The sequence below is a fragment of the Vibrio sp. 811 genome (assembly GCF_033339195.1).
The window spans coordinates 1-52,441 of the sequence record NZ_JAWOUB010000025.1; the positions used below are offsets into that span (position 1 = coordinate 1).

45 protein-coding genes are annotated in these 52,441 nt (G+C 44.4%); 34 read left to right on the top strand and 11 right to left on the bottom strand.

From position 1 onward, the window contains the following. Nucleotides 1–240 precede the first annotated feature (240 nt). Complete coding sequence (locus R7Q46_RS22150; protein WP_005383752.1) at nt 241–1,431, bottom strand: DUF3103 domain-containing protein; 1,191 nt, start codon at nt 1,429–1,431, stop codon at nt 241–243. A gap of 265 nt (nt 1,432–1,696) precedes the next feature. After that, nucleotides 1,697–2,581, bottom strand: coding sequence for an NAD(+) kinase (gene nadK / locus R7Q46_RS22155; RefSeq protein WP_005381631.1), 885 nt, complete (start codon nt 2,579–2,581; stop codon nt 1,697–1,699). Nucleotides 2,582–2,727: 146 nt separating this feature from the next. Here nadK and grpE point away from each other — a divergent pair, with 146 nt between their 5' ends. The 4 genes from grpE (at nt 2,728) to dnaJ (ending at nt 8,631) form a co-directional block, all read left to right on the top strand. Then, complete coding sequence (grpE, locus tag R7Q46_RS22160; protein WP_021034134.1) at nt 2,728–3,324, top strand: nucleotide exchange factor GrpE; 597 nt, start codon at nt 2,728–2,730, stop codon at nt 3,322–3,324. Nucleotides 3,325–3,742: 418 nt separating this feature from the next. Further along, nucleotides 3,743–5,017, top strand: a complete 1,275-nt coding sequence (locus R7Q46_RS22165; protein ID WP_005381625.1) for a dicarboxylate/amino acid:cation symporter — start codon at nt 3,743–3,745, stop codon at nt 5,015–5,017. A gap of 347 nt (nt 5,018–5,364) precedes the next feature. Next, nucleotides 5,365–7,278, top strand: a complete 1,914-nt coding sequence (dnaK, locus tag R7Q46_RS22170; RefSeq protein ID WP_005381623.1) for a molecular chaperone DnaK — start codon at nt 5,365–5,367, stop codon at nt 7,276–7,278. A gap of 204 nt (nt 7,279–7,482) precedes the next feature. After that, a complete protein-coding gene (dnaJ, locus tag R7Q46_RS22175; RefSeq protein WP_005381620.1) occupies nt 7,483–8,631 on the top strand; it encodes a molecular chaperone DnaJ in 1,149 nt (382 codons plus the stop codon). A gap of 69 nt (nt 8,632–8,700) precedes the next feature. On the opposite strand, the gene R7Q46_RS22180 is transcribed toward dnaJ, so the two are convergent. Next, nucleotides 8,701–9,132, bottom strand: a complete 432-nt coding sequence (locus tag R7Q46_RS22180) for a type IV pilin protein (RefSeq protein WP_053302986.1) — start codon at nt 9,130–9,132, stop codon at nt 8,701–8,703. A gap of 103 nt (nt 9,133–9,235) precedes the next feature. On the opposite strand from R7Q46_RS22180, the gene R7Q46_RS22185 reads away from it, so the two are divergent. From R7Q46_RS22185 to tadA, 6 genes are all read left to right on the top strand, one after another. Next, nucleotides 9,236–9,745: a GspH/FimT family pseudopilin gene (locus R7Q46_RS22185; protein ID WP_031780847.1), complete on the top strand. Its 510-nt coding sequence runs from the start codon at nt 9,236–9,238 to the stop codon at nt 9,743–9,745. Beyond that, on the top strand, nt 9,726–10,343 hold the full coding sequence (locus R7Q46_RS22190; protein WP_005383755.1) for a PilW family protein: 618 nt from the start codon (nt 9,726–9,728) through the stop codon (nt 10,341–10,343). The genes R7Q46_RS22185 and R7Q46_RS22190 overlap by 20 nt, the downstream gene beginning before the upstream one ends. Further along, on the top strand, nt 10,340–11,650 hold the full coding sequence (locus R7Q46_RS22195) for a hypothetical protein (RefSeq protein ID WP_064369023.1): 1,311 nt from the start codon (nt 10,340–10,342) through the stop codon (nt 11,648–11,650). The genes R7Q46_RS22190 and R7Q46_RS22195 overlap by 4 nt, the downstream gene beginning before the upstream one ends. Further along, entirely contained in the window at nt 11,640–12,050 is a 411-nt protein-coding gene (locus R7Q46_RS22200) for a prepilin-type N-terminal cleavage/methylation domain-containing protein (protein WP_318077796.1), read from the top strand. Before R7Q46_RS22195 ends, R7Q46_RS22200 begins: the two co-directional genes overlap by 11 nt. 288 nt (nt 12,051–12,338) lie before the next feature. Further along, nucleotides 12,339–13,898 carry an AbgT family transporter gene (locus R7Q46_RS22205; RefSeq protein ID WP_017820592.1) on the top strand — a complete coding sequence of 520 codons (1,560 nt, stop codon included), beginning with the start codon at nt 12,339–12,341 and terminating at the stop codon, nt 13,896–13,898. Nucleotides 13,899–14,110: 212 nt separating this feature from the next. Further along, complete coding sequence (gene tadA / locus R7Q46_RS22210; protein WP_082240141.1) at nt 14,111–14,659, top strand: tRNA adenosine(34) deaminase TadA; 549 nt, start codon at nt 14,111–14,113, stop codon at nt 14,657–14,659. 588 nt (nt 14,660–15,247) lie between these two features. Here tadA and mltF read toward each other — a convergent pair. After that, nucleotides 15,248–16,825: a membrane-bound lytic murein transglycosylase MltF gene (mltF, locus tag R7Q46_RS22215; RefSeq protein ID WP_031779069.1), complete on the bottom strand. Its 1,578-nt coding sequence runs from the start codon at nt 16,823–16,825 to the stop codon at nt 15,248–15,250. Nucleotides 16,826–17,124: 299 nt separating this feature from the next. Between mltF and purL the strand changes: the two genes are divergently transcribed. Then, nucleotides 17,125–21,018 carry a phosphoribosylformylglycinamidine synthase gene (gene purL, locus R7Q46_RS22220; RefSeq protein WP_213872086.1) on the top strand — a complete coding sequence of 1,298 codons (3,894 nt, stop codon included), beginning with the start codon at nt 17,125–17,127 and terminating at the stop codon, nt 21,016–21,018. 295 nt (nt 21,019–21,313) lie between these two features. Further along, nucleotides 21,314–21,622 (top strand): DUF3622 domain-containing protein, encoded by a 309-nt coding sequence (locus tag R7Q46_RS22225; protein ID WP_025998700.1) that lies wholly within the window; start codon nt 21,314–21,316, stop codon nt 21,620–21,622. Between the two features lie 90 nt (nt 21,623–21,712). On the opposite strand, the gene R7Q46_RS22230 is transcribed toward R7Q46_RS22225, so the two are convergent. The 3 genes from R7Q46_RS22230 to R7Q46_RS22240 all read right to left on the bottom strand — a co-directional run bounded on the left by R7Q46_RS22230 (nt 21,713) and on the right by R7Q46_RS22240 (nt 25,789). Continuing rightward, nucleotides 21,713–22,153: a hypothetical protein gene (locus R7Q46_RS22230; protein WP_005381599.1), complete on the bottom strand. Its 441-nt coding sequence runs from the start codon at nt 22,151–22,153 to the stop codon at nt 21,713–21,715. Between the two features lie 118 nt (nt 22,154–22,271). Beyond that, entirely contained in the window at nt 22,272–24,458 is a 2,187-nt protein-coding gene (locus R7Q46_RS22235) for a TonB-dependent receptor domain-containing protein (protein WP_104975924.1), read from the bottom strand. A 263-nt stretch (nt 24,459–24,721) separates the two neighbouring features. Then, nucleotides 24,722–25,789, bottom strand: a complete 1,068-nt coding sequence (locus R7Q46_RS22240) for a succinylglutamate desuccinylase/aspartoacylase family protein (protein WP_017820600.1) — start codon at nt 25,787–25,789, stop codon at nt 24,722–24,724. Nucleotides 25,790–26,119: 330 nt separating this feature from the next. Between R7Q46_RS22240 and R7Q46_RS22245 the strand changes: the two genes are divergently transcribed. After that, the gene (locus R7Q46_RS22245) at nt 26,120–26,659 is read left to right on the top strand and encodes a DUF3332 domain-containing protein (protein ID WP_005381596.1); all 540 of its coding nucleotides are present in this window, start codon (nt 26,120–26,122) and stop codon (nt 26,657–26,659) included. Nucleotides 26,660–26,723: 64 nt separating this feature from the next. Here R7Q46_RS22245 and R7Q46_RS22250 read toward each other — a convergent pair whose 3' ends face one another. Continuing rightward, nucleotides 26,724–28,196, bottom strand: a complete 1,473-nt coding sequence (locus tag R7Q46_RS22250) for an aminoacyl-histidine dipeptidase (protein ID WP_053350265.1) — start codon at nt 28,194–28,196, stop codon at nt 26,724–26,726. 1,023 nt (nt 28,197–29,219) lie between these two features. On the opposite strand from R7Q46_RS22250, the gene R7Q46_RS22255 reads away from it, so the two are divergent. From R7Q46_RS22255 to pgpA, 14 genes are all read left to right on the top strand, one after another. After that, nucleotides 29,220–30,509, top strand: coding sequence for an NCS2 family permease (locus R7Q46_RS22255; protein WP_005381592.1), 1,290 nt, complete (start codon nt 29,220–29,222; stop codon nt 30,507–30,509). Nucleotides 30,510–30,772: 263 nt separating this feature from the next. Beyond that, nucleotides 30,773–31,237: an oxytetracycline resistance phosphoribosyltransferase domain-containing protein Tet(34) gene (gene tet(34), locus R7Q46_RS22260; RefSeq protein ID WP_005381590.1), complete on the top strand. Its 465-nt coding sequence runs from the start codon at nt 30,773–30,775 to the stop codon at nt 31,235–31,237. 91 nt (nt 31,238–31,328) lie between these two features. Then, on the top strand, nt 31,329–32,576 hold the full coding sequence (gene frsA / locus R7Q46_RS22265) for an esterase FrsA (RefSeq protein WP_005381586.1): 1,248 nt from the start codon (nt 31,329–31,331) through the stop codon (nt 32,574–32,576). A 115-nt stretch (nt 32,577–32,691) separates the two neighbouring features. Then, on the top strand, nt 32,692–33,081 hold the full coding sequence (crl, locus tag R7Q46_RS22270; protein ID WP_005381584.1) for a sigma factor-binding protein Crl: 390 nt from the start codon (nt 32,692–32,694) through the stop codon (nt 33,079–33,081). 121 nt (nt 33,082–33,202) lie between these two features. Then, a complete protein-coding gene (gene proB, locus R7Q46_RS22275; RefSeq protein ID WP_017820604.1) occupies nt 33,203–34,342 on the top strand; it encodes a glutamate 5-kinase in 1,140 nt (379 codons plus the stop codon). Between the two features lie 17 nt (nt 34,343–34,359). Then, a complete protein-coding gene (locus R7Q46_RS22280) occupies nt 34,360–35,610 on the top strand; it encodes a glutamate-5-semialdehyde dehydrogenase (RefSeq protein WP_017635685.1) in 1,251 nt (416 codons plus the stop codon). Between the two features lie 206 nt (nt 35,611–35,816). Then, nucleotides 35,817–36,266, top strand: coding sequence for a transcriptional regulator NrdR (gene nrdR, locus R7Q46_RS22285; protein ID WP_005381578.1), 450 nt, complete (start codon nt 35,817–35,819; stop codon nt 36,264–36,266). A gap of 7 nt (nt 36,267–36,273) precedes the next feature. Next, nucleotides 36,274–37,401 carry a bifunctional diaminohydroxyphosphoribosylaminopyrimidine deaminase/5-amino-6-(5-phosphoribosylamino)uracil reductase RibD gene (ribD, locus tag R7Q46_RS22290; protein WP_171344833.1) on the top strand — a complete coding sequence of 376 codons (1,128 nt, stop codon included), beginning with the start codon at nt 36,274–36,276 and terminating at the stop codon, nt 37,399–37,401. An 8-nt stretch (nt 37,402–37,409) separates the two neighbouring features. After that, nucleotides 37,410–38,063, top strand: a complete 654-nt coding sequence (locus tag R7Q46_RS22295) for a riboflavin synthase (protein WP_171344832.1) — start codon at nt 37,410–37,412, stop codon at nt 38,061–38,063. A 173-nt stretch (nt 38,064–38,236) separates the two neighbouring features. After that, complete coding sequence (ribBA, locus tag R7Q46_RS22300; protein WP_005381573.1) at nt 38,237–39,346, top strand: bifunctional 3,4-dihydroxy-2-butanone-4-phosphate synthase/GTP cyclohydrolase II; 1,110 nt, start codon at nt 38,237–38,239, stop codon at nt 39,344–39,346. Nucleotides 39,347–39,515: 169 nt separating this feature from the next. After that, the gene (gene ribE, locus R7Q46_RS22305) at nt 39,516–39,986 is read left to right on the top strand and encodes a 6,7-dimethyl-8-ribityllumazine synthase (protein WP_005381572.1); all 471 of its coding nucleotides are present in this window, start codon (nt 39,516–39,518) and stop codon (nt 39,984–39,986) included. After that, complete coding sequence (gene nusB / locus R7Q46_RS22310) at nt 39,986–40,453, top strand: transcription antitermination factor NusB (protein ID WP_005381571.1); 468 nt, start codon at nt 39,986–39,988, stop codon at nt 40,451–40,453. Before ribE ends, nusB begins: the two co-directional genes overlap by 1 nt. 78 nt (nt 40,454–40,531) lie before the next feature. Then, the gene (gene thiL, locus R7Q46_RS22315) at nt 40,532–41,497 is read left to right on the top strand and encodes a thiamine-phosphate kinase (RefSeq protein WP_167415050.1); all 966 of its coding nucleotides are present in this window, start codon (nt 40,532–40,534) and stop codon (nt 41,495–41,497) included. 91 nt (nt 41,498–41,588) lie between these two features. After that, nucleotides 41,589–42,095, top strand: coding sequence for a phosphatidylglycerophosphatase A (gene pgpA, locus R7Q46_RS22320; RefSeq protein WP_031780838.1), 507 nt, complete (start codon nt 41,589–41,591; stop codon nt 42,093–42,095). Nucleotides 42,096–42,142: 47 nt separating this feature from the next. On the opposite strand, the gene dxs is transcribed toward pgpA, so the two are convergent. The 3 genes from dxs to xseB are packed head-to-tail and all read right to left on the bottom strand — an operon-like array spanning nt 42,143 to nt 45,177. After that, nucleotides 42,143–44,008 (bottom strand): 1-deoxy-D-xylulose-5-phosphate synthase, encoded by a 1,866-nt coding sequence (gene dxs, locus R7Q46_RS22325; protein ID WP_138940416.1) that lies wholly within the window; start codon nt 44,006–44,008, stop codon nt 42,143–42,145. Nucleotides 44,009–44,028: 20 nt separating this feature from the next. Then, nucleotides 44,029–44,913, bottom strand: a complete 885-nt coding sequence (gene ispA, locus R7Q46_RS22330) for a (2E,6E)-farnesyl diphosphate synthase (protein WP_017635683.1) — start codon at nt 44,911–44,913, stop codon at nt 44,029–44,031. A 21-nt stretch (nt 44,914–44,934) separates the two neighbouring features. Then, nucleotides 44,935–45,177 carry an exodeoxyribonuclease VII small subunit gene (xseB, locus tag R7Q46_RS22335; RefSeq protein WP_017635682.1) on the bottom strand — a complete coding sequence of 81 codons (243 nt, stop codon included), beginning with the start codon at nt 45,175–45,177 and terminating at the stop codon, nt 44,935–44,937. Between the two features lie 263 nt (nt 45,178–45,440). Between xseB and pomA the strand changes: the two genes are divergently transcribed. From pomA to rlmM, 7 genes are all read left to right on the top strand, one after another. Further along, complete coding sequence (gene pomA / locus R7Q46_RS22340) at nt 45,441–46,202, top strand: flagellar motor protein PomA (RefSeq protein ID WP_005381564.1); 762 nt, start codon at nt 45,441–45,443, stop codon at nt 46,200–46,202. 14 nt (nt 46,203–46,216) lie between these two features. Next, nucleotides 46,217–47,164: a flagellar motor protein MotB gene (locus R7Q46_RS22345; RefSeq protein WP_042521210.1), complete on the top strand. Its 948-nt coding sequence runs from the start codon at nt 46,217–46,219 to the stop codon at nt 47,162–47,164. A 211-nt stretch (nt 47,165–47,375) separates the two neighbouring features. Next, a complete protein-coding gene (gene thiI, locus R7Q46_RS22350; RefSeq protein WP_005383617.1) occupies nt 47,376–48,824 on the top strand; it encodes a tRNA uracil 4-sulfurtransferase ThiI in 1,449 nt (482 codons plus the stop codon). A gap of 510 nt (nt 48,825–49,334) precedes the next feature. Beyond that, entirely contained in the window at nt 49,335–50,255 is a 921-nt protein-coding gene (locus R7Q46_RS22355) for a transcriptional regulator GcvA (RefSeq protein ID WP_005383616.1), read from the top strand. Continuing rightward, entirely contained in the window at nt 50,236–50,859 is a 624-nt protein-coding gene (locus R7Q46_RS22360) for an alpha/beta fold hydrolase (RefSeq protein WP_137281757.1), read from the top strand. Before R7Q46_RS22355 ends, R7Q46_RS22360 begins: the two co-directional genes overlap by 20 nt. Next, nucleotides 50,849–51,247, top strand: coding sequence for a DUF423 domain-containing protein (locus R7Q46_RS22365; protein WP_318077797.1), 399 nt, complete (start codon nt 50,849–50,851; stop codon nt 51,245–51,247). The genes R7Q46_RS22360 and R7Q46_RS22365 overlap by 11 nt, the downstream gene beginning before the upstream one ends. Then, nucleotides 51,244–52,335, top strand: a complete 1,092-nt coding sequence (rlmM, locus tag R7Q46_RS22370) for a 23S rRNA (cytidine(2498)-2'-O)-methyltransferase RlmM (protein WP_017820611.1) — start codon at nt 51,244–51,246, stop codon at nt 52,333–52,335. Before R7Q46_RS22365 ends, rlmM begins: the two co-directional genes overlap by 4 nt. Nucleotides 52,336–52,441 lie beyond the last annotated feature (106 nt).

Here is a 52,441-nt window from a genome sequence, read left to right on the forward strand (position 1 = left end):
GTCATGCCCTTAGAAAGCTCGAGTTGTAAAGACTTAACAATCGCAAAATTATTAACACTTAGATGAGCCAGCATTTTATTTACCTGTATAACCGAACAATACTGTATAAGAGAACAGTATATACTGTTTCTTTATACAGTAAAGTCAGGTGAGGAAAATTTTCTTTGTAGGCTGTTTTTTTGTGATGACGTGGGAAAAATGAGCCGATGTGATTACAACGACTCATTAAAATTGAACAGGTTACGGACGAGTTGGGTTAATCGTTAGTGGTTCTAGTGTGACGACTGCATTCACACCTGCACCTGGGTGATCTACGTATGAAGTATCTTGCATTAGAGTGTAGTAAACGTCGACGAAGTCATCATCATTCGTGAGTACACCATCGGGGATAGTGTCGATGATCTTGTTCGTGATTTGCGGAATAATCGCGTAAGCCTGAACTTCTGGATCTGGAATCGCTTTCAATACTTCTTCGGCAACTTGAACAAGGAGTTTTGCCAATTGTTTATAGTCTGTGCCGTCATCTTGCTCCATGAGCACAATGTCTGCCGCACCCCAGCGGTAACGAGACCAGTGAATAATGATCTGATTTGGATAGTAATCTTGGTTATCGTAGTCTAAGTATGGAAGCTCCACCAAATCGAGAGTAGGTTCATCACGACTTGGATTGACGCCCGTTACGATAGCGTAGATTTCTGCCTTGCCAGAGATCCAAGGTTCTTTGTCATCGGCTAGACGGATCTTTTTCAACTGCGTGGTTTGAATTGGTGCCGCTTCGCCCACTGCGCTACTTGACAATAACGGTGTATTTTGGCGTTGTTCATCAGCAATATATGGTTGAACTAAAGCTGGTTGACCGAGTTTTTTCATCTCAGCTTGCATAGCTTGCAAGCCTGCTTTTAGCTCTGCAGAGCTATTGTTATCAACGACAAGTACAGGTACCTCAGGGAGCTGGTAAACATCGAGTTGATGGATGTTGCCATAAACATCAAATGCTTCGATGTATTGCCAATTCTCATCATCACCACTTGGTTCAAACGCAAATAATGGCTCGACCTCGCCACTTTGCCATGCTGTTATCATGGCTTCATTTGCCAAGCGAACTTCTAACAACTGATCTGAGTATTCAGAAATACCTTTCCAGCTACGAATTTGAGTGTCAGCTTGTACAAGCTGGCGGCTGAACTCTGAGTTAGGGTTTTGCTTAACAAATGCTGATACAGACACGTTAGTCTGTTGCGGAGTAATATCTCTTCTCAACATGGGTTCAATGGCAGCATAGTTCTCACTCAATTGTTGAGCTAGGGCACGCTTCGTCTTAGTGATATCTTCCGCTTTTGCGTTGGATACACTGTTGACTTGCGTTTCCTCTGATTGGCAGCCAATAAGTGCTAATGTACTGAGAACAGACAGAATGATGGTTTTCTTCATAATATGTCCTTTATTGATTGTATGAAATAGAGTTAATACTCTATTCATGGTGAGAATATCACCGGACATAGATCATTGAATTTGCTTTTCTATCTTTTGTGTAAAGTTTGCCCACAGGATCAAAATTTATAAGCTTCTCTTTAATGATGACAAATATCGTGTCGCCTCACTACTTTGTGTCTATTTCTTGTCTAAGAAAGCCAAAAGCCAGTAGCAATTGAGCTGCTGGCTTTTTTATTGAAGTTATTACCCTGAGTAACAAGTGTTAGAACAATTTACTAGACCAGCCAAGCTTATTCCGTAAGACGTGATAGTAGCTGTAGTCTTTTGGATGGATGAGCTTTAGTACATTTGGACTTTGATAAATGTGAATTTCGTCGCCAGGGGTAACTGGAAGTGAGACTTGTCCATCACAGCTAACTTCTTGTGTTCCACGGTTTTCTGGTGATACCACCAATTTAATTCGACGTTTTCCATCAACCACCAAAGGTCGACTCGACAATGTATGAGGGAACATTGGCACGAGTGAAATGGCATTCAAGCTAGGAGAAAGAATTGGGCCGCCGCCAGAAAGTGAATATGCCGTCGAGCCAGTCGGAGTGGAGACAATCAAACCGTCGGCCCGTAAAGAGAAGGCGAAGCTTTCATCTATGTACACTTCAAATTCAATCATATGAGCAATTTGCCCTGGGTGAAGTACGGCTTCGTTTAGCGCAGCGTTATGGCTCTTTATTTGTCCGTGGCGGTGTACTTCCGCCTCTAAAAGAAAACGTTCCTCTTCAATATACTCACCGTCGAGTACCGCTTGCAGAGACGCTTGGAAGTCGTCTGGGTTCAAGTCAGTTAAGAAGCCCAAATTTCCACGGTTCACGCCTATAACTGGCACATCAAATCGGGATAAAATTCTTGCCGCACCTAACATGTTGCCATCGCCACCAACCACAATGGCTAGATCGGCATTTTTTCCTAGTTCAACTAAGCTAGCAAACTGACTCTGTGGGATATCATCCAGTATTGCGGCAAGGCGATCGTCAATGAATACTTTATAGCCCTCAGAGGTCAACCATTGGTACAACTCTTTATGAGTTTGAATTGCTTGTTGATCTCTTGGTTTTCCGATAATCGCGATCACGTTACATGGATTTTTCATAGCATTTCCGCATTAAAGAGGCTTGAATCAGGAATCTTCATCCCCATAATAAGGGCAAGTCACCTAAATATGCGAATTTTTATGTGGTTAAAGCCCGCAAAAACGCGCATGGCTTTAAGGGCATTATGTTGAATTCTGGAGATATCATGAGCAACGAAGAAAACAAAGTTACAGAAGAAGAGCTTGATCAAATCATCGAAGAGGCTGAAAAAGTAGAAGCTGAAGCACAAGAAGTTGAAGCTGAGCTTGAAGAGCTTGGTGATGAGACAGACGCTAAGATTGCTCAACTAGAAGCGGCACTATTGTCTAGCGAGGCAAAAGTAAAAGAGCAACAAGATGCGGTGTTGCGTTCTAAAGCTGAAGTAGAAAACATGCGTCGTCGCACTGAGCAAGAGATCGATAAAGCACGTAAGTTTGCGTTGAACAAGTTTGCAGAAGAGCTGCTTCCTGTTATTGATAACCTAGAGCGTGCAATTCAAGCGGCAGATACAGAGAATGAAACTGTGAAGCCGTTCCTAGAAGGCGTTGAACTAACCCATAAAACGTTTGTAGACGTTGTAGCGAAATTTGGCTTGAAAGCAATCAACCCTGAAGGTGAAGCATTCAATCCAGAGTTCCATCAAGCGATGTCGATTCAGGAGAGCCCTGATCATGAATCAAACACTGTTATGTTTGTTATGCAAAAAGGTTACGAACTAAACGGCCGTGTGATTCGTCCGGCAATGGTAATGGTTGCTAAGTAACTTTAACTCCCTGTTTTTTTAAATATAAAAGCGCCCATCATTTTTGATGGGCGCTTTTTTGTTTTAAACATAAATGATTGCATCGAACTTCGTTGTATATCGATAAATGAAAATTTGATCCCCTTCATATTTTTTCCTATTGGTTAATTATTTTCCTATAGGAGATTTTCTCTCATCTCGCTGCGTGTTTATTAACGGGAAGGGCTATAAGTGATTGTAATCATTCGCTGCGTGAATGTTTGTTCTGCATAGGAATGTAAATATAGTCATTTTTTCTAAAACAATTTCGTTAACAAAAATGTAAATTATCACTTTATTTTGTAACTTTGGTGTGTATGATTTGCGACTAATGCTTTAAAAGTAAGCATATATAACTATAAAAATGTAAATAGCAAACACAACATATCGGAGATTTATAATGGATAAATCGCTTTCTAGTAAGATTTTTATAGGCTTGTTTGCCGGCCTTGTGCTGGGGACAGCAATTCAGTACTTATTTAGCGGTATTGCGATTTTTGATACATACCTACTTGGAGCTGCAGAAGGTGTTGGCGGCATGTTCGTCTCACTGATCAAATTGCTTGTTGTTCCTTTAGTTTACGTTTCAATCGTATGCGGCATTGTTGACTTGAAAGACATCAGTGCATTTGGTCGTCTTGGTGGAAAAACCTTTACCCTTTACATTCTTAACACCATCATTGCGATTACGGCGGCTTTGACTGTCGGCTTGATCTTCCAACCAGGAGCGGGCGCTAATCTAGCAGGAACGGTATCTGAGGCTGTACAGCTGACAACGACAGAGACGCCGGACATTTTCTCTTTAGTTGTTAACATTGTTCCTAGCAACCCTGTACAAGCGTTTGCTAGCGGCGACATGCTGCAAATCATCTTTATGGCAATTTTGACGGGGCTTGCAATTCAAGCTTTGGATTCTCGTGGTGGCCCAGCTATTCGCACATTCAAAATGGCAAATGAAATCATGATGAAATTGGTTGGATTAGTGATGAGTCTTGCACCATATGGTGTGTTCGCACTAATGATTCAACTAGGTGCAACGCTAAACGCCAATACATTAATGTCCGTTGCCGGTTACGTGGCTTTGGTGGTTGCGATGTTGGTGTTCTGGATCTTCTTCTTCTACCCAATGGCAGTGAGTATTGCGACAGGAACTTCTCCAAAGACTTTCCTACGTGCAACTCGTGAGCAGATTCTTTTCTCTCTATCTACCGCAAGCTCAAACGCGACTATCCCGGTCACGATGCGCACACTGACAGAAAAGCTTCAGGTCTCTAAATCGGTTGCTGGCTTCGGTGTACCACTGGGCGCAACGATGAATATGTCTGGTGTGTCTATCTATATTGCTCTAGCAACGATGTTTGTTGCGAACGCTTTTGGCCAGCCAATTAACACCGCAGACATCTTCACACTTGGCTTAACTATTCTTCTGTTATCTATTGGTGCTGGCGGCGTTCCTGGGGGCGGCGTGGTAATGGTAGGCGTTTTGCTTCACCAGCTGGGTTTACCACCTGAAGGTTTAGCAATCATTGCGGCGGTCGACCGTATCAATGATATGTTCTGTACATCATCTAACGTTGTCGGCGATACGGCAGTGAACACCATTGTTGCAAAAACAGAAGGTGAGATAGGTAAAGAAGAAGGTGTTGATGCTGAGCCTGCTCAAGCGAACGCCTAATACCTTGAATCATTTATTTTAACCCTAATATTGAAGCGAGCTCTTATGAGCTCGTTTTTTATTTAGGAAGAGTCGGGCATAAATAAATTTATCTGGGAAATGACGTTTTGTTGCGCTACAGCAGTGTGACGAGTTCCCAACTAATCAGAAAGAAACACATAAATTTCGAAAAAAGACGCTTTTTTTTAATTCTGCCCTTGAAAAGCATTTTGCCGCCCTTATCTATGTGGCATAGAGAAGCAAACATTGATTATTTTTGTTTGTGAGCAAGGGTTGAAACCCGATTCTCCTCCCCCCACATTGGGGTTATAACCAAACGAAAATAGAATTTATTCGGAGATAGCCAGATGGGTAAAATCATTGGTATTGACTTAGGTACTACTAACTCATGTGTTGCTGTATTAGACGGCGACAAACCACGTGTAATTGAAAACGCAGAGGGCGAACGTACTACTGCATCGGTTATTGCTTACACTGACGGTGAGACGCTAGTAGGTCAACCAGCGAAACGTCAAGCTGTAACTAACCCAGAAAACACGCTATTTGCAATTAAGCGTCTAATCGGTCGTCGTTTTGAAGACGAAGAAGTTCAGCGTGACATCGAAATCATGCCTTACAAAATCGTTAAGGCTGACAACGGTGATGCTTGGGTAGAAGCGAAAGGCCAAAAAATGGCAGCTCCTCAGGTTTCTGCTGAAGTTCTTAAGAAAATGAAGAAAACTGCTGAAGACTTCCTTGGTGAGGAAGTAACTGGCGCAGTTATCACAGTACCTGCTTACTTTAACGATGCTCAGCGTCAAGCGACAAAAGATGCTGGCCGTATCGCAGGTTTAGAAGTTAAACGTATCATCAACGAACCAACAGCAGCTGCGCTAGCTTACGGTCTTGATAAGAAAGGCGGCGATCGCACTATCGCGGTATACGACCTTGGTGGTGGTACATTCGATATTTCAATCATCGAAATCGATGAAGTTGAAGGCGAGAAAACATTCGAAGTTCTAGCAACTAACGGTGATACTCACCTAGGTGGTGAAGACTTTGATAACCGTCTAATCAACTACTTGGTTGATGAGTTCAACAAAGAGCAAGGCATCAACCTTAAGAACGACCCACTAGCAATGCAGCGTGTTAAAGAAGCAGCAGAGAAAGCGAAAATCGAGCTTTCTTCTACTTCTCAAACAGACGTAAACCTACCTTACGTTACTGCAGATGCAACTGGTCCTAAGCACATGAACATTAAAGTGACTCGTGCAAAACTAGAATCTCTAGTTGAAGACCTAGTACAACGCTCTCTTGAGCCATTAAAAGTAGCTCTAGCTGACGCTGACCTATCAGTAAACGACATCACTGACGTAATCCTAGTTGGTGGTCAGACTCGTATGCCAATGGTTCAAGCGAAAGTTGCTGAGTTCTTTGGTAAAGAAGCGCGCCGTGACGTAAACCCTGACGAAGCAGTAGCAATGGGTGCTGCAGTTCAAGGTGGTGTACTTGCTGGTGACGTTAAAGACGTACTACTACTAGACGTAACTCCACTGTCTCTAGGTATCGAGACAATGGGTGGCGTGATGACTAAGTTAGTTGAGAAGAACACAACTATCCCAACTAAAGCGAACCAAGTTTTCTCTACAGCGGAAGACAACCAGAGCGCGGTAACTATCCACGTTCTACAAGGTGAGCGTAAGCAAGCGATGTACAACAAGTCTCTAGGCCAATTTAACCTAGAAGGCATCCAGCCTGCACCACGTGGTATGCCACAAATCGAGGTTACGTTTGACCTTGATGCGGACGGTATCCTACACGTATCTGCGAAAGACAAGCAGACTGGTAAAGAGCAGAAGATCACTATCCAAGCTTCTGGCGGTCTAAGCGATGAAGACATCGAGAAAATGGTTCAAGAAGCAGAAGCTAACAAAGAAGCGGACAAGAAGTTCGAAGAGCTAGCAACTGCACGTAACCAAGCTGACCAAATGATTCACGGTACTCGTAAGCAAGTAGAAGAAGCTGGTGAAGCGCTACCTGCAGAAGAGAAAGAGAAGATTGAAGCAGCAATTTCTGAGCTAGAAACAGCACGTAAAGGCGAAGACAAAGAAGCTATCGATGCTAAAGTTCAAGCACTAATGACTGCTTCTCAAAAGCTGATGGAAATCGCTCAACAACAAGCTCAAGCGCAGCAAGCACAAGGTGCTGACGCAGGTGCACAGTCTAAAGAAGACGACGTTGTAGATGCTGAGTTCGAAGAAGTTAAAGACGACAAGAAATAATATTTCTTAACCAGATGGCTACTTAGCCATCTGGGGTCGATAAGACTTCGTGTGCGGGCGTTTGGGGCAACTCTTACGCCCGTCTGTTTGTAAACGCTGTCTTTCTAGTTAAGTATGTTGCAGACAAGTGCACTTACCTAGAACGATACAAACACCAAGCGGTGAATCGATGCCGTTTGTAGTAATTAACTGGTGACGAAGAACATGTCAAAACGTGATTTTTACGAAGTATTAGGCGTAAGCCGTGATGCCTCAGAGCGCGATATCAAAAAGGCGTATAAGCGTCTAGCGATGAAATTCCACCCAGACCGAAACCAGGGTGATGATTCTGCGGCGGACAAGTTTAAAGAAGTAAAAGAAGCGTACGAAGTTCTGACCGACCCTCAAAAGAAAGCGGCGTACGACCAATACGGTCATGCTGCTTTTGAACAAGGCGGCGGTGGTTTCGGTGGCGGCGGCTTTGGCGGCGGCGGTGCTGATTTCGGCGACATCTTTGGCGATGTATTCGGTGACATCTTTGGTGGTGGTCGTCGTGGCGGTGGTGGCCACCGTGCCCAGCGAGGTGCTGACCTACGTTACAACATGGAATTAACGCTAGAAGAAGCAGTTCGTGGTGTAACGAAAGAGATCGAAGTACCGACACTAGTACACTGTGATACCTGTGATGGTAGTGGCGCGAAGAAAGGTTCATCTGCTGAAACATGTGGTACCTGTCATGGTCATGGTCAAGTACAGATGCGACAAGGCTTCTTCGCAGTGCAACAAACCTGTCCTACCTGTCACGGTAAAGGTAAAATCATTAAAGACCCTTGTAATGAGTGTCATGGTCAAGGTCGTAAGCAGAAAACAAAAACACTTAACGTTAAGATCCCTGCAGGTGTTGATACTGGCGACCGTATTCGTCTATCTGGCGAAGGTGAAGCGGGAGAAATGGGGGCGCCTGCTGGCGACTTGTATGTACAAGTGCACGTGAAAGAGCACCATATCTTCGAGCGTGATGGCAACAACCTATACTGTGAAGTGCCAGTAAGCTTTGCGATGGCGGCTCTAGGTGGTGAAGTTGAAGTGCCAACTCTAGATGGTCGCGTAAGCCTAAAAGTACCTTCAGAAACGCAAACAGGTCGTATGTTCCGCATGCGTGGTAAAGGTGTGAAAGGCGTTCGCGGTGGCGGTGTTGGTGATCTTATTGTGAAGTTGGTTGTTGAAACACCAGTAAACCTAAGCTCACGCCAAAAAGAACTGCTCAAAGAGTTTGAAGAGTCTTGTGGTGGTGAAGCGGCGACAAAGCACAAGCCTAAATCAGAAGGCTTTTTCAACGGTGTGAAAAAGTTCTTTGATGATTTAACCAGCTAAAACGTTAGTGAAAAGCACAAATACAAAGGCCTGCTAAAATGCAGGCCTTTTTGCATCTCGGTGTTCTTGCTAGTTCCAGCAATCACTTGGTTCTTCGACATTTGTTGACGTTAAAGTAATCGTTTTAGAACCAGTCAAGCACTCGTCGTCGTCTTGTCCAAGAGGTGATTTTGCTGTTGCTGTAATGGTATAGGCCGTACTTGCAGAGCTAGCAATATCGAAAGAAAATCTATTTTTGTCTGAGTCACATAGAGTGCATGTTCCTCCAGAGAGAATATGACTCCAGTCGTACCCACCATCATAAGATGTCTCTAGCTCTAGCTGAATTCGACTAAGATCGCTCAAGGCAACCGTCCTATGAGACTTGATTACATGATTAGTGTAAGAAGGGTAGGCGATCGCAGCAATGATCCCGACAATCACGACAGCTATCAGTAATTCGATCAATGTCATCCCTCTCAATCCTTTTTTGTAGCCGTTACAACGAGAAATTCGAATCATCACGAGTAGTTTCCTTTTCACTTTTCCGCCTATTTTTGGCAGGTGATAGCATCTGTGCAAGATGAATTACGGCCCTTTTGCCGTTTACATAGGAATTTGGGAAATGCCTCGCGGGTTTACGTTGTTGGAGCTTCTTATTACTGTTGCTGTACTGAGTATTATATTGGCGTTTGCAGCTCCAAGCTTTAGCCGTGTTTCACAAACTGTGCAAATGCAGCGATTGGCAACTGAATTAGCTGGTTTTCTAAGCCAAAGTAAGTCCGAGGCGGTAATGAGAAATCAAAAGTTATATATACATTTCTCCATGGCTAAAAACGTTGTTGTCAGTCAAGGGGCATGGTCTCTACAGTTAACTGACTCATCTAGCGGCTCAGGGGGAGTAATCTTAAACCTTTCCGGCTCCGCATACTCTGAATTATCTTTGAAGCACAGTTACGATAATCAAAAAATAAGCTTCGATGAGGTCCGTGGACGGCCCCAAGGAGGAAATATAGAGTTTTTCCCAACCAATGCTCAAAACATAAAACTACAAGCAAAGATCTCAAACCCTCCTGGGAGGATTAAGATTTGTAGTAATTCTGGAGCGAAGTTATATGATTACCGTCAGTGCTAACAAACGCTATCAAATAGGTAGCTCTTTAATTGAATTAATGATTAGTTCTTTAATTGGGTTAATTGTTCTTAGTGTAGTGGGCTCTATATTCTTGAGTTTACAAAAAACAGCAAAAGAAAAAAGCTTAGAGCTAAATTTATTGCAAAGTCTTAATATCACTTTATCTGTTATGAAAGAAGATATTCAAAGGGCTGGTTATGATGGTGGTCATGGTATGTCTCTTAAATTATCCGGAGCCTTGGAAACAATTACAATCAGTGGTGCATCTTCTATTGGTTTTGTTTATTTTAGAGATGACTCTCCGCTAAATAAAAACTATAGAAATATTAAGTATGAGAAGCGAGATAGCAAACTTGTAATCTGTGAAAATGGCGTAGTATCCCAAGCCAAAATACTGTCTTTTGATGGTGTGGATTTTTGTCGTTCTTTATTTGATGAAGATATTTTTCAAGTGACGAGTTTTACAGTAAATTCTGATGTCGTAACGAATGGCACAAATATTAGCGCTGTAACGGATGTTACTTTGGCTTTACAAACTGTAGATGGCGTAATTAATCAAGTTGCAGAGTTTTCAATTAAGCAAAGGAATTGGCAATGAGATCTAAATTTGGATGTTCTGGGTACACGACGTTGTTAGTAACATCCATACTATTATTGTTTGCTTTGATTACATCTCTCGCATCATCAAAGGGAGTATTTTTTCAATTAAAAGTGGCTCAGAATGAACTAAAAGCTCGACAAGAACATTGGAAGGCTGAAGGAGGACTGGAATGTGCTTTTGCACAAATAAAGGAGAAGATGTTAGTTCTTCCTCCTTCCGGAACAATTACTTTACTAGGCTGTACAGTATCTACTACGATAAAAAAACTCAGCGATTATGAATATTTGGTTACATCTAAAGAGGGAAATACAAATTTAAGTAAAGTGATAATTTCGACAGGGAACGGCCTTGGTGCTGTACTAAAAACGAGTGCGTCGGTAGAGCTTACTGGCTCAATGCACTTTGTCCCTAAAGCAAAAGGTTTGTCGTCTGACAGTGAGTGTACATCTATTATTGCTGGTGGAACCGTGAGTTATGTAGCAAGTGTAAGTGGTTCTGATGAGCACTTTCTGACGGTGGACAGTTCAGTCAGTAGTCATGCTACTGGGATTTTAGGGGCTCCTAGCTTTACTTGTAAGAATTCGCACAAATCCAATTTATTTGAAGAAACCAAACGTCCAACCTACCTAGCTACTACTAGCACTTCGAATAAAAATGAAGATATCAAAGAAAATGTTGCAAATATTTCGGTTTTCAAAGACTTATTCACTATGGATTTCAACGCAGTTAACGTAGCAAAACTCAAAAACGAGATTAAAGCGGATCCTGTTGGCGTTGTAATTGCTAGCGGTAAGACACCTAAAGGTTGGGTTAAGTCATGCCATACTAAGTTAGCTAATGCTTACGCTGCTGGAAAACGAAGGTTTTGGGTCGATGGCAGTTGCGCAATATCAGGAAATATTTTTGGTTCTACTACTCAGCCTGTAGATAATGCTATTCAGCTTATTATTTATGATGGTGTTCTCTACAGTCAAAGTATGAGTTATTTTGATGGACTTCTTTACCAATACCTTTCAAAGCCAACTGTGTTGGATGTTAAAGAAATATGGATTGATCTTTTTGATTCTAAAAATGATATAGGTGTAACCCCTACTTCTTTTCACAAGCATGATATTAATAATGACTTTAATAAATATGCTTTTTTGCTAGATGGTTCATTGAAGCTTGATGGCGGGATAGGGTTAGATGCAGAAGATAGAACTATAAAATTAAATGGATCTTTGATACCTGCCTACAATGGTGGAAAGAGCGGCAAGTACATTGAGAAACTAAAGTGGCAGCGAGGCTCCTGGAATGATCTCTAAACAAAAAGGTTTTAACCTTCTTGAAGTTCTAATTTCTTTTCTGCTTATCGGTGTTGGGGCTCTAGGTTTAACTAAGCTAAACGTGTATCTAGAACGCGAATCCGAATATGCCATAAAAAGTATTGAAGCACTGCGTCTAACAGAGAACCAGCTTGAATGGTTCCGAACGCGTGGTGCTTCGGATGCGCTTTCTACGATTTCTACTGCCAGTTTTGCCTCTATCGTGACAGGATCTTCCGCCACTGGAGCGTACACGGTGGAGTGGGATGTGCCACCTGCTACTGTATCAGGTTCACTAAAGACGATGATCATCACAACAAGTTGGGAAGATAGAATGGGGCAGACGCAATCCGTTCAGCTTAAAACGATGATCTCACAATACAGTGAATTCGAAAACTAAGTTCAATTGCATACATGGGCTGGGACAAATGCGGGTGTAATTCCTGTTTAATACCGGATTTGTCACGGTTAATAAATAGTTTTTGAACTGTTAATTGAGTTGATGTGCTACTGTTTTTATTATGTTTAATTGAAGTGGTGTTTTTGCAAAATATGTCTCCAATTATGAAAAAAAATCTAGAACCTTGTGCTTTCTCCATTAGTGTTTACTAGAATACTCGTTGGATAGTAGGTCGTTATAATTATTCAAATAGGCCTTGGCACCAACATCATTCACTATGGAGTTACCATGAGTAACCAAGCTGTAAATAAGGCACCATCATCGAAGCCGAGCGGGATGGAGCGCTTTTTAAACTTTATCGAGAGGACAGGTAACAAAATTCCTGATCCTGCGATTTTGTTCTTCTGGGCATTGATCATTACTTGGGCGGCGTCAGCACTTTTGTCGAATGTATCATTCGATCTTCCAAACCCTCGAACGGGCGAAGCTCTTAGTATCACCAACTTACTTACGGGCGAAGCGCTAGCAAGTTTCCTTGCTAACATGGTGACGACGTTTACTGGCTTTGCGCCACTGGGTATCGTACTTGTCGCAATGCTAGGTGTGGGTGTTGCAGATTCTTCGGGCTTTATTACGACGGGTCTTAAGAAGATGCTGAACTTCACGCCAGCTAAGCTTCTTACTCCAATGCTTATTTTGGTTGCCATTGTATCGCATACTGCGGCAGATGCAGGCTATGTTCTGGTTATTCCTCTTGGCGGTATTATCTTCCATGCGGCAGGTCGTCACCCTTTAGCAGGTATTGCGGCAGCATTTGCAGGTGTATCTGGTGGCTTCTCTGCAAACTTTATCCCTTCAGGTATCGATCCGCTATTGGCTGGCTTTACGCAAACTGCGGCGCAGGTTCTTGATCCTGAATATGTGGTTAACCCATTAGCGAACATCTTCTTCACTGGCCTATCCTCTATCATTATTGTGGGGATTGGTTGGTACGTGACAGAGAAAATCATCGAGCCTCGTTTATCAAAAATGCCAATTGATGATGATGCGGAAACCGCGCCAAACCTAGGTTCATTTACTGAACTGGAATCAAAAGCATTCCGTTATGCAGGTTGGGCAATGATGGCGGGTATTGCTTTACTTGTTGCAGCGTTAATTCCAGAAACATCAGCACTTCGCTCGCCTGAAGGTGAAATTACTGCCTTCTCAGCACCGATAATGAAGTCTATCGTGCCGTTGATCTTTATTCTGTTTATCATTCCTGGTTACGTTTACGGTAAAGTGTCTGGAACGTTCAAGACCAGCAACGACATCATCAAAGCGATGGCTGATACTATGTCAACCATGGGCGCATACATTGTTATGTCGTTCTTCTGTGCTCAGTTCCTATCTGCATTTGCTCAGTCAAACATCGGTACGATGCTAGCGTTGTATGGCGCAGAAGGCTTAAAAGCGATGAACCTACCAGGTGAAGTGACCATCATCGGTATGATCCTTCTAACCGCGTCTGTAAACCTACTTATTGGTTCGGCATCGGCAAAATGGGCTTTAATTGGTCCAATCCTAGTGCCAATGCTAATGGCGGTTGGTATCTCGCCTGAGCTGTCTCAGGCGGCTTACCGTGTGGGTGACTCTGTATCGAACATCATTTCGCCTCTAATGGTATTTTTCCCTCTTGTTGTGGTTTACTGTCAGCGTTATGTGAAGTCGGCTGGTATCGGTACGCTTGCGTCACTAATGATGCCATTCTCGATCGCAATGCTGATCGGTTGGTCTATCTTCCTAGTTGCTTATTGGATGGTAGGTATCCCGCTAGGCATTCAAGCTCCTTACACTTACACAATGTAAAAACGTGTAGGGTGTGAAAGCCGCTAATTGGCAGCCAAAAAGCGCAGGTCTTCGATCTGCGTTTTTTTGTTCTCGTAAAACGAACATCGATAGGTCTTGTAACTAGTTTTTTGGAGTTGCAGACTTTGTCCCGTGATGTGTTGCTGTAGTGAAACCGAAGTTGGTGATAAAATTCCTGACTTCAATCGTTTTTTGTTTCTTTGGAGCCTCCTTTGTCTAACCATCCGTTTTCCCCTCAAGATGAATTGTTTATGCGCAGAGCGATGGAGCTTGCTGAGCAAGCAGAAGCTGAGGGGGAAGTACCTGTTGGCGCAGTGCTTGTCAAAGATGGTGAAATTATCGCTGAGGGGTGGAATCGCTCTATTGGTACTAATGACGCTACCGCACATGCTGAGATCCAAACGCTGCGTAAAGCAGGCCAAAAGCTAGAAAATTACCGCCTTCTGGATACGACGTTATATGTAACACTTGAGCCATGCCCAATGTGTGCCGGAGCCTTATTGCATAGCCGCGTTAAGCGGGTTGTTTTTGGAGCGCCAGATTTAAAAGCTGGAGCAGCAGGAACAGTGCTTAATTTGTTTGAAAGCCAAGCCGCTTACCATTACGCCTTAATTGAAAAGGGGCTGCTAGAAGATGAGTGCCGTACTCAGCTACAAGCGTTTTTTAAGCGCCGCCGAAAGGAAATTAAAGCGAAGAAGCAAGCACAAAAAGCATTAGAAAATGGAGAGAGCGAACAAGGTAGTAGGAGTAGTGAGGGCTAGCAAACACCTACAACGTGGTAGATGTTTGCTTGGACGCACTAGTGATTGACTAAATGTACAAAAACACGATTACGTGAACTTACTTTCTTTTTCATACATGTCAGTTTACGTTTACGTCGGATAGCAGCTACTGTGTTATTTAAACGCTTTGACTGCACTCTACGTCTTCTCATATTCAAAACCTCCTGCAGACAAGACTTATACCAGTAAAGTGCGGCTCATCGATGCTTGGCAATAGGCTCGATAATCGCACTAAACATTGTATGGTTTAAACGTTCTTCATTTGACTTCTGCATTGCACAGAGCCAGCAAACAATTTCAATACGATGCTTAATAATAGGAGTGACGTTATTTCGGCAGAGTGTAGCCGAAAGCGCCGCTTCATCAAGTGAGCTAAACCATGTGGTTGTAAAGTAATCTGTTACAAAGCAATCAGTTTTACTAACGATGAAGAAAAGGCGACCAACCAAAGGAATGGTTGAGTGTGGTTGGTGTCACTCAGAATATTGGAGTCTAGATAAGTTTTCGTTAGGACTCAACAAAAATGACGAGCTTTATAGGCTCGTCATTTTTTAGTTTACCGCGGGTTTATTCTTCAATGCTTTCTTGTTCGGTGTCTTCTTCAACCGTGACGTCAGAAGCGCCAGAGACTTGTTCTACGACGGTCTCTACTGCGCCCGATATCAAAATGTCGGGGTTGAGCGGCGGAATCACTTGCAAGTCATCGCTATTCTCATCAATCGCTGGCTGTTGGCTGACATGACCAATGATGGATTGGTAATAACGTCGAATATTTTCTACGTAATTACGCGCTTCATCGCCTCTGGCGTACCCATAGCGAGTTTGACTGTAATAGCGCTTCTGACGCAGTAAAGGCAGCCTGTCTTTTACATCCGCCCAAGCGTTCGGATCGCCACCTTGTGCTTTGGTGAGTCGTCGTGCGTCCATCATGTGGCCGTAACCAATATTGTATGAAGCTAACGCAAACCATATTTTTTCATGCTCGTTAATGCTATCAGGCACGCGACTTACAATACGGCGTAAGTACTCGACACCACCACGAACAGATTGCTCAGGGTCCAAACGGTTAGTCACCCCGACGCTTTTCGCCGTTGGCAGAGTCAGCATCATCATCCCCCTAACACCCGTTGGCGATTTTGCTGTTGGTTTCCAGTGTGACTCTTGATAAGCCAATGCTGCAATTAAGCGCCAGTCGAACTCTTCGCTGTACTTTTGGAATAAAGGTGCCCACTTAGGCAATTTGTCATCCAGAGCTCGAATGAATGCGCGAGTATCAACGTAATCAAATGCTTCAATATGACCAATGTACTTTTCTTCGAGGGTGGACAGTTCTCCTGATTGTTTGATGTTACCGAAAAACTCTATCAGCATCGCATACAAACTTTCGTCTTCAGAACGTCGAGTAAACCAAGATACTGGTTGATCTTCTGTAAGTTCAAACGCGAGCGCAAGATCGGGGTAAAGGCGTTGAGCAAGGGAAAGTTCCACCGAATCAGTCACAGTAAAACGTAACTCACCCGTCGATACGTATTTGAGTAAGTCTCTCGTGTCAGCATCACCAACAATTTCAAACTGAAGTTCTGGATACTGCTTCTTTAACGCTGTTAGGGTCGGAACATATTGCGATTGTTCAACGATCTTTAATGTTTGAGCGCCTGCATTTGTATCTTCGTCGGACTCGTCGTCTTTCGAGGCTTGGTATTCAATGAGTTGTTCGATATCACGTGGTCGAAGTTGCCCTTTTTTATATACCACTTGTTGGCTTACATAATAATAGGCAGGGCCTGGTCTAAATCGTTTGACTGCTTGTGACGTTTGATTTAAACCCGTAGCGATGATATCGATATCTCCTTTCTTAAGAGCAGGAAAAAGCTCAGCCTGGCGAAAGGCTGGTTTAATCTCGAGTTTGACGCCGAGCTGTTCCGCAAACTGACGCGCCAATTCGTAATCCAACCCTGCGGGACCATCGGGACCTATGTAGTAGGAAAGCTGATTGTTTAGCGTGCCAACACGAAGCACACCACGTTCTTGAATTTTTTCAAATTCACTTTTGGGCTCCGACTCAATCTGGCAAGCTGAGAGCAAAAGAACAGAAACTAAAATTAGAGCACTGCGCTTGAGCCGGTTGAAGTGACTTATTTGCATTAATAGGTACATCTTGGAAAATTTCTATTTGCCTTTATATCAAAGCGAGCTCATGGGGCAAAGTGAATCACACACTTATAACGTGACATTGTGTGTTTTATCGACATTTTAGTTGTAATTCAAATTTGACAAAAAAAATGACGCAAACGGTTGCTTTTGGTGTTACATCACAAAAACAATTACTATATAATGCGCTCGCAATGACGAGGTGGAATCGGCATAGGTTCGACAGGGCTTATTTTAAGTGTCTGAATTTATTCCAATATCACCTTAATCAATTGCATAAGAGACCTAAGCACATGAGAATTTTGCGTGGCTCCCCAGCTCTTTCTGAGTTTCGTGTTAATAAACTACTGGAACTTTGTCGTGAACAAGATCTGCCTGTAACTAGCATTTATGCCGAGTTTATGCACTTTGCCGATCTAAAGTCAGACCTTGATGACCAAGAGTTAGAAAAACTTGAAAAGTTACTAACTTACGGCCCAACCATCGAAGAGCATGAGCCTGAAGGTCTTCTACTTCTTGTCACGCCTCGTCCTGGCACTATCTCGCCTTGGTCTTCTAAATCTACCGATATCGCTGTTAACTGTGGTCTGGATAAAGTGAAACGTCTAGAGCGTGGTACGGCTTATTATGTCGAATCTTCAGTTGTTCTATCAGAAGCTCAAGCTGACGCTGTTAAAGCGTTAATTCACGACCGCATGATGGAAACAGTATTCACAGCATTTGAAGCCGCATCAGCATTATTTACTGTTGCAGAGCCTAAGCCTGTCGCACATGTTGATATCTTAGCTGGCGGTCGTCTTGCGCTTGAAGAGGCAAACGTTTCCCTTGGCTTGGCACTCGCAGAAGATGAAATTGATTACTTGGTAGAGAACTTTACTAAGCTTGGGCGTAACCCAAACGACATTGAATTGATGATGTTTGCTCAGGCGAACTCAGAGCATTGTCGCCACAAAATTTTTAACGCAGATTGGACTATCGACGGGGTAGATCAACCTAAGTCTTTGTTCAAAATGATCAAAAACACTTTTGAAACGACACCTGACTATGTGCTGTCTGCATACAAAGACAACGCAGCCGTTATGACAGGTTCTAAAGCGGGGCGTTTCTTCCCTGACCCTAAATCTCGTCAATACACGTACCACCATGAAGATACGCACATCTTGATGAAGGTAGAAACGCACAACCACCCAACGGCAATCTCTCCATGGCCGGGCGCATCGACTGGCTCAGGCGGTGAAATCCGTGACGAAGGCGCGACGGGTATCGGCGGTAAGCCAAAAGCGGGTCTGGTTGGTTTTACAACCTCTAACTTACGTATTCCTGGTTTTGAACAGCCATGGGAAACCGACTTCGGCAAGCCGGGTCGTATTGTGAATGCGTTAGACATCATGCTTGAAGGCCCTCTTGGCGGCGCGGCATTCAACAACGAATTTGGTCGTCCAAATCTATTGGGTTACTTCCGTACTTACGAAGAAAAAGTCACTTCTCATGCGGGTGAAGAAATTCGTGGTTACCACAAACCAATCATGATTGCTGGTGGTATGGGTAACATCCGCGATGAACACGTACAGAAGAAAGAGATCCCTGTAGGTGCGAGCCTAATCGTACTTGGTGGTCCGGCAATGAACATCGGTCTTGGTGGTGGTGCGGCATCTTCCATGGCATCTGGTCAGTCAGCAGAAGATCTGGACTTCGCTTCGGTACAGCGTGAAAACCCAGAGATGGAACGTCGCTGTCAGGAAGTGATCGACCGTTGTTGGCAGTTAGGCGACGATAACCCAATCGCATTTATCCACGATGTGGGTGCAGGCGGTATCTCTAACGCATTGCCTGAACTTGTCGACGACGGTGAGCGTGGCGGTAAGTTCCAATTACGCGATGTACCAAACGATGAGCCGGGCATGAGCCCACTGGAAATCTGGTGTAACGAATCACAGGAACGTTACGTTCTAGCGGTAGCGCCAGAAAACATGGAAGCATTCGACGCCATCTGTAAGCGTGAACGCGCACCGTATGCAGTGGTGGGTGTGGCGACAGAAGAGCGTCATCTAACGCTAGAAGATTCTCACTTCGACAATACGCCAATCGATATGCCAATGGATATCCTGCTTGGTAAGCCACCGAAGATGCACCGTGACGCAACCACACTAAAAGTGGAAAGCCCTGCCATTGTTCGTGATGGTATTGAGCTTAATGAAGCAGTGGATCGCGTACTTCGTCTTCCTGCTGTTGCAGAAAAAACATTCCTAATTACTATCGGTGACCGAACAGTAACGGGTCTGGTTGCTCGTGATCAAATGGTTGGTCCTTGGCAGGTACCAGTAGCAAACTGCGCAGTAACAGCGGCAAGCTACGACACTTACCATGGCGAAGCAATGTCGATGGGTGAGCGCACGCCAGTGGCATTACTAGACTTTGGTGCATCGGCTCGCCTAGCAGTTGGTGAGTCACTAACGAACATTGCGGCAACAGACATCGGTGATATTAAACACATTAAACTGTCTGCGAACTGGATGTCTCCAGCGGGTCACCCAGGTGAAGATGCGGGTCTTTACGAAGCAGTGAAAGCGGTTGGTGAAGAATTGTGTCCTGCGTTAGGTTTGACTATCCCAGTTGGTAAAGACTCCATGTCGATGAAAACCAAGTGGGAAGAAAACGGCGAGAGCAAAGAAGTCACTTCTCCACTGTCGCTAGTTATCACGGCATTTGGTCGTGTGGAAGACGTACGTAAGACCGTGACTCCACAACTACGCACTGACAAAGGAGATACCTCTCTAGTTCTTGTTGACTTGGGTAACGGAAAAAACCGCTTAGGTGCGACAGCATTGGCACAAGTATACAAACAGCTGGGTGACAAACCTGCTGACGTAGATAATGCAGAGCAGCTAAAAGGCTTCTTTGATGCAATACAAGCGTTAGTACGTGATGACAAGCTGGTGGCTTACCACGATAAAGGCGACGGCGGTCTGTTTGTAACGCTTGCTGAGATGGCGTTCGCGGGTCACTGTGGCGTAAAAGCGAACATCGCAGAGCTGGGTGATGATGCGCTAGCCGTTCTATTTAACGAAGAGCTAGGTGCGGTTGTTCAAGTTAAGAGTGATGATTTAGATTCAGTTCTATCTACTCTGGCGGCAAACGGCTTAGAGGCATGCTCACATGTGATTGGTTCTGTTGAAGCTTCAGACGACTTTGTTATCACTTCTGGTGATGCTGTTATGCTTGAACGTTCACGTACCGAACTACGCGTTATCTGGGCTGAAACAACGCATAAGATGCAAGGTCTACGTGATAACCCAGCGTGTGCAGACCAAGAGCACGAAGCTAAGAAAGATAACTCTGACCCGGGTCTAAACGTTAAGCTCAGCTTCGACGTAAATGAAGACGTTGCAGCACCGTACATTGCGAAAGGTGCTAAACCTAAGATGGCAATTCTACGTGAGCAGGGCGTTAACTCCCACGTCGAAATGGCAGCAGCGTTTGACCGAGCTGGTTTTGAAGCAACCGACATCCATATGAGCGATATCCTAACGGGCCAAGCGGTACTGGATGAATACCATGGCCTAGTAGCTTGTGGTGGCTTCTCTTACGGCGACGTACTAGGTGCGGGTGAAGGTTGGGCTAAGTCTATCCTGTTTAACGCACAAGCTCGTGAACAGTTCCAAGCCTTCTTCAACCGTGAAGAGACGTTCTCTTTAGGTGTATGTAACGGTTGTCAGATGCTATCAAACCTGAAAGAGCTGATCCCAGGTGCAGACTTGTGGCCACGTTTTGTGCGCAACGAATCTGAGCGTTTTGAAGCGCGCTTTAGTCTAGTTGAAGTTCAGAAATCTGACTCTGTATTCTTCGACGGAATGGCTGGTTCGCGCATGCCAATCGCGGTTTCCCACGGTGAAGGGCGTGTAGAAGTACGTGATGCAGAGCACCTAGCAGCGATTGAAGCATCAGGTACGGTTGCGGTTCGTTACGTGGATAACCTCGGTAACCCAACACAACAATACCCGAACAACCCGAATGGTTCGCCAAACGCGATTACCGGTTTAACAACAACAGACGGTCGCGTAACTATCATGATGCCTCACCCAGAGCGCGTATTCCGCACAGTTGCAAATTCTTGGGCTCCGGAAGGTTGGGGTGAAAATGGCGCTTGGATGCGTATGTTCCAAAATGCCCGTAAGAATATCGGTTAATTAACCAAAGGTTAATCTAGCTTAAGTAAAGCGTTGGTTGAGAGACCAGCGCTTTCTTTTTTCTTATCACTCTTTTTTCTTCGTCGCTCTTTCTAGTGACTTGGCGAAACGTTGCTTTGTTCTGCCTCTTCTTTGTCATCTATTATCTAGCGTAAAAAACTTGCAGCGTTTAGATTACTTTTATGCTCTAATACCGCGCTTACCAAGGGATGGTGTTAAACAGCTCAGCTTAGATGGAGTTATCAAGTTGACCGAATCCCTGATTGATCCCTAAATCCCTTAGGAAATGAAAGAAATGTCTAAGAATCCAAAATTTGCTATCCGCGTCACTGAAAAACGTAACGGCTGGAGCGCAGAAATCACTCGCCAAGTGACATCTCGTAAGACTGTAGTATCAAAGCGTGAAACAGGCTTTGACAGCGAAGAGAAAGCACAAGCTTGGGCTGAACAAGAACTGGCTGGATTTATCCAAAACCAAGTGGTTCGTAACGAGCGTAAAGCAGCGCAACGTCAAGAGCGCGAAGCAGAACAACTAGCGGCAAAAGTTCGTAAAGAAGAAGCCCGCAAAGCACGTGAAACCGAAGTAGACACTGACGAAGAATAAGTTTAAATCGGTGAGATGGTGACGTTACCCATCAAACAAATAGTGAAAATGCCCTGAGTTTTGTCTCAGGGCATTTTTTATTTATATCGGCTAAAAACAATCCGACGATACGGACAAGCTAAACGTGCCGTCTTCAGGGGCTGCAAATTGTTTATTGCCAGGAAGAAGGTGAGGGTTATTAGCATAAGTGCGATGTGTCGATTTGACCTTTGCAGAATGTCTTTCCGGTAAATCAAAGTGTTGTAAGCCGTCAGATAGATCGTTTGCTTCACCGTAGTCGAAATGTGTTGCGACGTCTTTGGGCTGCTTGGCGTAACGACAGTGATCCGGCTTACCATCTTCGTGCCAAGTTAAAGAGTTAGTTTTTGCATCTAGATTCAGGTTATTTGCTGTTGGCTGTGCGTAAAAATCTTCTGAAACTTGGTGCTTGCTTTGTTCTTGTAAGTAGTCTGCAATGTTCTCAGAAGCTTGCGCTAGGCTACCTACAGGGAAGAAGCAAATCAGAAGAAGCCGTGTTTTTAGATTGTTCATAATGTGTATGCAAGCAAAAGGAAATGATAATACTGATAAATAAAACGGCGTGCAATTATGGCCATTGGATACGATATAACAGGGCAGTTAATGTCTGCCCTGCATCTTTTAGGTATGGTTAGTATTGATAAGTGAGGTGCAGTTTGACTTCGCGACCAGGCGAAGGCACGCCATTAGATAGGTATGCTTCGTAGTAACGATCGGTTAAGTTTTTCACAACCGCGCCAACGCTCAAGCCTTCGACTTGCTGTATTTCCCAAACCACGTAAGCGTTTTGTAGCGTGTATTGCTCACTTGGCGATTTCACTTTTAAATTATTACCGCTTGCCTTGGTTTTGGTTTGCGCATCATACCAGCGGACTTCCCAGCCCGTACGTAAACCAGGAATCCATTCGTAACCTAAACCCAGATTAATGTTTAATGGCGGTACATCAGGATGATCATCATCTGAACCTGTAGAGTCAGATAGGCTACCTTTGTTTTTGCCGCGAATGTAACTTGCTGAGAAATTACTGTAGAAATCTTCAATCCGGTATTGTGAAATTAGCTCAAAGCCATAGTTTTTAAAGCCATCTAGGTTTGTATTCCAGCTTTGTAACTCAGTAGTATTTTTGTCGAGGTTTTCGCCCGTTCGTATATCAACTGTGTCGCTAACATCGTTATAGAACATAGTTAACTCTGTTGCGAGGTTATCGCGAGAGTTCACCAGCCCTTCCGTTAAGTTGATAACGCTTGCTTGATAAGCATGGATACGAGACACGTCCAGATTCAAAGCAGTAGCCGTAGCGGTAGCTCGCGCATATTGCACTGAGTAGATGTTATCAACGGTTGGTGCTTTTAAAGCGTAGGCGTAGGAGGCGTTTAAACGCGTATTATTGCTCGCATCAAAGTCGATATCCAAACGTGGGCTAAAGCCTTTATGCGTCGTTTCACCATAGTCATGTCCGGCAGCTGGATCATTATAATCCGGCGCTGCGTTCCCTTTTCCTTCACTCTTGATGTATTCGTAACGCAGAGAAGGTGTGATTGTTAGGCGGTCTGTTGCTTGATAGTGATCAGCAATGTAAGCGGCATAAATTGACTGCGTGCCAGATGGTTCGTAGTAAGGGGTGTACCAACCGTAGTTTTTCGCTTCATTACTGTCGTATGATGCGTTGAATACTAACGAGTCTCTATCGGTTTTTTGATATTGAAGCCCAGTGACTAGAGTGTGGTCTCCGAATTGCGCTTGGTTAAACACATCAACGTAATCACGCTCGTAACTCAGCCATGACTCATGACCGTAACTGCCAACAGAAACGAACATTTTCTCGAATGCTACGTCAGGGCGAACCCAATGACGATCGTTTTCGGAACGTGCCATTTTGATATTGAAATCAATATACGGGTTAGTCGGCATGTAGTGGTAAGAGATGGTCGTGGTGTTGTCCGTGTATTTGTTATCGACGGTGTAAGCGTATTGGGCTTTTTCTAATGAGCCGTATTTCTTGATATTGTATTCGGTGATGTTAGGCATTTTTCCGCGGCGGTTAGCCCAAGGTTTACGACCTTCATCTTTGTAGCGAGTGTGGCTAATTTCAAACTCGTGATCGTTGTTTTCATAACCGACCTTTACGAGCATGTTTTCTTGCTCATAACCTGAGTAATCCAGCGTTTCACCACCTCCGACTTTAATGTCATCAGAATCTTTTACCGAGCCATTCGCTAGAAAATAAAAACCAGTATCGTTTTTACCATAGAGTGTTAGTGTGTAGGCGTTCTCATCGCCGTTGGTGTTGTATGCACTTGAGATGCGAGCACCAAAGTTTCTTTCGCCGTACAGGAGATCATCGACACTTTTGGTTTTAATGCGAATGGAGCCACCAAACTTCCCGTTGAGTGCTCGATAGTCGTGCGCGCCCTTGATAATTTCTGCTTCGCCAATTAAGAACGGATCAAAAAAGAAGGTACCGTAGCGGTATTGTTGAAAGCCAATTGGAGCGCCATCGACAAAGACGGCGATATCGCTTGGATCATCAAAACCACGAATGTTAATACGTTCACCACCAGAACGACCGCCACCATCTATTGATGCACCGGGAACGGCATCGATCATTGAGGCAAAATTAGAGTACTGTTGCTCTTCAATCTCTGACCAATTAATGGTGGTTTGCGCAGGCTCAGCAATGGTAATAGGTTTGGCATAACGAACGCCTATGACTTCAAGCTCTTCATTTGGCGCTGTCTCGGCATATGAATAAAGAGGGAAGAGCAAAGCCAGTGAAATGAGATTTACTTTGAATGGATGACTTTTTAATCGTTTCATATTGATGATTTATAGTGTTTTTATGAAGCTGGGATTATAAGAACATTATTACGATTAATAAATGATAATGAGATTAATTATCAAATGTGTTTTTGCGACGGATTGTAAAGTTTTTTATCCATTCGTGGAAACTACGATAAGTATCGTTAGCGTACATAAAACAAAAAGCCCAGCATCATGGACGCTGAGCTTATTGGCTTTAAACAAGATAGTGCGAGCACTGTTGCTCCTTTTGAGCTAATCAGGCGCCTATTTGATAGGAATTACTGAGTTTCTAACGGTATCTGTCCGGTTGTCAGCGGCTCGGCATCGAATTCAGTGAGGCCTTCAATATAGCTTTCGACTGCTTGCTCTAAAGCATTATCACCTTGGTTAAAATAGGCAAGGTGGAAAATTGCATCGCCTTCGTTCACCAATGGTAATGTTTGTTGACCGATAACCAAACCACGCTTCGGGGCTTTTAGTTCTATCTCATCATGACCAAGAGGAGAGCTAATATAAGCGAGCGTTTCCCCCTGTTCTACTTTGTCTCCCAGATTAACGACAGTACGCAAAATGCCGTTACCTGACGCGCGAACCCAGCTGGTGGACTTCGCTATGATAGGCTCAGGCAGCTTTTTCCTGCTCGCACGCAACATACCAATGGCTTGCATTACGCGCCGAACCCCGAGTACACCAGCGCTTATCGAAAGTGGATCAAAACGCAATGCTTCGCCAGCTTCGTAGGTGAGCACTGGAATATCGCATTTTTCTGCTTCACTGCGTAAAGAGCCATCACGCAATGCTGAATCAACAATCACTGGCGTCGCAAATGCTTGAGCAATACGTAGAGTTTCTGGGTTGCTTAAGTTTGCGCGAATCTGTGGCAAGTTCGTGCGGTGAATGGCTCCTGTGTGTAGATCCAAAATGTAGTCACAACGCTTGGCAATGTTGTTAAAGAACCCGTGTGCCATACGAGATGCAAGTGCGCCTTTTTCACTGCCAGGAAAGCAACGGTTGAGATCTCGTCGGTCGGGCAAGTAACGAGATTTATGGATGAAACCAAAAACGTTAACGATAGGTACTGCAATGACAGTGCCTTTCAGTTTTTGTGGATCCAGTTGGTTAATGATCTGACGAACGATTTCTACGCCATTAAGCTCATCACCATGGATAGCAGCATTCACCATTAACACTGGTCCTTCTTGTTTCCCATGGATGATTTCCACAGGAATAGATAAAGGCGAATGTGTATATAGCTTCGCTGCTTCAAATTCGATCTCTAATCGTTGTCCTGGTTGTATTTGATGTCCTAAGAGCTCAAACACTTTGCTTTTTTTACTTCTGGCCATAAACCATCTCTGTCAAATGCGTCATCAGCAATGTAACAATTGCTGCAAAATCGCACTAATCATTCTCATTAAGGACACGACAAATTACTTTAATCGTCATGCGTGAAATTTTGGTATGTGTGAAGTTTTTGTTTTCAATATGATCTTTTCTATCAGTTTAATACATAACAAGACATAGAGAAGAGTGCGCAATAATAGCCTTAAAAAATGTGACTGTATTAAAAATAATACTGTTCATGGAGGACAAAAAAACGGACTTTTAACCCTACTTTTTATCCGATAATATCCGCGCCGAATTTGAGGTTTCACACTTTCTAACTAGAGGTTTTGATGAAAAAGGCAATTGCTAAAATTGGTGCATTGACTGCGGTAGCAGTTTCACTTTCAGGTTGCGTAGGTAGTAATGCCGTGACAGGTTATGTTATGGGGTTTAACTTGAAAGCTGTTGACAACCGTTACGCTCGAGGTGGTCTAAATATGCTTTTAGCGCCTGTTTATGGTGTCGCGATCGCAGCGGATTATATCGTGTTTAACTCTCTAGAATTTTGGACGGGTAAGAACCCGTTAAATGGTAAGCCACATATCTTCGATACAAAGGTAGATACTTACATTGATGTCAATCACCAGTTAGATAAGTCGTTAACGACTGCACCAATCGCACCATTAGCGGATAACCGTGTCATTGAGCAGGGGCGAATGCAGCAAATCGATGAGAACACCGTTCAAATGGATATTACTTACAGTAACGGTGAAAAGGCGACACTCATGGGTGTACGCGATGGTGAGTTTGTTACTTACTACATTGATGGTGAAGTTGCTGCACAAACCTCAATGGATGAGTTAGCCGCTTACGCGCAAAACCGTGTGTAGTTGGGTTCAACTAAACCAAAAAAAGGGTGCCGTATGGCACCCTTTGTCGTTTTTCGTGATTGAATTATGCTTTCTCTGGAATCGCTTCTAAAAGCGCGACCATCTGTTCCCAGTACAACTGAACAGTATCAATCTTCACTTTCTCATCTGGAGAGTGAGGGAATTTTATTGTTGGACCGAAAGAAACCATATCCATGTGTGGGTATGGTTCTTTAAATAGGCCACACTCAAGACCAGCATGGATGACCATGATGTTCGGCTTATGACCGTAAATGCCTTCATACATATCACGGAAAATTGCCATGATCTCGGAATCTGCATCTGGCTTCCAGCCAGGGTAAGCGCCTGAGAACTGAATTTGTGCGCCTGCTAGCTCAGTAATCGAGCGCAGCATGCTTTCCACTTGGCTACGGCCAGAGTCAATGAGAGAACGAATCAAGCAAAGCACGGTGACTTTATTTTCTTCTGTGCTGATCACACCAACGTTTAGAGAAGTTTCAACAACGCCTTCCACCTCATCACTCATACGGATTACGCCGTTTGGACAAGCGTTAAGTGCCGCAATGAATCGTTGCTGATCGGCGATTGAAAATACTTGGGCGTCAGTCGTGATCACTTCATTAAAGGTTACGATACCTGTTTCGATTTTACCCAATTCAGTTTTAAGCAGCTCAGTGTAGTGGTTGAACAGCTCAGCAAGCTTGTCTTGGTTTTCGACAGGAAGCGCGACAGTAACAAACGCTTCGCGAGGGATTGCATTACGTAAGCTACCACCACGGAATTCGACTAAACGTAAATCAAGCTCTTGAGCATGACCGGCAAGGAAACGACCAAGTAATTTGTTGGCATTACCGCGACCTGTGTGAATGTCACAACCTGAGTGACCACCTTTTAGGCCTTTCAGCGTCAGTTGGCGTGTTACAAAACCTGCAGGCGTTGATTCTCGAGAAATATCGAAAGTCATGGTGCCATCAACGCCACCTGCACAACCCATGTAGACTTCGCCTTCTTGCTCAGAGTCTGTATTTAGAAGAATCTCACCCTCTAACCAACCAGCTTCAAGGCCAAATGCGCCAGTCATGCCTGCTTCTTCATCAATCGTCAGCAGAACTTCGAGTGGACCGTGTTTAATATCTTTAGATGCCAATACAGCAAGGCAAGAAGCCATACCAATACCGTTATCTGCACCAAGCGTCGTGCCTTTCGCAGTTACCCATTCGCCATCGATGTAAGGTTGGATTGGATCTTTGGTGAAGTCGTGTTCAGTGTCTTCGTTTTTCTGCGGCACCATGTCGATGTGTGCTTGAAGTACAACAGCCTTCTTATTTTCCATTCCTGGTGTCGCGGGCTTTTTGATGAACACGTTACCGGTTGGATCACGGCGAACGTCAAAGCCTTGCTCTGTTGCCCAGTTGATAATGTACTGTGCTAATGCTTCTTCATGTTTCGATGGATGAGGGATAGAACAAATCTTATCGAAAAACTGCCAAAGTGGAGCAGGTGATAAGGTACTGATCTCAGAATGGAACTCAGACACGGAGGACTCCTTTTGATGTGCTTTGCCAAATATATACCGTAAAAATATTGTCAAGGTAGCATTAAATGCTAGACGATTTGGCCTTCAAATTGCCGTTAGCATACCACCAGATAAAGAGTACGAGTAGTCGCGATCACAAGGATTTCTCTCAGAACTGTCACAGTTTGTGAATACAATAACAAGCACTATGTGTTCTCTATCATATATTCTGAAAGTGGCTTTATTTTTTAATTCATAAAATTGTAATTTAATTACACATAAACTTTGATAAAGGTCAATTTGTGCATTTTTTGTGATTCCAATCACTAAAATGCTTGTAATTAAATTTCTTGGTGGTATATTTGTAACCAGCTTCTGAGAGAAGAATGAAATGCTCAAAGGATGAGTCCGTTTTATCGCCTCCAAGGAACCGAGAAATCAACGAATGTTTAATTGATTTAAAAGGTGATAGTTATGAAAGGTTTACCAAGTACAATGTTCTGGAATAGCAAGTCTGTTTACACCGGTAACTTTGTATACCCAACAAGCTTTGGCTACTAAGTGAAGTCAACGCATGTGACTCGAACAGTTTGTTCACCCCTATAAATTGGAATTTTTTTTCAGTGATAGTGCTGACATGATTCACCGCCACCCAAATTGGGTGGCGTTTTTTTATCTCTATTTTCTCTTCCTGACTCACTTATTGCCATCAAAGCCTTCTTCTATTCCCCATTCTTCGGTTTTATCGACTTTTCCATCAAATCTGTTAGATACCATGTTTAAAATGGGCCTTTTTCATCTGAAAGTTTAGTACATTGCTCAGTTTTTATTCTCTTTTAGAGAACTGTGTTATCTGGGTTACCTATTGTTTTATAAGAATATATTTCTTTACTTGCTTTGATGGGTTAGAGAATGTGTTTCATATCCAAAGAAAAAAAACGCATTAGAGTGAAGATTCTATCTAGAATTTGCTATTTGATAACTTTATAATTCCCGCCAATCGATTACGCAACCGTTTACTTTTTACCTTTACAGGATTCGATCATGCTCGAGAGGCTTTTTAAACTCAGTGAAAATGGCACAAATGTGCGCACTGAGATCATTGCAGGTGTTACGACCTTCCTAACTATGGCTTACATTATTTTTGTAAACCCAGCGATCCTGTCGGATACCGGTATGGACCGTGGCGCCATTTTTGTCGCAACTTGTCTTGCTGCCGCAATCGGCTGTTTTATCATGGGATTTGTTGCCAATTACCCAATCGCACAGGCACCAGGAATGGGCCTGAACGCATTTTTTACTTACTCTGTTGTATTAGGAATGGGTTATACGTGGCAAGTTGCGTTGGCGGCTGTATTTGTTTCTGGCCTTCTGTTCATTCTTTTAAGCGTATTTAAGATCCGTGAGTGGATTATTAACTCGATCCCGCATTCTCTACGAACAGGTATTTCAGCTGGTATTGGTCTTTTCTTAGCGTTTATCGCATTAAAAAATGCAGGTATCGTCGTTGATAACCCAGCGACATTAGTTTCTATGGGAGAGATCACATCATTGCCATCTGTATTGGCCGCGATTGGCTTCTTTCTTACGATTGCATTGGTTCACCGTGGTGTGAAAGGTGCGGTGATGATCGCTATTCTTGGCGTTACAGCGCTTGGTCTTCTATTTGGTGATGTGCAGTGGGGCGGTATTATGTCAACGCCACCAAGCATTGCGCCAACTTTCATGCAACTGGATTTCTCTGGTTTGTTTGAAGTAGGCATGATTTCCGTCGTATTTGCTTTCCTATTTGTCGATTTATTTGACACCGCAGGTACGCTCGTTGGCGTTTCTCAAAAAGCAGGTCTAACTGATGAGAATGGCAACATCCCTCGTTTAAACAAAGCGTTACTTGCAGACTCAACAGCAACGTCAGTAGGTGCATTACTTGGTACTTCTAACACGACATCTTATATTGAAAGCGTTTCTGGTGTGGCTGCGGGTGGGCGTACTGGTCTAACAGCCGTGGTTGTTGGTGTACTCTTCCTACTTGCTCTATTGTTCTCACCACTTGCGGGTATGATCCCTGCTTATGCAACGTCAGGTGCGCTATTCTATGTGGCGATCTTGATGCTGTCTGGGCTAGTAAGCATTGATTGGCGTGACCTAACTGAAGCGTCCCCAGTTGTTGTGACTTGTTTAGTTATGCCGCTAACATTCTCTATTGCAGAAGGTATCACGTTAGGCTTTATCGCATACGCGGCGATCAAGTTATTCAGCGGTAAGGGCCGTGAAGTGTCGATGAGTGTATGGGTGATGTCAGCCATCTTCATCGTTAAATACCTCGTCGGTTAATTTCTCGAGCAAAAAGCCAGTGTGGATTTATTCACGCTGGCTTTTTCTTTTTTACGTTGTTCACAGAAGACGGTTTTTCTGCGGAATAGGCAGAGAATTTTGATATCACCGTTGGTATTAGCGGTGTGTTTCGGTAGAATAATCGTTTGCGCAGCTTGAAATCCTCGTCTCCAAACATTTTGGAGAAGTTAGTGAGCATTCCGCTTTTGAGTGACTTCGCTAGATTTTGAGGATGCATATTTTCAAATTATTAGGTTATTACAATGAGTAAAAAATTCATTATCACTTGGGATGCAATGCAGACTTACTGCCGTGAACTGGCTGAAAAACAAATGCCAGCTGAGCAATGGAAAGGAATTTGGGCGGTAAGCCGCGGCGGTTTGGTTCCTGGCGCTATTTTGGCTCGTGAACTGGGTATTCGTTACGTTGATACAATCTGTATTTCAAGCTACGACCATGATCATCAGCGCGACATGACGGTACTAAAAGCACCTGAAGGTGATGGCGAAGGTTACCTAATCGTTGAAGACCTAGTAGACAGTGGTGATACAGCGCGCAAACTACGTGAGATGTATCCAAAAGCGAAAATGATCGCTGTGTGTGCGAAACCATCAGGCAAAGAGCTGCTGGATGATTACGTTGTAGATATTGCTCAAGACACTTGGATCGAGCAGCCTTGGGATATGTCAATCCAGTATGCTGAGCCAGTAAACCGCAAGCAAAAATAAGCGCGGTTAAAGAATATTGAGAAATGCCCCTTTATAGGGGCATTTTTTTTATTATGATATTAAATCATGCTAATAGCCTAGGGTTCTTCCTATGTCTGAAGACGTCAGTAAAAATCTTTCCGAAACTTTGTTCGTGAAACATAAGCAAGCAAAAGAAACCTCCGCGCTTACCCAGTACATGCCGACCAGTAAAAAAATACTTGATGAACGAGAAGCGCAAGGTGATCGTGCTTGGTATCGTCATTTGCGTCGCTTGCAATGGGCTTGGCAAGGATTGTCTCCGATCGAAATGGAAGGCGTACTGTCTAAAATTGCTTCATCTTCTCACTCGCGAACCAATGATGATTGGTTAGACACTGTAATGGGTTATCACAGTGGTAACTGGACATTTGAGTGGATCAAGCTTGGTATGGATCATCAGAAGCGAGCAAATGAAATGCAAGGAGAAGAGGCAGCGGATGAACTCTTCACTGCTTCTTTGTGTTTTAGTATTGCAGGCTACCCACATTTAAAAAATGACAATTTGGCATCGCAGGCTCAAGTACTGGCAAACAAAGCGTATTCTGACGGCGCAGAAAAAACTAAGTACACCATCAAGCAAATTGAAGTGCCTTACCAAAATCGCAAAATCATCGCGAACCTCCATTTACCAAGAACGGATAAACAGTTGCCTGTGGTCATGGTGAGCGCTGGTTTGGATACTCTACAAACCGACATGTGGCGTTTGTTCCGTAATCGTCTTGCACCGCGAGATATTGCGATGTTAACCGTAGACATGCCTTCAGTAGGGCATAGCTCTCATTGGCCCTTGACCGAGAATTCAAGTTGCCTACATCAAGCGGTATTGAATGAGCTTTACTCGCTACCTTGGGTTGATCATCACAAAGTGGGGTTAGTTGGGTTTCGTTTTGGTGGTAATGCCATGATCAGACTCTCTTTTGTCGAGCAGGAAAAGATCAAAGCTTGTGTCGCTCTAGGCGCACCCGTACATGATATTTTTACTTCCCCTCAGAAGTTACAAAAAATGCCGAAGATGTATTTAGATCTTTTGGCTTCCCGTTTGGGGAAAAATGCGGTTGATATTAATAGCATGGCTGGTCAGATGATGGCGTGGTCATTGAAGGTTCAGGGCTTCCTGAGCAGTCGAAAAACCAAAGTGCCTATTTTGGCTTTGAGTCTTGAAGGCGATCCAGTGTCGCCACACAGTGATAATCAACTTGTTGCTCTATTTAGCCAGTATGGTAGAGCAAAAAAAATCAGTTCCAAAACAATTACAAAAGGATATGAGCAATCCCTCGATTTAGCCATAAAGTGGCTAGAAGATGAATTATTAGGGTGACAATTCTCCTAAATTAGTTAAGAGTGATATATCTGAGCAAAAAATAAGCTCATGATAATTAAAAATAATAATCATTCTTGGGTGTTTACTTTTAACTATGAAAACGGAGATTCATATGTCAGAGACGACTCAGGGCCCGACTCACTTTCGCTTGATGTCAAAGTTGAAGGCGATAGGGCCTTACCTGCGCGAACCACAATCGCAAGAAGGGCGCTATTATTTTGATTGTTTATCTGTATGTGTAGACGACAAAAAATCGCCTGAGAAGCGTGAATTTTGGGGCTGGTGGATGGATTTGGAATCCATCGAGGGAGGCTTTACTGCTAAATATCATATTGGCAAGTACAACAAAGAAGGGCAATGGGTATCTGAAGCCCTTCCCAAAAAAGTGGTAGAGGAAGTGTATCTCACGCAGAGCACATTCCATCAAAAGCTGGTTGATACTTTAGAAGAACACTTCAAATTAGAAGTCGAATATCACACGGAGTCTTTCGATTTCGCTTAATTTGGTTGTTTTCATTTAATACCAAACAAAAAGGTGCGAAAACGCACCTTTTCTCTTGTTAATTCCCTATTTGATTGTTAAAACATCCTCTCTTTATTTGTTTTTCAATTCAGAAGACATCATGACAACGAATCAACAAAATGCAGTTGTTTCACAACCACAAACTGTCGTTGTGAAACTGGGTACAAGTGTGCTGACAGGCGGCACTCTGGCACTCGACCGTGCACACATGGTTGAGTTAGCACGCCAGTGTGCTGAGCTTAAAAAACAAGGCCATTCAATCGTAATGGTTTCGTCTGGTGCGATTGCAGCAGGCCGTGAGCATCTTGGTTACCCCGCATTGCCCAACGAGATGGCGAGTAAGCAGTTACTTGCCGCGGTGGGGCAGAGTCGCTTGATTCAAACATGGGAGTCTTTGTTTGGTATTTATGGTATCAAGATCGGCCAAATGCTACTAACCCGTGCCGATTTAGAAGATCGTGAGCGATTCCTTAACGCGCGTGACACTATTAATGCGCTCGTTGCGAACGATATTGTTCCTATCGTAAACGAAAATGATGCCGTTGCGACTAGCGAGATTAAAGTTGGCGATAACGACAACCTTTCCGCTTTGGTAGGCATTTTATGTGGTGCAGATAAGCTCTTGCTTTTAACGGACCAAAAAGGTCTGTTTACTGCTGACCCTCGTAGAGATCCGAACGCAGAGCTTATCAAGGAAGTAAAAACCATCGACGATACGCTGCGTAAAATCGCAGGTGGAAGCGGTACAACATTGGGTACTGGTGGTATGGCAACGAAGCTGCAAGCCGCAGACATCGCTCGCCGCGCAGGTATAGAGGTTATTATTGCTGCTGGTAGTGCGCCGAATGTTATCTTTGACTCTTTAAGTGCTGAACCTCAGGGCACGCGCTTCCTACCTTGCGCTGAAGCCTTAGAGAACCGTAAACGCTGGATTCTAGCGGGACCTGCGGCATCGGGCGACATCATTATTGATGATGGTGCAGTCAATGCTGTGGTCGGCAAGGGCAGTAGCCTACTTGCTAAAGGGGTCATCAAAGTTAGTGGTGACTTCGCACGAGGCGAAGTGGCGCGTGTAACAAACGCTCACGGTAAGTTGGTGGCTCGTGGCATCAGCGCCTACTCAAGTGATGACCTAACTAAAATTACGGGTAAGCACAGTAAAGATATCATCTCTATTTTGGGTCATGATTATGGCTCTGAGGTGATTCACCGCGATGATTTGGTCGTCATTCAGGAATAGAATTAGAGGGAAGCAAAGTGGATTTAACGAATATGGGTAAAGCTGCTAAAGATGCAGCTTTCGAATTAGCGACAGCGTCAACTGCGCAAAAAAACCAAGCATTAGCCATCATTGCTGATGAGCTAGAAGCAAACTCTGCTGCTATTTTGGCGGCAAACGCTAAAGACATCGAACTTGGCCGTGAAGCGGGTTTAACCGATGCGCTGCTCGATCGCCTTTTGCTTAATGAAGAACGATTGACTGCAATTGCGAATGATGTTCGCAACGTCATTAGCTTGAACGATCCTGTAGGCAGCGAAATAGACAGTAAGGTACTGGAAAATGGGATGTCACTGTCTCGTCGTCGCGTGCCGCTTGGTGTCGTGGGCGTAATTTATGAAGCGCGTCCAAACGTAACCATTGATATCGCAGCGTTGTGCTTGAAAACCGGCAACGCAAGCATTTTACGTGGTGGCAAAGAGACCTTTTTCTCGAATATGGAATTAGTGAAGGTTATTCAGTCTGCGCTCGCAAAGGCGAACCTTCCAGCCGCTTCTGTGCAGTACATTGAAAAACCAGATCGTGAGCTTGTTTCTCAATTGCTTAAGTTGGACGATTACGTCGACATGATCATTCCACGCGGTGGTGCTGGCCTACACAAAATGTGTAAAGAAAACAGCACGATTCCGGTGATTATTGGTGGCTTTGGTATCAGCCATATCTTTGTCGACGAATCCGCTGATCTAGAGAAATCCCTGAATGTGGTTGAGAACTCTAAAGTTCAACGTCCATCTGCGTGTAACTCATTAGATACGCTGCTCGTGCATGAAAAAATTGCAGCGCAATTCCTACCAATGATCGTAGAGCGCATGAACGATAAAGTGACCTTCGTGACAGAGCCTAAGGCAAAAGCACTGATGCCTCAAGCAACACAAATTCGCGATGCTGTTGAAGGTGACTTTGATACGGAATGGTTGAGCTACACTCTTGGTGTAAAAGTTGTGTCTGATGTGAAAGATGCCATTGATCATATGCGTGTCCATAACGCGAGCCACTCAGATGCGATCATGACCAATAGCTTGGAAAACTCAGAGCTGTTCATCAATTCTGTCGGTTCGGCGGCGGTTTATGTGAATGCTTCAACGCGCTTTACAGACGGTGCGCAATTTGGCCTTGGCGCAGAAGTCGCAGTATCTACGCAAAAGCTACATGCACGCGGTCCGATGGGCTTAGAAGAGCTAACTAGCTACAAGTGGGTTGGTAAAGCGAACTACTTAGCACGCAGTTAACACATTCGACGAGATCTTGAGTGAAAAAGGGGCCTTTGCGCCCCTTTTTGTTTTGTCTAACATACCAATTCCGCTACACTACATGAGCTTTTATTTCGGTTTGAAAGCGTTATACCCAAATAGCTTTAATAGAGTCCGTATAACCATGAACGCGTGGTTATCCGTGATTGCTCATGAGGTTATTTTGGTATAGATATGGAGGTGATATGCATTGTCCTTTTTGTTCCGAGAACGATACCAAAGTTATTGATTCCCGCTTAGTGGCTGATGGCCATCAAGTTCGACGTCGCCGTCAGTGCTTGGCGTGTAGCGAGCGTTTCACTACGTTTGAAAGCGCAGAGTTAGTGATGCCTAAAGTGATCAAATCGAATGGCAACCGTGAACCATTTGATGAAGATAAAATGGTTGGCGGTATTCAACGCGCTTTAGAGAAACGCCCAGTGAGTGCCGATTCTATAGAGTTAGCGATCAGTATGATCAAATCACAACTGCGTGCGACGGGTGAGCGAGAGGTTCCGAGTGAAATGATTGGTAATTTAGTCATGGACCAGCTCAAAGAGCTCGATAAGGTGGCTTACATTCGTTTCGCTTCCGTTTACCGCAGCTTTGAAGATATTCGCGAGTTTGGCGAAGAGATTGCCCGCCTAGAAGACTGAGTAGCTCATGACTCAACACACTCTTGAAAGAGCGTTTTCTGATTTAGATTTCGCCATGATGTCACGAGCTATTAAGTTAGCGAAACGTGGCATTTATACCACCGCCCCTAATCCAAATGTAGGGTGTGTCATCGTTCGTGATGAAGAAATTGTCGGTGAAGGTTATCACCATCGTGCTGGTGAGCCGCATGCCGAGGTGCACGCGATGCGCATGGCGGGTGAAAAAGCAGTTGGTGCAACCGCTTATGTGACGCTAGAACCTTGCTCTCATTACGGCCGTACACCGCCATGTGCCGAAGGGCTGATTAAAGCCAAAGTGGCACGTGTGGTTTGCGCCATGGTAGACCCAAACCCGAAAGTTGCAGGTCGCGGCATCCAGATGTTACGTGATGCCGGAATTGAAGTACAAATCGGCTTGTTAGAGCAAGATGCCCTTGCCCTTAACCCTGGTTTTATAAAGTACATGCGTACAGGCATGCCGTTTGTTCAATTAAAAATGGCAGCCAGTTTGGATGGGCAAAGCGCACTCAGTAATGGTCAGAGCCAATGGATCACCTCCCCAGCGGCCCGCCAAGATGTGCAGCGTTATCGAGCGATAAGTGGTGGCATTCTTTCTACTAGCAAAACGGTGATTGATGATAATGCATCACTCAATGTGCGCTGGGATGACTTACCTAATAGTGTTCAAGCGCAGTATTTACAAGAAGAGCTTCGTCAACCAGTACGTGTAATCTTAGACCGTCAGAACCATTTAACTGATGCGCTCAAGCTGTTCCATACCGATGGAGAACGAGTTATTGTTCGCTCTGATGGAGACTGTATCCCTCTATTGGACAGCGCTCACCAAATTGACTTATCAACGACATTAAAACGTATCTCGGATGAGCACCACATCAATCACTTATGGGTTGAAGCTGGAGCTACGCTAGCGAGTGCGATGATAAAGGCTAATCTTGTAGATGAGCTCATTGTTTACCTTGCGCCAAAACTCATGGGCAGCGATGGTCGGGGGCTTATCGGTGCTTTAGGGTTAAGCGCTATGGCTGACGTCATAGATTTAAACATTACAGACGTTCGTATGGTTGGGGTAGACATTCGCATCACCGCCACCATAAAACGTAATGAAATTAGATAAGAAATAGTATGTTTACAGGAATAGTAGAAGCAGTTGGCAAGTTAGCTGCGATTACGCCGAAGGGCGAAGACATCACCGTCACGGTTGAAACGGGTACGCTTGATATGTCAGACGTTAAGTTAGGCGATAGCATTGCGACCAATGGTGTTTGCTTAACGGTAGTTGACTTCGGAAGCCACTATTACAGTGCTGATCTGTCATTAGAAACCTTGAAGAAAACTGGGTTTGCTGAATACCAAGTAGGCGATAAGGTGAATGTAGAAAAAGCCATGTTGCCAACAACGCGATTGGGTGGACATATCGTTTCTGGCCATGTCGATGGGGTTGGTGAAATTGTCGAACGCAATTCAGTTGGCCGTGCGATAGAGTTTTGGGTTGCAATGCCTGCGGAAATTAGCAAGTACGTTGCAGAGAAAGGCTCGATTACTGTTGATGGTATTAGCCTAACCGTCAACGACTTACGTAAAAATGCTTTTAAGCTGACGATCGTTCCTCATACGAGTGAAGAAACTACGATTGACCAGTTTCAAGTGGGGCGCAAAGTCAACTTAGAAGTTGATGTACTTGCGCGTTATATGGAGCGTTTACTGCAAGGACAACAAGAAGATAAGGCCGAGTCTCGTATCACGATGGACTTTTTACAGCAAAACGGTTTTGCATAAGTCTTGGGAGTGGCTGCGTGAGGCATGCGATAAAGAGCAGACTCACAGAACACCGCGAGATTCATTGACTTGCTTAATGCAAAGCTCAAACTATTGACCTAACTAGCATTCACTGCAACGTAATTTTTCATTGCTGTCGCAATAACAAATTTAGAATAACGGGATAACAGACTATGCCAATCAGTACGCCACAAGAAATTATTGATGATATTCGCGCGGGCAAAATGGTCATCCTAATGGATGATGAAGACCGCGAGAATGAAGGTGACTTGATCATGGCTGCCGAGCATATTACGCCGGAAGCCATCAACTTTATGGCAACCTATGGCCGTGGCCTGATTTGTTTAACCATGACCAAAGATCGTTGCGAAAGTCTAGGTCTGCCACCAATGGTGCAAGACAATAATGCGCAATACACCACCAACTTTACTGTTTCGATTGAGGCAGCAGAAGGGGTAACGACTGGTATTTCAGCCGCAGATCGCGCACGTACCGTTCAAGCAGCAGTCGCGCCAAACGCTAAAGCTGCGGATTTGGTGCAGCCTGGTCACATCTTCCCTCTCGCAGCTCAAGACGGCGGTGTACTGACTCGCGCAGGTCACACTGAAGCTGGCTGTGATTTGGCTCGTCTTGCTGGTTTAGAGCCAGCATCGGTGATTGTTGAGATCTTAAATGACGACGGCACGATGGCTCGTCGCCCAGATCTAGAGATCTTTGCAGAGAAGCACGGTATTAAATTGGGCACTATTGCCGACCTAATTGAGTACCGCAATAACACTGAGACAACGATTGAACGTGTGGCAGAGTGCAAGTTACCGACAGAGTTTGGCGAGTTCACGTTAGTCACGTACAAAGACACCATTGATAACCAAGTGCACTACGCAATGTGCAAGGGCGATTTGAAAGAAAAAGCGCCACTGGTTCGCGTTCATCTTCAAGACGTTTTTACCGACTTACTACGTAGCGATCGTAATGCAGAGCGCAGCTGGACACTAGATAAGGCAATGAAACGCATTGGTGAAGAAGGCGGTGTGCTGGTTGTTCTTGGCCATGAAGAATCGACCGATCTACTTATTCATCGCGTGAAGATGTTCGAAGCGCAAGACAAAGGTGAAGCCCCAACGCTTGCTAAAAAACAAGGCACGTCTCGCCGTGTTGGCGTTGGTTCACAGATTCTTGCGGATCTCGGTGTACATGATATGCGCCTTCTGTCATCGACCAACAAAAAGTACCACGCGTTAGGTGGTTTTGGTCTGAACGTTGTTGAGTACGTCTGCGAGTAACAACCGAACAATAAGTTCCTAGTCTTTGACGTGCTTAACTCGTCAATGGCTAGGAACCGGTGATTTGCCTCCAATTTCCATTAGATATTGCTCACAAATTTGTGCTAGAATCCGGCGATTCTCACTTGATGAACATATTTCACTTATAAATAGAGTTAAAGGAAAGCTTATGAAAGTGATCGAGGGTGGCTTCCCAGCGCCAAATGCAAAAATTGCTATCGTTATTTCTCGTTTCAACAGTTTTATTAACGAAAGCCTACTTTCTGGTGCGATCGATACACTAAAGCGTCACGGACAAGTAAGCGAAGACAACATCACGGTTGTGCGTTGTCCAGGTGCCGTAGAACTACCTCTAGTAGCTCAGCGTGTTGCTAAAACTGGCAAATTCGACGCTATTGTTTCTCTAGGGTCTGTTATTCGCGGTGGAACGCCTCACTTTGACTATGTTTGTAGTGAAATGAACAAAGGTCTAGCACAAGTGTCTATGGAATTCAGCATTCCAGTAGCATTTGGTGTTTTGACTGTTGATACGATCGATCAAGCGATTGAACGCGCAGGAACCAAGGCTGGTAATAAAGGTGCAGAGGCTGCACTAAGCGCACTTGAAATGATTAATGTACTATCTGAAATTGATTCCTAATGGGGGCCAGTGTGAAACCAGCCGCACGTCGTAACGCACGTCAATTCGCTCTACAGGCGATCTACTCATGGCAAATTACTAAAGAGAATGTTGCCAAGATTGAAGAACAGTTTTTGTCTGGCGACAAATACGATGAAGAAGAACTTCATGCATCTGAGCCAGCGCTTGCTGCTCCAGAGACAGACGTAGCTTACTTCCGTGAACTATTAAGCGGTGTTGTACTTAGCCACGCTGAGCTAGATAGCAAAATTCGTCCATACATCTCTCGTCCTATGCAGGATTTAGATATGATGGAACTTGCTCTTCTTCGCCTTGCTATGTACGAGATGACTCGTCGCGAAGATGTTCCTTACAAAGTTGTTATCAATGAAGCGATTGAACTTGCAAAAGTTTTTGCAGCAGAAGATAGCCACAAGTTTGTGAATGGTGTACTTGATAAAGCAGCACCTCACATTCGTAAGAAATAACGATTTCTTCAATGAAAAGGTCAGCACATGCTGACCTTTTTTGTATCAAAAGCTTTTACATCAAAAAGTAAGTGAATTATGTCTGGTGAATTTAATCTGATAGACAAGTATTTCGTCGGTCGTCAGAGCCAACGTAAAGATGTCCATCTAGCCGCTGGTGATGATTGCGCTTTGGTCAAAGCGCCAGCTAATGTTCAGATTGCGATTAGCACGGATACATTGGTAGCTGGAACGCATTTCTTAGCCGACGCGAACCCAGCATGGGTCGCACACAAAGCATTGGCTTCTAACATCAGTGATTTGGCTGCGATGGGCGCAACGCCTGCGTGGGTGAGCTTCGCATTAACGATGCCTGAGCCAGATGAAGAATGGCTTGCACCTTTCTGTGATGCATTTTTCGAACTGGCTGATTACTATGGTATTCAGTTAATAGGCGGTGATACCACCAAAGGGCCATTGTGTCTGACTCTAACGGTGCAAGGTTTTGTTCCTGAAGGTAAAGCTCTCACACGTTCCGGAGCCAAGCCTGGGGATTGGGTATATGTAACGGGAAACCTTGGCGATGCAAAAGCTGGCTTGGATGTGATTCTAGATGACTCTCTGCGCAGCAGAGCCGGCGCGGAAGCACTAGAGCGAGCTCATTATCTTAGTTCTCCGCGTGTGCTTGCTGGACAAGCTCTTGTTGGCTTAGCCTCGTCGGCGATAGATATTTCAGATGGTTTAATCTCTGATATTAAGCACATTTTACAGCGATCTCAGGTTGGGGTTAGTATTGATGTCTCTCAGCTACCGATCTCTTCAGAATTAGTCCAGTTTTTAGATGATAAGATCAGCGCGCAGCAGTATGCTTTAGCAAGTGGCGAAGAATACGAGTTGTGTTTTACCGTGCCGGAGCAAAATCGAGGCTCGTTACAAAGCGCTTTGTCTCATACTGGCTGTAAGGTCACATGTATTGGTCAAATCCGACCAAATGGAACCTTCGAGCTGCATGATAACAATCAACCACTTGATTGGGACTTAAGTGGCTTCGACCACTTTAAATGATCTGAGCTAAGCTCTAGCCAAGAGCCTGTTACTATTGAGTAACTCGCAGGCATGACGATTGAAACCAAACTAGCAGTATAGGTTTAAGGATATGACCAACCCTCTTTCTCTGATTTCATTAAAGAACCCGTGGCATCTATTGGCGACGGGTTTTGGCAGTGGATTATCCCCGTTTATCCCTGGAACAATGGGCACACTGGCGGCCGTGCCTTTCTTTTTGTTGTTGGCACAATTACCATTTACGGCGTATGTCATTGTTGTTCTGATTTCGTGTGTGATCGGCATTCAAATATGCCAAGTGACGTCTGCAGACATGAAGGTGCATGATCATGGTTCAATCGTATGGGATGAGTTTGCGGGCTTTTGGATTACGATGAGCATTGTACCTGCGCTGAATATTCCACTCACTGAATGGAAGTGGTTGATCACTGGCTTCATCTTGTTTCGTTTTTTCGATATGGTAAAACCTTGGCCAATTGGGTGGCTAGATAAGCGAGTTCACGGTGGGCTGGGTATTATGGTTGATGATATCGTGGCGGGAGTTATGGCCGGTGTTGCCCTGTTTCTAGTCGCAAAATATGCGGGCTGGATGAATTAAACGTTGACCGTAAAAAAAGGGATGTTATGAGCATCCCTTTTTACATTCTATTTTGCTAAATAATCCAAGATGGATTTTTCAATTCCTTTTGCATCGAGACCAAGCTCTTCATGCAGTTCATCTTGTGTTCCCTGATGAATAAACTCATCTGGTAAACCTAGGTTCAACACAGGTTTAATGATTTTATCTTTCATCATGAACTCAACGACACCAGCACCAGCACCACCCGCGATAACATTTTCTTCTAACGTCACGAGCACGTCATGATCTGCGGCTAATTGACGAATTAATGCTTCATCGAGCGGCTTCACAAAGCGCATATCAGCAACAGTGGCGTTAAGGTATTCTGCCGCTTCTAGCGCGTTACCCAAGAAAGTACCAAAGTTCAGAATAGCAACTTTTTCACCTTGGCGAACCATGCGCCCTTTACCGATTTCTAACGCTGTAAACTCAGTTTCGATTTCTACGCCCATGCCGCTACCACGAGGGTATCGAACCGCACTCGGGCCAGCATGTTTATGGCCAGTGTAAAGCATTTGTCGGCACTCGTTTTCGTCGCTTGGCGCCATGATCACCATGTTCGGAATACAGCGCATAAAGCTCAAATCGAACGCACCTTGGTGAGTTTGACCATCTGCGCCAACGAGACCTGCGCGGTCGATCGCAAACATCACTGGTAAGTCCATGATCGCGATGTCGTGGATCAATTGGTCATAACCACGTTGCAAGAAAGTCGAATAGATAGCAACGATTGGATGATCGCCCGCAATTGCCATGCCTGTTGCCAGTGTCACAGCGTGCTGCTCAGCAATCGCCACATCAAAGTATTGGTCTGGGTACTCTTTTGAGAAACGCACCATACCTGATCCTTCGCGCATTGCTGGCGTAATTGCCATTAGCTTAGGATCTTGGGCCGCCATGTCACATAAAAAGTCACCGAAGATCTTTGAGTAAGTTGGCTTACCGCCACTGCTCTTCGGCAGACAATTATGCGTTGGATCGAATTTAGGAACACCATGGTAGCCGATAGGATCTTTCTCGGCAGGCTCATAACCTTTGCCTTTCTTGGTCATGATGTGTAGGAATTGAGGGCCTTTGAGCTCACGCATGTTTTTTAGCGTTTTGACGAGTTCATTGACGTCGTGTCCATCAATCGGGCCAATGTAATTAAAGCCGAACTCTTCGAACAGAGTACCAGGCACTACCATGCCTTTGAGGTGTTCTTCCGTACGGCGAACCAACTCTTTAATAGGTGGAACACCAGACAACACTTTTTTACCGCCTTCACGGATAGAAGTGTACAAGCTGCCAGAAAGTACTTTCGCAAGGTGGTTATTCAGGGCGCCGACGTTTTCTGAAATCGACATTTCGTTGTCGTTCAAAATCACCAACATATCAGGATGAACGTCGCCAGCGTGGTTCATGGCTTCGAATGCCATGCCTGCTGTAATTGCGCCATCACCAATCACACTGACGATTTTGCGACCTTTACCTTCTTTTTGTGCGCTGATGGCCATGCCAAGACCTGCACTAATCGATGTCGAAGAGTGGCCGACAGATAAGGTGTCATATTCACTTTCTTCACGCCAAGGGAAAGGGTGTAGACCATCCTTTTGGCGAATTGTTGGCATTTTATCGCGACGTCCGGTGAGGATTTTATGCGGGTAAGCCTGATGACCAACATCCCAGATCAATTTGTCGATAGGGGTGTTGTAAACATAATGCAGAGCGACAGTTAGCTCTACGGTGCCTAAGCCAGACGCTAAGTGTCCGCTAGATTGGCTCACTGAATTTAGCAGATACGTTCGCAGTTCATCACACAGATTTGGTAATGTTTCTTTCGGAAGAAGACGTAATTCTTCCGGTGTATTTGCTAACGCCAGTGTTGGGTACTTTGAAATATCAAGAGTCATATAAATGCGCGCTTATAGTGTTAATTTTTGCGCTCGATGACATATCGGGCGAACTCTTCGAGTAACTGGGTATTGTATGGGATAGCTTCCAATGCTTGAAGTGCTTCCTGTAACAGAGTGTGAGCTTTCTCTATGGCTCCCTCTAAACCCAGCAGGGAAGGATAAGTGCTCTTATTCAGACCTTGGTCGGAACCTTGAGGCTTACCCAGTGTTTCTGTGTCACTGATGATATCAAGAATATCGTCTTGAACCTGAAACGCCAAACCAATTGCTTTTGAGTAGCGCTCCAATTGAGGTAGAACCTCGATACCTTTCTCACCAGCAGCTAATGCACCTAATTTTACCGCACAATCAATCAGAGCTCCGGTTTTTTTACGGTGTATCTCTTCCATTTCTTCAAGAGAAACTTGGCGATTTTCCGCGCCTAAATCTAAGGCTTGCCCTACACACATGCCGCTGGCACCAGAGGAATGCGCTAAGGCTTTGATCATGCTGATGCGTTGAGCTTCAGCCGCCGGGCTTAATTGACCATCAGCAATAATAGTGAAGGCAAGAGTTTGTAGTGCGTCACCTGTCAGTATTGCGGTTGCTTCATCAAACTTAATATGACAAGTTGGTTGACCTCGACGCAGTTCATCATCGTCCATGGCTGGCAGATCATCATGAATGAGTGAGTAGGCATGTATACATTCGATAGCAGCGGCGGGGGTGTCTAAGTCTTCAGGTTTACAGCCGAGCATTTGACCTGTGATGTAAACAAGAAAAGGGCGAACGCGTTTTCCACCTAGCAAAAGGCCGTATTTCATTGCTTGAATCAATGGCTGCTCTTGATATGGAAGCTGATCGAGCCACAAATTCAATTGCTGATTGTTTCTTTGTTGAAAAGACGTCAATGTCTGTTGCATCACATTGCTCACTACTGATTGTTATTCTGAATCTGGTTTGAAGTCACTCAGTGGTGCTTCATCATCTTCATTAAGAAGAATGCTCACGCGCTGTTCGGCGTCGCTTAATTTAGTTTGGCCTGCACGAGCTAAGGCAATGCCTCGTTCAAACTTACGCAGGGCATCATCTAGAGCAAGATCGCCATTTTCTAATTGATCAACCAAGCTATCAAGCTCTTCAATGGTTGCTTCAAAGGTCATGTTTTCTGGTTTCTTGACCGCCATCTTTTTTCTGCCTTAATCAAGCCTCGGGTAAGATGCACGAAAGTTACCTTAGCCTAGTAACTTGGTCAAATTTAACCTTATATAATTGTCACAAAATTAGCGTTCAACGAGTCTAAGCGGTGAAACCCCATATTTTGGTTGAGGTTGTTAGGTGTAATTTGTGATCCATTAGCTAAGATTTTTCTAAAAATTCTGCGCGAGTTGTCGATACAGGTAATAATCCGCCCAATGGCAGTATTTGAGTATAGCGTGAGGAGTGCTTTGTGGATTTAGCAACCCTATTAGGTTTGATTGGTGGTTTTGCATTCGTCATTATGGCGATGGTGCTTGGTGGCAGCATCGGCATGTTTGTCGATGTCACGTCGATCCTTATTGTCGTTGGTGGCTCAATATTCGTCGTGTTGATGAAGTTCACAATGGGACAGTTTTTTGGTGCGACAAAGATTGCTGGCAAAGCCTTCATGTTTAAAGCGGATGAACCCGAAGACCTGATCGCAAAAATTGTGGAAATGGCCGACGCGGCGCGTAAAGGTGGTTTTCTTGCTCTTGAAGAGATGGAAATAAACAACACATTCATGCAGAAAGGCATTGATCTACTGGTTGATGGCCATGATGCCGACGTTGTGAGAGCGGCACTCAAAAAAGACATCGCGCTTACGGATGAACGACATACGCAAGGTACTGGCGTATTTCGCGCCTTTGGCGACGTTGCTCCTGCGATGGGAATGATTGGCACCTTGGTTGGTCTTGTTGCGATGCTTTCAAACATGGATGACCCTAAAGCGATTGGACCAGCAATGGCCGTTGCACTCTTGACCACATTGTATGGCGCGATCCTGTCCAATATGGTGTTTTTCCCTATTGCGGATAAGCTTTCTCTTCGCCGTGACCAAGAAACGCTAAATCGCCGTTTGATCATGGATGGTGTATTAGCGATTCAAGATGGCCAAAACCCGCGAGTGATCGATAGTTACTTGAAGAACTACCTCAATGAAGGTAAACGTGCCCTTGAGATTGACGAGTAACTTGGAGAGTCGTGATGGATGATGAAGATAACAAATGCGATTGTCCGCCACCTGGCCTCCCGTTATGGATGGGGACATTCGCAGATTTGATGTCGCTGCTGATGTGTTTCTTTGTTCTTCTGCTCTCGTTTTCTGAGATGGATGTACTGAAGTTCAAACAAATTGCAGGATCAATGAAATTTGCCTTCGGTGTGCAAAATCAGCTTGAAGTGAAAGACATTCCCAAAGGCACTAGCATTATTGCCCAAGAGTTTCGACCGGGTAGGCCGGAACCTACTCCGATTGATGTTATCATGCAGCAAACCATGGACATCACTCAGCAGACGCTTGAATTCCATGAAGGAGAGTCTGATCGAGCTGGTGGCACAAAACGTGATGAAGGCAAGTTAACGGGTGGGCAATCGCCAGAAACGTCAACTCAAAACAATGAATCTGCCGAAGCGGACATGCAACAACAGCAATCTAAAGAGATGTCGCAAGAGATGGAAACCTTGATGGAAAGCATCAAGAAAGCCTTAGAGCGAGAGATTGAGCAAGGCGCCATTGAAGTTGAAAACCTCGGTCAGCAGATTGTTATACGTATGCGTGAAAAAGGTGCATTCCCAGAAGGTTCGGCCTTCTTGCAGCCTAAGTTTCGTCCTTTAGTTCGTCAGATTGCAGAGCTAGTAAAAGACGTGCCAGGCATTGTTCGAGTATCTGGTCATACAGACAATCGACCGCTAGACTCGGAACTTTATCGTTCTAACTGGGATCTCTCTTCTCAGCGTGCAGTATCAGTCGCGCAAGAGATGGAGAAAGTGAGAGGCTTCTCTCATCAACGTTTAAGAGTACGAGGCATGGCGGATACGGAGCCCTTGTTACCGAATGATTCTGATGAAAATCGTGCGCTTAACCGACGGGTTGAAATCAGCATTATGCAAGGCGAGCCTCTCTACAGTGAAGAAGTGCCAGTAATTCAATAACTAGGCTTTAGTTTTAAGTCAGTAAAGAGATAAGAAAGCGAGCAGATTGCTCGCTTTTTTTGTTTTTCCAATCCGCTTGGGTGTATAATCTTGCGCCTTAAAAGTGAGCTCAGACTACTTTTTGTGACTGAAACGCGGTTTTACTGCGTATGAAGTATTGAAGTTGAGTGTCACTCTTTGTTGATTGCGAAACTAACCTGCGAATTAGACTATGAAATTTATTGTAAAGCCCCATCCAGAAATTTTTGTAAAAAGTGAATCTGTGCGTAAGCGCTTCACAAAGATTTTAGAGTGCAACATTCGTAACATCATTAAGAGCCGCACGGAGTCTGTCGCGGTATTTAACCGTCGTGATCACATTGAAGTGACCTCTGAGAGTAACGAATTCCACGCTGAAGTTCTTGAGGTTTTGACTCATACACCAGGTATTCACCACGTACTGGAAGTGAAGCAAACTGAATTTAAAGACTTGCACGATATCTTCGAGCAAGTGCTAGAACTCAACCGTGCTGCACTCGAAAATAAAACCTTTGTTGTACGTGCGAAGCGTCGTGGCAAGCATGACTTTACCTCTATTGAACTAGAGCGTTATGTAGGCGGTGGTTTAAATCAAGCGATTGAAAGCGCTAGTGTTAAGCTACGAAACCCAGACGTGACGATCAAGGTAGAAGTCTCGAACGACAAGCTAAATCAAGTGTTGTCTCGTCATAAAGGCCTAGGTGGTTTCCCACTGGGTACGCAAGAAGACGTATTAAGCCTGATCTCGGGTGGTTTCGACTCTGGTGTTTCAAGCTATCTTCATATCAAGCGTGGTTCAAAAGTACATTACTGCTTCTTTAACTTAGGTGGTCCAGCACACGAAATCGGCGTTAAGCAGGTTTCTCACTACCTATGGAACAAATACGGTTCTTCAGCAAAAGTACGTTTTATCTCAGTTGATTTCGAACCTGTGGTTGCGGAAATTCTAGAGAAAGTCGATGACGGCCAAATGGGCGTGATCTTGAAGCGTATGTTTATGCGTGCAGCAGGCATGATCGCCCAGAAGATGAAGATCGAAGCATTGGTAACAGGTGAAGCGCTAGGTCAAGTATCGAGCCAAACGTTAACCAATCTACGCCACATCGATAACGTAACAGACACGCTGATTCTGCGTCCACTTATCAACTGGGATAAAGAAGACATCATCAATCTAGCACGTGAAATCGGCACAGAAGATTTCGCAAAGACAATGCCAGAATACTGTGGTGTTATCTCTAAGAAGCCAACCGTGAAAGCGGTGAAAGGCAAGCTAGAAGCTGAAGAAGAGAAATTCGACTTCAGTATCCTTGAGCAAGTGGTTCAAGAAGCTCGCATGATGGACATTCGTGATATCGCGAAAGAGTCTGAGCAAGCCGCACCAGAAGTAGAGCAAGTTCAAGCGGTAGAAGAGCACGCGGTTGTGCTAGATATTCGTAGTCCTGAAGAGGAAGACGATAACCCACTTGAAATCGAAGGTGTGGATGTGAAACATATCCCTTTCTACAAGCTGGGTACACAGTTTGGTGACTTAGACCAGTCTAAGACATACCTACTTTACTGTGACCGCGGTGTGATGAGCCGTCTGCAAGCGCTTTACTTGCAAGAGCAAGGCTTCAGCAACGTAAAGGTTTACCGTCCATAGCTGACTGTTAAAATACGTTAAAAGGCGCAAATTGAGACATCAATTTGCGCCTTTTTTGTTTTTGATCGCGTTACAGACAACCATTACTTAGCATAATGTTGAGGCTCATCGCAAAGCCATACACTTTGTGTTGATATAACGATAATTAATCCGAAAGAAGAGTAATAAAGTGATATTGCTGCCAGATATGCGGATGAGATTTTTGATAGATAAAAAAACACCGCCTAATTTAGGCGGTGTAACAAATTTGACAGACAGGTCAAAAATAAATACAGGAAGTATATGTTTTGTCACAGGGAGTGTGGACAAAACATTATGGTAGAAATCTACCTAACTCGAAATACGAGTTTGCAAACACAACATCGCAACAACGAAGCCAATTGATTTCCAAAGAAATCAAGCCGTTCAGGCCCGTGTTGCGGGGTGAAATATAGAATTTATCTGGCTGTTCGACAACGGACATTTTATAATGTTTCAGATTAAAAAAACTAATCCTATTAGAGGTCCCATATGTCTCGCAGATTGCCTCCATTAAATTCGCTTCGAGTCTTCGAAGCGGCTGCTCGTCATCTCAGTTTTACACGAGCAGCAGAAGAGTTATTTGTTACTCAAGCCGCGGTCAGTCACCAGATTAAAGCGCTTGAAGAGTTCTTATCATTGAAGCTCTTCCGTCGACGTAATCGTTCTTTGTTGTTAACAGAAGAAGGCCAAAGTTACTTTCTCGATATCAAAGATATTTTCACCTCGATTGCGGAAGCGACAGATAAGGTGTTGGAACGTAGCGAAAAAGGGGCATTGACGATTAGCCTACCGCCGAGTTTTGCTATCCAATGGCTTGTACCTCGTTTGGCCGATTTTAATGCTCAAGAGCCCGATATCGATGTACGTATTAAAGCCGTAGATATGGATGAAGGCTCACTGACTGATGATGTTGATGTGGCGATCTACTATGGCCGTGGGAACTGGCCAGGTTTGCGAGCAGATAAATTGTACCAAGAGTTTTTGATCCCACTTTGTTCACCTTCATTACTTTTGGGTAACAAACCATTAGAATCTTTAAGTGACCTCAAATTACATACTTTGTTACACGATACTTCGCGTAAAGACTGGAAGCAGTTTGCTCGTCATTACAACATTGAAGGCATCAACGTAAACCACGGTCCTATTTTTAGTCACTCAACGATGGTGCTACAGGCTGCTGCGCACGGTCAGGGGGTCGCGCTCGGTAACAACGTACTCGCCAAACCTGAAATGGAAGCCGGACGACTCATTGCACCATTCGACGAGGTGTTGATATCTAAGAATGCATTCTATGTGGTGTGTCATGAACAGCAGGCAGATATGGGCCGAATCGCAACGTTTAGAGACTGGATGTTAGCAACCGCGAGAAAAGAACAAGAGGAAGTATTGGATGAATCACTGGATAGCTGAGGGACCTGAAAACGGACCGCTGTTTATTTTTGCTCACGGCGCAGGTGCGGGGATGGAGCATGATTTCATGACAGCGGTCGCCAAAGGATTAGTGGAGCAAGGTATTCGTGTAGTGCGTTTTAATTTCCCTTACATGGTGAAACGTTCGGAAGATGGCAAAAAGCGTCCGCCCGATCGCGCGCCAAAGTTGCTCGAAGCATACAGCGAAGTGATCGCTCACTTTACTTCTTCTCCCGTGGTTATTGGTGGTAAGTCAATGGGCGGTCGTATGTCGAGCTTGTTGGCTGAAAATGAGCTGGTGGCGGGCATTGCCTGTTTAGGGTTTCCATTTCACCCGCCAGGAAAGCCAGAGAAATACAAAGGCGAGCACTTAGCAACCATTGAGAAACCTACGCTGATTCTGCAAGGGGAACGAGACACCTTTGGTAAGCGTGAGGAATTCGATGATTTCGTCCTTTCGTCACAAGTAACGGTGAGCTTTTTACCTGATGGTGACCACAGCTTCAAACCGCGCAAGATCTCAGGTCATACTGAAGTGGGTAACATTGCACTCGCGATAGAGAAGTTAGCGGCGTTTATAAAAGAGGTGTACAGTGAAAAGTAAGTGGTTACTCTCATTCTCTGGTTTTTCTGGGCTGCTTTCGGTCGCTCTTGGAGCATTTGCTGCTCATGGGCTAAAAGCGACACTGGCCCCTTATTTGCTCGGTGTATTTGAGACCGGAGTTCTGTATCAATTTATTCACACGTTGGCGATTGTGTTTTGTACCATTCTGCTTCTGCTCAATTTGGGACAAAAAGCACAAAAATATTTTTTCATTGCGGCGATTTGCTTTATTATCGGCATCTTTTGTTTTAGCGGCAGTCTTTACGCGCTGGCGCTGACGGGCATTAAGTGGTTTGGGCCAATTACTCCTGTGGGAGGATTACTGTTCATGATTGGTTGGTGTCTGTTCTTTTTTGCTGCGTTCAATATCAAAGAGGTCTCCAAGTGAAACAACTAATGCTCTATTGCCGTTCTGGCTTTGAGAAAGAGTGTGCTGGTGAAATTCAGGACAAAGCGACACAGTTGGAAGTGTATGGCTTCCCTCGTGTGAAGAGAAACTCAGGTTATGTTGTCTTCGAGTGTTACCAAGATGGAGATGCCGACAAACTTGCGAGAGGTTTAGACTTTAAGTCTTTAATTTTTGCTCGACAAATGTTTGCGGTAGCAGCTGAGTTTCAATCGTTGCCAAGTGATGACCGAATTAGTCCAATTTTGAATGAACTAGCAGACATCGAAGCATTCCCTCGTTGTGGTGATTTGAGAATTGAAACGCCAGATACAAATGAAGCGAAAGAGCTACTGAAATTCTGCCGTAAGTTTACCGTCCCAATGCGTCAAGCGTTGCGCGGCAAAGGCTTAATGCTGAACAAAGATAACGCGAAAAAACCAGTACTGCACATTTGCTTTGTTGAGCCTGGCCACTGTTACGTTGGTTACTCTTACACTGACAACAACTCACAGTTCTTCATGGGTATCCCTCGCCTTAAATTCCCAGCAGACGCCCCAAGTCGTTCAACACTTAAACTGGAAGAAGCATTTCATGTCTTTATTCCACGTGAAGAGTGGGATGAGCGTTTGGCACCAGGTATGTGGGGTGTGGATTTAGGTGCATGTCCAGGCGGTTGGACGTACCAATTAGTGAAGCGCTCAATGTTCGTTCACTGCGTTGATAACGGCATGATGGCAGACAGTTTGATGGAAACTGGCCAGATCAAGCACCATATGGTGGATGGTTTTAAGTTCGAACCAGACCGCAAGAACGTAACATGGATTGTTTGTGACATGGTGGAAAAGCCAGCTCGTGTTGCTCACCTGATGGGACAGTGGCTGTTAAAAGGTTGGGCAAAAGAGGCCATCTTTAACCTTAAGCTGCCAATGAAAGGGCGTTATGACGAAGTGCTGCAAGACCTTGAAAATCTGAAGCAGTTCCTCATTGATAATAAGGTAAAGTTCAAGCTACAAGCTAAACATTTGTATCATGATCGTGAAGAAATCACGATTCATATCCAATGTCTGTCGAATATTTCACCTTACTAACTTTATTCCCCTAGTCTTTTGGGAGTAGTGTGACCCGTCCTGATATGGGTTGACACTTTTTAACTAAAACGCTCGATGTACTTCATCGGGCGTTTTGTATTTTAAA

Coding starts and splice junctions, on each gene's coding strand:
- R7Q46_RS22345 (WP_042521210.1), top strand. CDS start 46,217: ATGGATGATGAAGATAACAAATGCGATTGTCCGCCACCTGGCCTCCCG.
- dnaK (WP_005381623.1), top strand. CDS start 5,365: ATGGGTAAAATCATTGGTATTGACTTAGGTACTACTAACTCATGTGTT.
- thiI (WP_005383617.1), top strand. CDS start 47,376: ATGAAATTTATTGTAAAGCCCCATCCAGAAATTTTTGTAAAAAGTGAA.
- R7Q46_RS22195 (WP_064369023.1), top strand. CDS start 10,340: ATGAGATCTAAATTTGGATGTTCTGGGTACACGACGTTGTTAGTAACA.
- R7Q46_RS22240 (WP_017820600.1), bottom strand. CDS start 25,789: ATGGCCAGAAGTAAAAAAAGCAAAGTGTTTGAGCTCTTAGGACATCAA.
- nadK (WP_005381631.1), bottom strand. CDS start 2,581: ATGAAAAATCCATGTAACGTGATCGCGATTATCGGAAAACCAAGAGAT.
- purL (WP_213872086.1), top strand. CDS start 17,125: ATGAGAATTTTGCGTGGCTCCCCAGCTCTTTCTGAGTTTCGTGTTAAT.
- dnaJ (WP_005381620.1), top strand. CDS start 7,483: ATGTCAAAACGTGATTTTTACGAAGTATTAGGCGTAAGCCGTGATGCC.
- R7Q46_RS22360 (WP_137281757.1), top strand. CDS start 50,236: ATGAATCACTGGATAGCTGAGGGACCTGAAAACGGACCGCTGTTTATT.
- dxs (WP_138940416.1), bottom strand. CDS start 44,008: ATGACTCTTGATATTTCAAAGTACCCAACACTGGCGTTAGCAAATACA.
- R7Q46_RS22185 (WP_031780847.1), top strand. CDS start 9,236: ATGCCTCGCGGGTTTACGTTGTTGGAGCTTCTTATTACTGTTGCTGTA.
- R7Q46_RS22245 (WP_005381596.1), top strand. CDS start 26,120: ATGAAAAAGGCAATTGCTAAAATTGGTGCATTGACTGCGGTAGCAGTT.
- grpE (WP_021034134.1), top strand. CDS start 2,728: ATGAGCAACGAAGAAAACAAAGTTACAGAAGAAGAGCTTGATCAAATC.
- R7Q46_RS22190 (WP_005383755.1), top strand. CDS start 9,726: ATGATTACCGTCAGTGCTAACAAACGCTATCAAATAGGTAGCTCTTTA.
- R7Q46_RS22165 (WP_005381625.1), top strand. CDS start 3,743: ATGGATAAATCGCTTTCTAGTAAGATTTTTATAGGCTTGTTTGCCGGC.
- ribBA (WP_005381573.1), top strand. CDS start 38,237: ATGCCAATCAGTACGCCACAAGAAATTATTGATGATATTCGCGCGGGC.
- ribD (WP_171344833.1), top strand. CDS start 36,274: ATGACTCAACACACTCTTGAAAGAGCGTTTTCTGATTTAGATTTCGCC.
- R7Q46_RS22255 (WP_005381592.1), top strand. CDS start 29,220: ATGCTCGAGAGGCTTTTTAAACTCAGTGAAAATGGCACAAATGTGCGC.
- R7Q46_RS22235 (WP_104975924.1), bottom strand. CDS start 24,458: ATGAAACGATTAAAAAGTCATCCATTCAAAGTAAATCTCATTTCACTG.
- R7Q46_RS22295 (WP_171344832.1), top strand. CDS start 37,410: ATGTTTACAGGAATAGTAGAAGCAGTTGGCAAGTTAGCTGCGATTACG.
- proB (WP_017820604.1), top strand. CDS start 33,203: ATGACAACGAATCAACAAAATGCAGTTGTTTCACAACCACAAACTGTC.
- ispA (WP_017635683.1), bottom strand. CDS start 44,913: ATGCAACAGACATTGACGTCTTTTCAACAAAGAAACAATCAGCAATTG.
- pgpA (WP_031780838.1), top strand. CDS start 41,589: ATGACCAACCCTCTTTCTCTGATTTCATTAAAGAACCCGTGGCATCTA.
- nusB (WP_005381571.1), top strand. CDS start 39,986: ATGGGGGCCAGTGTGAAACCAGCCGCACGTCGTAACGCACGTCAATTC.
- R7Q46_RS22150 (WP_005383752.1), bottom strand. CDS start 1,431: ATGAAGAAAACCATCATTCTGTCTGTTCTCAGTACATTAGCACTTATT.
- xseB (WP_017635682.1), bottom strand. CDS start 45,177: ATGGCGGTCAAGAAACCAGAAAACATGACCTTTGAAGCAACCATTGAA.
- R7Q46_RS22225 (WP_025998700.1), top strand. CDS start 21,314: ATGTCTAAGAATCCAAAATTTGCTATCCGCGTCACTGAAAAACGTAAC.
- R7Q46_RS22200 (WP_318077796.1), top strand. CDS start 11,640: ATGATCTCTAAACAAAAAGGTTTTAACCTTCTTGAAGTTCTAATTTCT.
- thiL (WP_167415050.1), top strand. CDS start 40,532: ATGTCTGGTGAATTTAATCTGATAGACAAGTATTTCGTCGGTCGTCAG.
- frsA (WP_005381586.1), top strand. CDS start 31,329: ATGTCTGAAGACGTCAGTAAAAATCTTTCCGAAACTTTGTTCGTGAAA.
- R7Q46_RS22205 (WP_017820592.1), top strand. CDS start 12,339: ATGAGTAACCAAGCTGTAAATAAGGCACCATCATCGAAGCCGAGCGGG.
- nrdR (WP_005381578.1), top strand. CDS start 35,817: ATGCATTGTCCTTTTTGTTCCGAGAACGATACCAAAGTTATTGATTCC.
- ribE (WP_005381572.1), top strand. CDS start 39,516: ATGAAAGTGATCGAGGGTGGCTTCCCAGCGCCAAATGCAAAAATTGCT.
- mltF (WP_031779069.1), bottom strand. CDS start 16,825: ATGCAAATAAGTCACTTCAACCGGCTCAAGCGCAGTGCTCTAATTTTA.
- crl (WP_005381584.1), top strand. CDS start 32,692: ATGTCAGAGACGACTCAGGGCCCGACTCACTTTCGCTTGATGTCAAAG.
- R7Q46_RS22180 (WP_053302986.1), bottom strand. CDS start 9,132: ATGATTCGAATTTCTCGTTGTAACGGCTACAAAAAAGGATTGAGAGGG.
- R7Q46_RS22230 (WP_005381599.1), bottom strand. CDS start 22,153: ATGAACAATCTAAAAACACGGCTTCTTCTGATTTGCTTCTTCCCTGTA.
- R7Q46_RS22355 (WP_005383616.1), top strand. CDS start 49,335: ATGTCTCGCAGATTGCCTCCATTAAATTCGCTTCGAGTCTTCGAAGCG.